This window comes from Curtobacterium sp. ME26 (assembly GCF_903970945.1).
Taxonomy (GTDB): domain Bacteria; phylum Actinomycetota; class Actinomycetes; order Actinomycetales; family Microbacteriaceae; genus Curtobacterium; species Curtobacterium citri.
The window spans coordinates 1-57671 of the sequence record NZ_CAJCKG010000019.1 but is presented as its reverse complement, the minus strand read 5'-3'; the positions used below and the strand labels follow the sequence as shown (position 1 = coordinate 57671).

Annotated in this window: 46 protein-coding genes and 1 pseudogene (1 of these 47 running past the window's edge); 22 read left to right on the top strand and 25 right to left on the bottom strand. The window is 73.7% G+C overall.

Annotated features, from left to right (window positions below; genetic code table 11):
• Positions 1-452, top strand: the end of a protein-coding gene (locus H7A69_RS09475; protein ID WP_182046806.1) for an AAA family ATPase. It extends 541 nt beyond the left edge of the window; only the last 452 of its 993 coding nucleotides appear in the window; its start codon lies beyond the left edge, outside the window; its stop codon occupies positions 450-452.
• Positions 452-1810 (top strand): DUF58 domain-containing protein, encoded by a 1359-nt coding sequence (locus H7A69_RS09470; RefSeq protein ID WP_182046805.1) that lies wholly within the window; start codon positions 452-454, stop codon positions 1808-1810. Before H7A69_RS09475 ends, H7A69_RS09470 begins: the two co-directional genes overlap by 1 nt.
• 6 nt (positions 1811-1816) lie before the next feature.
• On the opposite strand, the gene H7A69_RS09465 is transcribed toward H7A69_RS09470, so the two are convergent.
• Entirely contained in the window at positions 1817-2812 is a 996-nt protein-coding gene (locus tag H7A69_RS09465; protein ID WP_182046804.1) for a stage II sporulation protein M, read from the bottom strand.
• 77 nt (positions 2813-2889) lie between these two features.
• On the opposite strand from H7A69_RS09465, the gene H7A69_RS09460 reads away from it, so the two are divergent.
• Positions 2890-3759: an RDD family protein gene (locus H7A69_RS09460; protein ID WP_182046803.1), complete on the top strand. Its 870-nt coding sequence runs from the start codon at positions 2890-2892 to the stop codon at positions 3757-3759.
• A 177-nt stretch (positions 3760-3936) separates the two neighbouring features.
• Here H7A69_RS09460 and ahcY read toward each other — a convergent pair whose 3' ends face one another.
• Both ahcY and H7A69_RS09450 read right to left on the bottom strand, forming a co-directional pair.
• Positions 3937-5415, bottom strand: coding sequence for an adenosylhomocysteinase (gene ahcY, locus H7A69_RS09455; RefSeq protein ID WP_069712267.1), 1479 nt, complete (start codon positions 5413-5415; stop codon positions 3937-3939).
• Between the two features lie 107 nt (positions 5416-5522).
• Positions 5523-5738 (bottom strand): DUF3499 family protein, encoded by a 216-nt coding sequence (locus H7A69_RS09450; protein ID WP_111241051.1) that lies wholly within the window; start codon positions 5736-5738, stop codon positions 5523-5525.
• An 80-nt stretch (positions 5739-5818) separates the two neighbouring features.
• Here H7A69_RS09450 and H7A69_RS09445 point away from each other — a divergent pair, with 80 nt between their 5' ends.
• Positions 5819-6259 carry a hypothetical protein gene (locus H7A69_RS09445; protein WP_069712265.1) on the top strand — a complete coding sequence of 147 codons (441 nt, stop codon included), beginning with the start codon at positions 5819-5821 and terminating at the stop codon, positions 6257-6259.
• 82 nt (positions 6260-6341) lie between these two features.
• On the opposite strand, the gene H7A69_RS09440 is transcribed toward H7A69_RS09445, so the two are convergent.
• The 5 genes from H7A69_RS09440 to manA all read right to left on the bottom strand — a co-directional run bounded on the left by H7A69_RS09440 (position 6342) and on the right by manA (position 13488).
• Positions 6342-7745, bottom strand: a complete 1404-nt coding sequence (locus tag H7A69_RS09440) for a DUF5719 family protein (protein ID WP_182046802.1) — start codon at positions 7743-7745, stop codon at positions 6342-6344.
• A complete protein-coding gene (locus tag H7A69_RS09435) occupies positions 7742-10624 on the bottom strand; it encodes a glycosyltransferase family 2 protein (protein ID WP_182046801.1) in 2883 nt (960 codons plus the stop codon). The genes H7A69_RS09440 and H7A69_RS09435 overlap by 4 nt, the downstream gene beginning before the upstream one ends.
• A 120-nt stretch (positions 10625-10744) precedes the next feature.
• Positions 10745-11083 (bottom strand): WhiB family transcriptional regulator, encoded by a 339-nt coding sequence (locus H7A69_RS09430; RefSeq protein ID WP_083263849.1) that lies wholly within the window; start codon positions 11081-11083, stop codon positions 10745-10747.
• A gap of 179 nt (positions 11084-11262) precedes the next feature.
• On the bottom strand, positions 11263-12225 hold the full coding sequence (galE, locus tag H7A69_RS09425) for a UDP-glucose 4-epimerase GalE (RefSeq protein WP_182046799.1): 963 nt from the start codon (positions 12223-12225) through the stop codon (positions 11263-11265).
• A gap of 54 nt (positions 12226-12279) precedes the next feature.
• Positions 12280-13488: a mannose-6-phosphate isomerase, class I gene (gene manA / locus H7A69_RS09420; RefSeq protein WP_182046798.1), complete on the bottom strand. Its 1209-nt coding sequence runs from the start codon at positions 13486-13488 to the stop codon at positions 12280-12282.
• Between the two features lie 76 nt (positions 13489-13564).
• Between manA and H7A69_RS09415 the strand changes: the two genes are divergently transcribed.
• Both H7A69_RS09415 and H7A69_RS09410 read left to right on the top strand, forming a co-directional pair.
• Positions 13565-15646 (top strand): acyltransferase family protein, encoded by a 2082-nt coding sequence (locus H7A69_RS09415; protein ID WP_182046797.1) that lies wholly within the window; start codon positions 13565-13567, stop codon positions 15644-15646.
• 19 nt (positions 15647-15665) lie between these two features.
• Positions 15666-17045, top strand: coding sequence for an O-antigen ligase family protein (locus H7A69_RS09410; protein ID WP_182046796.1), 1380 nt, complete (start codon positions 15666-15668; stop codon positions 17043-17045).
• On the opposite strand, the gene H7A69_RS09405 is transcribed toward H7A69_RS09410, so the two are convergent.
• Positions 17008-18360 carry a hypothetical protein gene (locus tag H7A69_RS09405; RefSeq protein WP_182046795.1) on the bottom strand — a complete coding sequence of 451 codons (1353 nt, stop codon included), beginning with the start codon at positions 18358-18360 and terminating at the stop codon, positions 17008-17010. The genes H7A69_RS09410 and H7A69_RS09405 overlap by 38 nt on opposite strands.
• A gap of 87 nt (positions 18361-18447) precedes the next feature.
• Here H7A69_RS09405 and H7A69_RS09400 point away from each other — a divergent pair, with 87 nt between their 5' ends.
• Positions 18448-19749, top strand: a complete 1302-nt coding sequence (locus tag H7A69_RS09400) for an exopolysaccharide production protein (RefSeq protein WP_182046794.1) — start codon at positions 18448-18450, stop codon at positions 19747-19749.
• Positions 19750-19794: 45 nt separating this feature from the next.
• On the opposite strand, the gene H7A69_RS09395 is transcribed toward H7A69_RS09400, so the two are convergent.
• The 5 genes from H7A69_RS09395 to H7A69_RS09375 form a co-directional block, all read right to left on the bottom strand.
• Positions 19795-21237: a hypothetical protein gene (locus H7A69_RS09395; protein ID WP_182046793.1), complete on the bottom strand. Its 1443-nt coding sequence runs from the start codon at positions 21235-21237 to the stop codon at positions 19795-19797.
• A complete protein-coding gene (locus tag H7A69_RS09390) occupies positions 21234-21998 on the bottom strand; it encodes a polyprenol monophosphomannose synthase (RefSeq protein ID WP_182046792.1) in 765 nt (254 codons plus the stop codon). Before H7A69_RS09390 ends, H7A69_RS09395 begins: the two co-directional genes overlap by 4 nt.
• On the bottom strand, positions 21995-23698 hold the full coding sequence (locus tag H7A69_RS09385) for a DUF2142 domain-containing protein (protein WP_259346166.1): 1704 nt from the start codon (positions 23696-23698) through the stop codon (positions 21995-21997). The genes H7A69_RS09390 and H7A69_RS09385 overlap by 4 nt, the downstream gene beginning before the upstream one ends.
• Before the next feature lie 25 nt (positions 23699-23723).
• The gene (locus H7A69_RS09380; RefSeq protein WP_182046790.1) at positions 23724-25796 is read right to left on the bottom strand and encodes a hypothetical protein; all 2073 of its coding nucleotides are present in this window, start codon (positions 25794-25796) and stop codon (positions 23724-23726) included.
• Positions 25797-26027: 231 nt separating this feature from the next.
• Positions 26028-27059 carry a glycosyltransferase family 2 protein gene (locus H7A69_RS09375; RefSeq protein ID WP_182046789.1) on the bottom strand — a complete coding sequence of 344 codons (1032 nt, stop codon included), beginning with the start codon at positions 27057-27059 and terminating at the stop codon, positions 26028-26030.
• Positions 27060-27180: 121 nt separating this feature from the next.
• Between H7A69_RS09375 and H7A69_RS09370 the strand changes: the two genes are divergently transcribed.
• From H7A69_RS09370 to H7A69_RS09345, 6 genes are all read left to right on the top strand, one after another.
• On the top strand, positions 27181-29748 hold the full coding sequence (locus tag H7A69_RS09370) for a glycosyltransferase (RefSeq protein ID WP_220456220.1): 2568 nt from the start codon (positions 27181-27183) through the stop codon (positions 29746-29748).
• A 69-nt stretch (positions 29749-29817) separates the two neighbouring features.
• Positions 29818-30714, top strand: coding sequence for an ABC transporter permease (locus tag H7A69_RS09365; RefSeq protein WP_259346164.1), 897 nt, complete (start codon positions 29818-29820; stop codon positions 30712-30714).
• A gap of 5 nt (positions 30715-30719) precedes the next feature.
• Positions 30720-31958, top strand: a complete 1239-nt coding sequence (locus H7A69_RS09360; protein WP_182046787.1) for an ABC transporter ATP-binding protein — start codon at positions 30720-30722, stop codon at positions 31956-31958.
• A 1-nt stretch (position 31959) separates the two neighbouring features.
• Positions 31960-33075 carry a glycosyltransferase family 4 protein gene (locus tag H7A69_RS09355; protein WP_259346163.1) on the top strand — a complete coding sequence of 372 codons (1116 nt, stop codon included), beginning with the start codon at positions 31960-31962 and terminating at the stop codon, positions 33073-33075.
• Complete coding sequence (locus H7A69_RS09350; protein ID WP_182046786.1) at positions 33072-33917, top strand: glycosyltransferase family 2 protein; 846 nt, start codon at positions 33072-33074, stop codon at positions 33915-33917. Before H7A69_RS09355 ends, H7A69_RS09350 begins: the two co-directional genes overlap by 4 nt.
• A gap of 100 nt (positions 33918-34017) precedes the next feature.
• The gene (locus H7A69_RS09345) at positions 34018-35184 is read left to right on the top strand and encodes a glycosyltransferase family 2 protein (protein ID WP_182046785.1); all 1167 of its coding nucleotides are present in this window, start codon (positions 34018-34020) and stop codon (positions 35182-35184) included.
• Between the two features lie 61 nt (positions 35185-35245).
• Here the strand turns inward: H7A69_RS09345 and H7A69_RS09340 are convergent, their stop codons facing one another.
• Genes H7A69_RS09340 through H7A69_RS09320 form a run of 5 tightly spaced genes read right to left on the bottom strand, consistent with a single transcriptional unit; the run spans position 35246 to position 41438 of the window.
• Positions 35246-37246 carry a glycosyltransferase gene (locus H7A69_RS09340; RefSeq protein ID WP_182046784.1) on the bottom strand — a complete coding sequence of 667 codons (2001 nt, stop codon included), beginning with the start codon at positions 37244-37246 and terminating at the stop codon, positions 35246-35248.
• Positions 37246-38109, bottom strand: a complete 864-nt coding sequence (gene rfbA, locus H7A69_RS09335; RefSeq protein ID WP_182046783.1) for a glucose-1-phosphate thymidylyltransferase RfbA — start codon at positions 38107-38109, stop codon at positions 37246-37248. Before rfbA ends, H7A69_RS09340 begins: the two co-directional genes overlap by 1 nt.
• 9 nt (positions 38110-38118) lie before the next feature.
• Complete coding sequence (locus H7A69_RS09330) at positions 38119-38727, bottom strand: dTDP-4-dehydrorhamnose 3,5-epimerase family protein (protein ID WP_182046782.1); 609 nt, start codon at positions 38725-38727, stop codon at positions 38119-38121.
• Positions 38728-38757: 30 nt separating this feature from the next.
• Positions 38758-39867, bottom strand: coding sequence for a glycosyltransferase (locus H7A69_RS09325; protein ID WP_182046781.1), 1110 nt, complete (start codon positions 39865-39867; stop codon positions 38758-38760).
• A complete protein-coding gene (locus H7A69_RS09320) occupies positions 39864-41438 on the bottom strand; it encodes a hypothetical protein (protein ID WP_182046780.1) in 1575 nt (524 codons plus the stop codon). The genes H7A69_RS09325 and H7A69_RS09320 overlap by 4 nt, the downstream gene beginning before the upstream one ends.
• A gap of 232 nt (positions 41439-41670) precedes the next feature.
• Between H7A69_RS09320 and H7A69_RS09315 the strand changes: the two genes are divergently transcribed.
• Genes H7A69_RS09315 through rfbD form a run of 5 tightly spaced genes read left to right on the top strand, consistent with a single transcriptional unit; the run spans position 41671 to position 47605 of the window.
• Complete coding sequence (locus H7A69_RS09315) at positions 41671-42612, top strand: glycosyltransferase family 2 protein (protein ID WP_182046779.1); 942 nt, start codon at positions 41671-41673, stop codon at positions 42610-42612.
• The gene (locus H7A69_RS09310) at positions 42602-44182 is read left to right on the top strand and encodes a glycosyltransferase family 39 protein (protein WP_182046778.1); all 1581 of its coding nucleotides are present in this window, start codon (positions 42602-42604) and stop codon (positions 44180-44182) included. The genes H7A69_RS09315 and H7A69_RS09310 overlap by 11 nt, the downstream gene beginning before the upstream one ends.
• Positions 44179-45774, top strand: a complete 1596-nt coding sequence (locus H7A69_RS09305) for a glycosyltransferase family 39 protein (RefSeq protein WP_182046777.1) — start codon at positions 44179-44181, stop codon at positions 45772-45774. The genes H7A69_RS09310 and H7A69_RS09305 overlap by 4 nt, the downstream gene beginning before the upstream one ends.
• On the top strand, positions 45771-46757 hold the full coding sequence (gene rfbB / locus H7A69_RS09300) for a dTDP-glucose 4,6-dehydratase (protein WP_182046776.1): 987 nt from the start codon (positions 45771-45773) through the stop codon (positions 46755-46757). Before H7A69_RS09305 ends, rfbB begins: the two co-directional genes overlap by 4 nt.
• On the top strand, positions 46754-47605 hold the full coding sequence (rfbD, locus tag H7A69_RS09295; RefSeq protein ID WP_182046775.1) for a dTDP-4-dehydrorhamnose reductase: 852 nt from the start codon (positions 46754-46756) through the stop codon (positions 47603-47605). Before rfbB ends, rfbD begins: the two co-directional genes overlap by 4 nt.
• 119 nt (positions 47606-47724) lie before the next feature.
• On the opposite strand, the gene H7A69_RS09290 is transcribed toward rfbD, so the two are convergent.
• Positions 47725-48834 carry a glycosyltransferase gene (locus tag H7A69_RS09290; RefSeq protein ID WP_259346162.1) on the bottom strand — a complete coding sequence of 370 codons (1110 nt, stop codon included), beginning with the start codon at positions 48832-48834 and terminating at the stop codon, positions 47725-47727.
• A 68-nt stretch (positions 48835-48902) separates the two neighbouring features.
• Between H7A69_RS09290 and H7A69_RS09285 the strand changes: the two genes are divergently transcribed.
• From H7A69_RS09285 to H7A69_RS09275, 3 genes are all read left to right on the top strand, one after another.
• Positions 48903-49886 carry a lysylphosphatidylglycerol synthase domain-containing protein gene (locus H7A69_RS09285; RefSeq protein ID WP_182046774.1) on the top strand — a complete coding sequence of 328 codons (984 nt, stop codon included), beginning with the start codon at positions 48903-48905 and terminating at the stop codon, positions 49884-49886.
• A gap of 91 nt (positions 49887-49977) precedes the next feature.
• Positions 49978-51120: a glycosyltransferase family 4 protein gene (locus H7A69_RS09280; protein ID WP_182046773.1), complete on the top strand. Its 1143-nt coding sequence runs from the start codon at positions 49978-49980 to the stop codon at positions 51118-51120.
• Between the two features lie 125 nt (positions 51121-51245).
• Positions 51246-51938: a hypothetical protein gene (locus H7A69_RS09275; RefSeq protein WP_182046772.1), complete on the top strand. Its 693-nt coding sequence runs from the start codon at positions 51246-51248 to the stop codon at positions 51936-51938.
• A 58-nt stretch (positions 51939-51996) separates the two neighbouring features.
• Here H7A69_RS09275 and purE read toward each other — a convergent pair whose 3' ends face one another.
• From purE to H7A69_RS09260, 3 genes are all read right to left on the bottom strand, one after another.
• Entirely contained in the window at positions 51997-52509 is a 513-nt protein-coding gene (purE, locus tag H7A69_RS09270) for a 5-(carboxyamino)imidazole ribonucleotide mutase (protein WP_259346161.1), read from the bottom strand.
• A 23-nt stretch (positions 52510-52532) separates the two neighbouring features.
• Positions 52533-53999: a glycoside hydrolase family 6 protein gene (locus H7A69_RS09265; protein WP_182046771.1), complete on the bottom strand. Its 1467-nt coding sequence runs from the start codon at positions 53997-53999 to the stop codon at positions 52533-52535.
• Between the two features lie 124 nt (positions 54000-54123).
• Complete coding sequence (locus H7A69_RS09260; RefSeq protein WP_182046770.1) at positions 54124-55260, bottom strand: 5-(carboxyamino)imidazole ribonucleotide synthase; 1137 nt, start codon at positions 55258-55260, stop codon at positions 54124-54126.
• Positions 55261-55401: 141 nt separating this feature from the next.
• Here H7A69_RS09260 and H7A69_RS09255 point away from each other — a divergent pair, with 141 nt between their 5' ends.
• A complete protein-coding gene (locus H7A69_RS09255) occupies positions 55402-55953 on the top strand; it encodes a GtrA family protein (protein WP_182046769.1) in 552 nt (183 codons plus the stop codon).
• Between the two features lie 128 nt (positions 55954-56081).
• Here H7A69_RS09255 and H7A69_RS09250 read toward each other — a convergent pair whose 3' ends face one another.
• Positions 56082-57389 carry a UDP-glucose dehydrogenase family protein gene (locus H7A69_RS09250; protein WP_182046768.1) on the bottom strand — a complete coding sequence of 436 codons (1308 nt, stop codon included), beginning with the start codon at positions 57387-57389 and terminating at the stop codon, positions 56082-56084.
• Positions 57390-57441: 52 nt separating this feature from the next.
• Positions 57442-57671: pseudogene (locus H7A69_RS09245) on the bottom strand (hypothetical protein); the annotation flags it as partial.

Sequence of the window (57671 nt, the reverse complement as noted above, 5' to 3'; positions counted from 1 at the left end):
TCGTGAAGCTCACGCTCGACGTGCCCCCGCGGGACGTCGAGTGGCAGGTCCTGCGCCGGCACGCGGACGGCTTCGTCCCGCGGGACGTCCGCTCCGCCGGGATCCGACCGGTGCTCGGCGCCGACGAGGTGCTCGCGGCACAGCGGGCGGTCCGCGCGGTCGGGGCGCGGGACGACGTCCTCGCGTACGTGGTCGACCTCGCCCGCGCGACACGACAGGCGCCGTCGGTCCGGGTCGGCGTCAGCCCGCGCGGCGCGACCGCGCTCCTCGCCGCGGCGAAGGCGTGGGCCTGGCTCACCGGGTACGACGCCGTCACCCCGGACCACGTGCAGGCGATGCTCGTGCCGGTCTGGCGGCACCGGCTCCGGGTGGCCGCGGACGCCGAGCTCGAGGGCGTCGGTGCGGAGGGCGTGCTGCAGCAGGTCGTCGAGCAGGTCCGGGTCCCGTTCTAGTGGCGGTCTCCGGTCGGTTCGTCGCGCTCCTCGCCGTCGCGATCGTCCCCGTCGTGCTGCTCGGGAGCGCGTGGGCCGGTGTGGCGTGGATGGTGGTCGTCGTGCTCGCCGCGGGGCTCGACGTCCTGCTCGCCGCGGACCTGCGGCAGGTGCGGGTCGAGCGCCGGATGCCGCGGCTCGCGCGACGGGGGACGACCGCCGACGGCACCCTCGTCCTCGTCAACGACGGCTCCCGCACCCTGCGCGCCCTCGCCCGGGACATGTGGGAGCCGTCCGCGGGTCAGACGCCCCGACGACTCCGCGCGACGGTGCCCTCCGGGGAGCGCCGCGCGCTCCGCGTCCGCTTCGCACCGTTCCGCCGTGGGCGGCGATCGACCACCGGTGTCGCCGTCCGGACCGCCGGCCCCCTCGGGCTCGCCGCCCGGCAGCGGGTCGTCGCGGCGCCCGCGGAACTCGTCGTCACGCCACCGTTCCGCTCTCGCCGCCACCTGCCCTCGCGGCTCGCGCGGTTGCGGGAGCTCGACGGCGAGACCACCCTGCAGCTCCGCGGCCACGGCACCGAGTTCGACTCCCTGCGTGACTACGTCCGCGGCGACGACGTGCGGTCGATCGACTGGCGCGCCACCGCCCGACGACAGGACCTCGTGGTCCGCACCTGGCGACCCGAGCGCGACCGACGGGTCGTCGTGGTCGTCGACGGCGGTCGGGCGGGAGCCGGTCGGGTGGAGGACGAGCCCCGACTCGACACGTTCATCGAGACGGCGCTCCTCCTCGGCGCGCTCGCGTCGGCGGCGGGCGACCGCGTGGACCTCGTCGTGCTCGACGACGGCGTGCGCCAGCGGGTCCACGGCGCGACGCGGACCGACGTCGTCCGGCGCTTCGGCGAGGCCCTCGCACTCGCGGAGCCCGGACTCGCGGCGACGGACTGGGCGGCGGTGCCCGGCCTGGTCGACGCGGTGACGACCTCGCGCTCCCTCGTCGTGCTCGTCTCCAGCCTCGACTCCGTCGGCGCCTCGGCGGACCTGCTCGCGGTGCTCCCGCGGCTCACGCGGCGGCACGCCGTCGTCGTGACCAGCGTCACCGACCCGACCGTCGAGCGGATGGCGGACGGGGTCCCGGAGCCGGGACGCGCGGAACCGGACCGGCGGGGCGGACGGGTGCCGGGCCTCCCGTCCGGGTCCGGTGCCGAACGCGACGTGTACCGACGCGCCGCGGCGACCCGGACGCTGCTCGACGCCGACGGTGTCGGGGACGTGGCGCGTCGCGCCGGGGCCGAGGTCGTCCGCGGCACGCCCGAGCAGGTCCCGCCGGCCGTGGCGGACGCGTACGTCCGCGCCAAGGCGACCGGGCGGCTCTGACGCCGGTCAGCCGGCCGTGAGCGCGGTCGCGCCGCGCTCGAACTCCTCGACGTCACCGCGCTCGCCCGCACGGTGCGCGCGGCCCCCGAGCACCCACTGGTACCAGAGCACCGCGCCGAGGGCGACCGTACCGATGCCGATCTTGACCGCCCACGGCCACTCCTGACGGGTGACGACGCCCTCGACGAGGCCGGAGAGCAGCAGCGTGAGGACCAGACCCACCGCGACGGTGATCAGCGCTCGGCCGTCCTCGGCGAGCGCCTGTGCCCGGGTCCGTGCGCCGGGGGCGACCCAGGACCAGGCGATCATCAGGCCGGCTCCCCCCGCGAGGAACACCGAGTACAGCTCGAGCTGTCCGTGCGGCGCGATGTACAGGAAGAAGTCCCCGAGCCGGCCCTGCGAGTGCATGATCGCGGCGGACACGCCCAGGCTCACCGCGTTCTGCACGATCGAGACCGGCACGTAGAGGCCGGTGATGCCGAAGGCGACCATCCGTGCGGCGATGAAGGCGTTGTTCGACCACACCTGCGCCGAGAACGCGCCGAGACCGTGGTCCGAGTAGTACGCCTGGAAGTCCTCGGTGGCGTACTGCCGGAGTGCCGCCGGTGAGCCGAAGGTGGCCGTGGCGCCGGGGGTGGTCGTGATCCACACGGCCACGATCACGGCGATCGCCGCGGTGGCGGCGCCCACCCACAGCGTCGTCCAGCGGATGCGGTACATCGCCGCGGGGAGCTGGCGGACGAAGAAGGCCGAGAGCGCCGTCAGCGGGTCGACCGGCGTGCCCGTGAAGCGGAGCCGTGCCCGCGACACCGCGAGGGACAGCCGGTCCCCGGTCGCCGTGCGGGGTGCTGCGCCGCGGATGCGGGCGAGGTCGGTGGCGGCCTCCTGGTACCCGGCGACGAGCCGGTCGGCGTCCGGCCCGGACGTGCGGCGGGTCCGGGCGAGCCGGTCGAGCTCCTGCCAGCGGTCGCCGTGCACCGCGCTGTAGGCCTCCAGGTCCACGTGACTCCCCACCGTCCCGAGCACGCCCCGCCGGATCCGCCCGCGCGGTCGGCGACGTGCTCCGTCAGAATGATCCCATGTCGAAGACCCCTGCGCCGCGCGACCTGGCCGACGCCCGCTTCGGGGCGGTCCTCGACGACACCGCCGACGAGCTCGTCGTCGGCGAGGCCGTCGCACTCGACGTGCAGCCCGCGGGCATCGCGCTCCGGCTCGCCGCGGCACTGCTCGACGCACTCTGCCTCGTCGTGCTGTTCGTCCTGCTGCTGCTCGGGCTGTCCCGTGTCCTGCCGAGCGGGATCGACGGCGCGTGGCTCGTCCCGCTGCAGATCGGGTCGGTCGTCACCGTGCTCGTGCTCGTCCCCGCCGCGGTCGAGACCGTGACCCGCGGCAAGAGCGTCGGCCGGTACGCCACCGGCACCCGGGTCGTCCGTGTCGACGGTGGGGCGATCGGGTTCCGCCACGCGTTCACCCGGGCGCTGGTCGGCCTGCTCGAGCTCTGGACCACCTTCGGGTCGATCGCGTTGCTCGTCGCGCTGTTCGGGAGCCGGCCGCGGCGCCTCGGGGACCTGCTCGCCGGCACCTTCGTGCAGCACGAACGCGCGGCACGGGTCCGTGGTGTCGAGGTACTGATGCCGGTCGAACTCGTCGGGTGGGCGGGCGTCGCCGACGTGTCCGCGCTGCCGCAGCGGCTCGAGAACCGGCTCGGCGCGTTCTTCAGCGGCGCCGCGGACGTGCGTCCGGACGCGCGGGCCGCGGCGGCCGGGCGGCTCGCGGCGGAGGTCGTGCCGTACGTGCACCCCGTGCCGCCCGTCCCGGCGGAGACCTTCCTCGCCGGCATCACCGTCCTGCGCCGCGCGCGCGACGAGCGGGCGCTCCGGGCGCGGGCGGCGCTGCTCGACCGGGCGGCCGCGACGGCCGCGGCGCGGCCGCCGGGCTTCCCGCGCTGAGCCCGCGGCGCTCGCGGTGACGCGCGACCGGCGCAGGCGCGCACGGCTGGGTCGAACCACGGACGCGACATCGAACCGGCCCGCGGGCCTGGTTCGACGTCGCATCCGTGGTTCGTCCCGAGGCGTCCGCGCGGTGACGCGCCACGTCCGGCCGGGTCGTGGCGCGCCCGCCGCGGCTCAGTACCGGTAGTGTTCGGGCTTGTACGGCCCCTCGACCGCGACACCGATGTAGGCCGCCTGCTCCGGCCGCAGCTCGGTCAACTGCACGCCGAGCGCGTCGAGGTGCAGACGGGCGACCTTCTCGTCCAGGTGCTTCGGCAGCACGTACACGCCCGTCGGGTACTGCTCGCGTCGGGTGTGCAGCTCGATCTGCGCCAGCACCTGGTTCGTGAACGAGTTGCTCATCACGAACGACGGGTGCCCGGTCGCGTTGCCGAGGTTCATGAGCCGCCCCTCGCTGAGCACGAGGATCGAGCGCCCGTTCGGCAGCCGCCACTCGTGCACCTGCGGCTTGATCTCGACCTTCTCGACGCCGGCCAGCGCCTCGAGCCCCGCCATGTCGATCTCGTTGTCGAAGTGCCCGACGTTCGCGACGACCGCGAGGTGCTTCAGCGCGAGCATCTCGTCGACGCCGACGACGCCGAGGTTGCCGGTGCACGTGACGACCATGTCGACCTGGTCGGCGACGTCCGCCAGCCGGGCCACCTGGTAGCCGTCCATCGCGGCCTGCAGCGCGCAGATCGGGTCGACCTCGGACACGATGACCCGGGCGCCCTGGCCGCGCAGGGCCTCCGCGGCCCCCTTGCCCACGTCGCCGTACCCGACGACGAACGCGACCTTGCCGCCGATGAGGACGTCCGTCGCGCGGTTCAGGCCGTCGGGCAGCGAGTGCCGGATGCCGTACTTGTTGTCGAACTTCGACTTCGTGACCGAGTCGTTGACGTTGATCGCCGGGAAGCGCAGCTCGCCGTTCCGCGCGAGCTCGTACAGGCGGTGCACGCCGGTGGTGGTCTCCTCGGTCACGCCCTCGATCTCGGCGGCGATCCGGGTCCATCGGTCCGGGGACTCCTCGAGTGAGGCGGCGACGGTGGCGAGGACGATCCGCCACTCGGCACTCGCGTCGTCACCCGCGTCCGGCACGCGACCGGCGGTCTCGGCGTCGGCCCCGGTGTGCACGAGCATCGTCGCGTCACCGCCGTCGTCGAGGACGAGGTTCGGTCCCGACCAGTCGGCGCCCGCGGCCGCGGCCTCGGCACTCCAGTCGAAGATGCGGCTCGTGCACCACCAGTACTCCTCGAGCGTCTCGCCCTTCCACGCGAAGACCGGCACGCCGGCGGGTGCGTCGGGCGTCCCCGTCGGGCCGACGGCCACGGCGGCGGCGGCCTCGTCCTGCGTCGAGAAGATGTTGCAGCTCGCCCAGCGGACCTGCGCGCCGAGGGCGACGAGCGTCTCGATGAGGACCGCCGTCTGCACCGTCATGTGCAGGGACCCGGCGATGCGCGCGCCGGCGAGCGGCTGCGTCGCGCCGAACTCCTCGCGCAGGGACATCAGCCCCGGCATCTCGTTCTCGGCGAGCCGGATCTGGTGGCGACCCGCCTCGGCGAGGGTGAGGTCGGCGACACGGAACGGTGCTGCGGTGCGGGTCTCGGTGGACATGCGGCCAGTCTTCCACGCCCGGCCGGGAGGCGCGGGTCGTCCGGCGACGTCGGTGCTGTCCGCAGCGCCTTGCGTCCGCAGCGCGCACCGCGACGCTCAGGCCGGCGTCAGTCGGCGTCGCGGCGGAGCGGCTCGCGCCGCACCACGTCCCACCCACGCGGCACGCGCAGCCGCGCCGCGTGCCGCGCGCAGAGGTCGTACCCGTGCGGCTCGACGCGGGTCGACAGCGGTCCGACGACGACCATCGAGTCGGCGTAGTCGTACGTCAGGGTCGCCGACGCGCTCGCGCCACAGGCGACCTTGCTGCAGATCCGTACGTCCATACCGGCACCGACCCTACCCGTCGCCCTCCGGTGCCCGGCTGCGGGCGGAGCGGACGGACCCCGCCGCGTACGATGGCGGGATGCGTCGGAAGCCTCCTCTCGTCACCCCGGTCGACCGTGCCCGGGGGCGCTCCCGGCACGGACGCGGCGGGCGGTCGAGCGTGACCGGACCGGAGCTCGCGCCCGTGGTCACCCGTGCCGAGACCTTCGACCGGATCGTCGGCGACACCGCGCACTACCTGGTCGGGATGTGGCCGGACGAGCTCGCGGGCGTGGTGTTCCAGGTGGCGGACATGCCGACCGACCGGGACCTGCCGGACCGCCTGCCCCGCTGGCGGGTGGACCGCGACGACCGACGCGTGACGCTGTTCCGGATCCCCGTCGAGCGGGTGACCCACAGTCCCGAGAAGGACGACACGGACCGCCGCGTCGTCGTCGAGACCGCGGTGTTCCGGGCGGTGGGCGAGTTGATCGACAAGGATCCGTGGGACCTGGCGCCGGACCGCTTCCGGCACTGGTGACCGACAGGGACACAGCACCCACGGCCGGACCCGGCGCCGGACCGCTTCCGGCACTGGTGACCCGACCAGGTCTGACGGGCGTCTACGGGTAGACGCGGAGCGGCGTCGAGACGTCGGTCGCCGGGCGGACCGGGAAGCCACCGATGCCGTCGCTGCCGTCGTAGCCGACCCCGGCGACGAGCCCCGCGGCACCCACGAGCTCGAGTTGCGTCGACGTGGGGACGCTGACGGTCGCGGTCGCACCGGACGGCACGGTCACCTCCTGCTCCCGGTCCCCCGACCGGATCGTCACCTGCGCGTCGGACCGCGTCGGGTTGACCAGCGAGAGCTTCGGGTCGCGCCCCGGTGCCACGGCCGTGATCGCGTCGTCACCGAGCGGCTCGGCGGACGCGAACCAGCCGAGGTCGGTGCGGTCGTCGTCCGTCGGTGCCGTCGTGCGGGCCCCGGCGACGAGGGGCTGCGTCGAGGTGACGGTGAACGAGTACCGGCCGTCCGGGAAGTCGTCGAGCGCCACGTCGGTGACCACGCCCGGCTCGGCGGTCGCGTTGACGGTCGAGCCACCGCCGTCCGCGGTCGTGATGCCCAGCGTCACCCGGGCGGCCTCGTCGCCGGGGACGAAGAGCCGCACGATCGGTGCGGCGTCCGCGGCGTCGTCCCCGCGCTGGGCCTCCTGCGCGCCGCGGAGCACCACGGCGGGGATGATCTGCGAGGTCGACGGCGCTGCGCCGCCCGAGACGACGTCGTACCCGCCCGGCACGAGCGTGCGCACGATGCTCTCCTGCATGTGCGCGACGATCTGCCCGCCGGTCGAGGTCACGTGCACGACCGTCGACCCCTGACCGGAGACGAAGCCGGACAGGGGCACGACCTTCTGCGTGTTCGGCGCGACCACGATGCCCGTGGTGCCGGGCGCGGTCACCGTGCCGGACGCGTCGTAGACCGCGAGGTCGACGGTCGCGTTGACGTCGGTGGGGTTCGACAGGGTGACCAGGCTCGTCCGTCCCGTCTCGGTCGAGCCGCCCACGAGCCAGGTCGACTGGCCGGGATCGTCGCACGAGGCGGCGCCGAATCCGACGAGGTCGCCCGAGGACACGGTCTGCGCGCTGCTGCCGGCGACCTGCGGCGTCGTGCGACCCGCCGGCGCCGTCAGGAGCTGCGGCGCGCTGCCCCCGCTCGTGGACGACCCGAGGGTCGAACGGTCGACGGTGGCACCGGTGGTCGCGGTCGCGACGGTCGCCGACCCGACGGTGCTCGCCGTCGTCGCGTCGTTGCCCGAGTCGTCGGACAGCCGCAGGGCGCTGCCGGCGCACACGCGCTCGGCGTCGGCGGGGACGGGTGTGACGGTGCGACCCGCCGGACGCGCCGGCGTGCTCTCGGTACCGATCGCGTGGGCGGCCGTCACGGCCCCGGCCGCCACGACCACGGCGACCGCGGTCGCGGTGCCGCGGACGACCCAGCGTCGGACGGACCGGGGGCTGGCGCTCATTCGTCGCGCTCCTCGTCGAAGGTGGTGGCGGGTTCCTCGGCCTCGATGACGTTCGAGGTGGCGCGGCGACGGCGGGGGGCCGTCGGGACCGCGAGCAGTGCGGCCGCGCCGAAGACGATCCCGAGCACCACCAGGTAGAGCACGTGGGTCGCCTGCGTGGCCGCCGAGCCCGAGGCGACACGGTCGACGTCGCCCTCGTAGTGGAAGAGCTGGCCCGTGGCCGTCTCACCGATGCTCGTGAAGCGCGCGTCCTGCCCGATGGCACCTGCCGCCCGGTCGTGCACGGCCTCGGCCGCGGCATCGTCCGGGGCCTCGTCGAGCAGCACGAACGAGATGCCGAGGCTGCGGAGGGCGGGCTCGGGGTCGTAGCCGCTGCGGCTCGCGAGGTTGCCGGCGAGGGTCGCGAGCTCCGTCCCCTTGCTGCTGAGCCGCAGCGCCGTCGCGTCGAGGGTGGTCTGGTCGTCGAGGGTCGAGCCCTGCCCGCGCTCGAGCGACACCGCGAGGGAGCCGTCCGTCTGCGGGTCGACGACGAGCGTGCCGACGTCCGGGTTCGCCTGCGCCTCGGCGTTCACGTACGCGCTGAGCACGCGGCCGGTGGTCGGCTGCAGCACGGTGTCGCCGAGCGTGGACGCGGCGAAGGCCGGCGCGACCGCGACGCCCGCGAACACCGCGGCGACGATGCCGGTGACGGGAGCCGTCCGCGGCAGGACGTCGATGCCGATGCAGGCGGCGAGGACGAGGCCGAGGGCGGAGACGGAGAGCGCGCTGCCGGGCCAGACGATCGTGGTCGTCGAGCCCACGCCGGTCACGGTGACGTGCGTGGCGGCGACGGCGGTCGCGAACCCGAGCAGGGCGAGGACGAGCGCGGCCCCGGCGACCGCCCAGCGGTGGCCGAGGACCGCCCCGACGGCGAGCAGGGCGACGGGCAGTGCGAGCACGGCCATCGCGATCGGCAGCACGGCCGCGGCGAGTCCGAGCGTCGAGGTGGCGGGGAGCCAACCGTTCCAGTCCGGCACGGGCTGCCCGATCGCCAGCTGGAAGGCGGACGGGGCGCGGGTCGCGGACGGCACACCGGGGTCGGCGAGGACCGCGAGCGGGTTGCCCTTGGCGACCTGCGCCAGCACGAGCGGCAGGAAGAGCACCGCGGCCGGCACCGGGATGAAGACCCGACGGTGCGCGCGACGCCAGCCGACCACCAGCGAGACCACCCAGCCGACCAGGAGCACCGGCAGCAGGGACGGGGCCGAGGCGGCGACGACCGCGAACAGCAGCGCGGCGCCGGAGGCCCACGCCCACGAGCGGTGCGCCTCGAGCACGGCGAGCAGCAGCCACGGCAGGAGCACGTGCGCGATCACGGCGCCGAGGTGGCCGGTCGTGAGGGCGCCGACGAGCGCCGGCGCGATCGTGTACAGCGCGGCGCCGACCACCGGCACCCAGGTGCGCGTGGTGACCTTGCGGACCGCGAACCACGCACCGAGCGCCGCCATCGGCAGGGCGAGCAGGAGCACGACGACGACCCCGGTCGACGGCGACCAGGCGAAGACCGACCCGAGCACGGCGAGCACGGCCGCGAACGGGTCGCTGGGGCCCGTCGAGCCGGTGCCGATGGAGTGCCAGCCGTACCCGACGTTCTGCCAGAGCCGTCCGACCGAGGTGCTGAGCGGGAGCAGACCGCCGCCGGTCACCGCGGGGCTGCTGAGGAGCGGGTACAGCGTGACGACGCTGAGGACCGCCGCGGCGAGCACGACCCACACGCCGCCGTCGCCGAGGAACGACGCCCGCGCCATGGGGGCGTCCTCGACGCGGGCGAGCTCGACGTCGCGCGAGGTGGTGCGACGCTCGTGCACCCGACGCCAGCTGACGCGCAGGGGTTCGATCGCGGTCCAGCCCACCCGACGGGTCCTGGCGGCGTTCTTCCGGGCACGCCGCACCCCGCCGCCGAAGGCGACGGCGAACGCCGCGGCGAGCTCGCCCGAGACCGCGGCAGGGTGCTTCGCGACGAGGTGTCCGACGGCGCGACCGGCCGCGAACGGCACGAGGAGCAGCCAGTGCAGCCAGAGCAGTCCGGCCGGCGCTGCGGTGAGGCGTCGGTGCAGCTGCGCCTGCCGGTGCAGGCGGACGCGACGGGCCTCGGAGACGCGCTTCCGACCGAACTCCTCGATCGGGCCGGCGCTCGTCACCCGGGCCTCGGGCACGACGGCGACGCGGTGGCCGGCGAGGCGGGCGCGGATGCAGAAGTCGAGGGCGGCATCGACGTCGGGCAGGGCCGGGTCGAAGCCGCGCAGGTCCCGCCAGACCGAGCGGCGGACGAGCATGCCGCCCGCGGCGACCCCCATCACGTCGGTGTGCCGGTCGTGCTGGCCCTGGTCGAGCTCGTCCTGCACGAGGCCGAGCGAGCGGCCGAAGCGCGTGGTGCTCTCACCGAAGGCGCGGATGAGCGAGGGGTCCTCGGTGGCGATGAGCTTGGGCCCGGCGACGGCGACCGACGGCGCAATCTCCACCGCGGAGAGCATCTCGGCCAGCGCGTCCGGTGCGGGGGCGTTGTCGTGGCCCAGGATCCAGAGCCACTCGTCGGACGGTTCTTCCGGGTCGGCGACCGCCGCCTCGCGCTCGGCCACCGCCACTGCCTCGCCGAACGGCCGCCCGGCGGGGAGCCGGACCAGACCGGCGGAGCCGCCGAGCGCGATGTCGGTCGTGGAGCCGTCGGACGAGCCGATGTCGACGACGACGAGTCCGTCGGGGTGCCGGGTCTGGGCGACGAGGGCGTCCAGGGTCCGGTCGAGGTGCCCGCCACCGTTCGCCGCCACCAGCACCGCGGTGACGCGGGGCTGGGCGGACCGGGACGGGGCCGACCGGGTTTGCGCGGGACTGGTCTGCATGACGCGCGTCACTCTACGGTCTGCCGGGCGGGGCTCCCGCGCCCGCCGGCGGCGTGCCGTGAACCTGTGGGACCCATCAACGCGAGGTGCCGGTCGGAGCCAGCACCTGCCTCCAGGCCGTCAGGCGCGGCGGCGGAGCTTGCGGCGTTCGCGCTCGGACAGCCCGCCCCAGATCCCGAAGCGCTCGTCGTTCTCGAGCGCGTACTCCAGGCACTGCGACCGGACCTCGCAGGACGTGCAGATCTTCTTCGCCTCGCGCGTCGAGCCTCCCTTCTCGGGGAAGAACGCCTCGGGGTCGGTCTGCGCGCACAGCGAGTCGACCTGCCACGCGAGCGGGTTCTCCTCGTCGGCCTCGGCGCGACGGACGCCGGGGACGCCGAGCGCCACCGGATCGACGTGCCAGTCCTCCGGCACGTCGGCGTGGAAGTCGGAACCGTTCACCCTGATCACCCCTGACATGTCGACGACGGCCTGCAACGACCGGAGCCGCTGCCTGTAATTACAGCGGTGTCATTCGCCGGAGTCAAGTCGCGGATCATAGAAGGCTCTGACCGTCGCGGCGTGTCATGTCCCCCGTACGGGCGTGTCGCAGCGGTTCTGTCCTGCCGACGGGGGACACGGCAGGCACCGGAACAGGGTCAGCCGACGCGGCGACGGGCCTCCCACGCGCTCGACACCATCTCGTCGAGCGTGTGCCGCATCGCCCACTCGAGGTCGCGGGCCGCGGCCTCGCCGGTGGCGACGATCCTGGCCGGGTCGCCCGGGCGACGCGGTGCGACCTCGGGCTCGAAGGCGATGCCGGTGCCGGCCGCCATCGCGTCCATGATCTGCCGCACGCTCACGCCGTCCCCGCTGCCGAGGTTGTAGGCGCGCTCGAGCTGCTCCCCCGCCTCGAGCTTCCGGGCCGCGACCGCGTGCGAGTGCGCGAGGTCGGCGACGTGGATGTAGTCCCGCACGCACGTGCCGTCCGGGGTGTCGTAGTCGGTGCCGTTGATGCGCGGCGTCCGGCCCGCGAGCAGCGCGTCGAACACCAGGGGGAACAGGTTGTGCGGGCTCGCGTCGTACAGGTCGGGCTCCCCCGAGCCCACGACGTTGAAGTAGCGCAGCGACGTCGTGGTGAAGCCCGCGGCGACCTCCATGTCGCGCAGGAGCCACTCGCCGATGAGCTTCGACTCGCCGTAGGGCGACTCCGGTGCCTTCGGGGTGTCCTCGACGACGACGTCGACGTCCGGCGTGCCGTAGACCGCGGCGCTCGAGGAGAACACGGCCTTGGTGGCGCCGTGCTCGGCCATGGCCCGGAGCAGGGTCGCGGTGCCGGTGACGTTCTGCTCGTACGTGTGCAGCGGACGCTCGACGGAGACGCCGGCGTACTTGAAGCCCGCGACGTGGACCACGCCGCTGACGGCGTGCTCGCGGAGCGTGGCGGCGACCAGGTCGCCGTCGAGGATCGTCCCCTCGACGAACGGCACGTCCTCCGGCACGAAGGCGCGGAAGCCGCTCGACAGGTCGTCGAACGCGACCGTGTCGATGCCGGCGGCGCGCAGGGCGCGGACGACGTGGGACCCGATGTACCCGGCACCGCCGGTGACCAGCCAACTCATGCTCGTCACGCTAGCGGACGGCGTGGCACCGTCCGGCCGCACGTCGGTGCGTGTTCACGCACCCGTCGCGATGAAGACCGTCGAGGTGACCCCGGCGGCGACGTCCGCCTCGACGGTGACGTCCCCCTCGTCCGGCGTGACGTAGCAGGACTCCCCCTGCCGGAGCAGCGTCGCCGACCGCGCACCCACCAGCGTCACGGCACCGGCGGTGCACACCGCGATCGACGGACCGGACAGCGGGGCGACCCCGCCCGTGCCGAGCCCGACCGGACGACCGTCGCCGGTGACGCGCACGAGGGCGAAGCCGACGCCCTCCGGCGCGAAGCGGTCGACCCCGGCGTCCAGGTGCTCCGGCACGAGGACCGGTGCCGGGTACGCCGTGAAGTCGAGCACGCGGAGCAGTTCGGGGACGTCGACGTGCTTCGCCGTCAGACCGCCGCGCAGCACGTTGTCGGACGGCGCCATCAGCTCGACGCCGAGACCGTCGAGGTAGGCGTGGACGTTCCCGGCGGGCAGGTACATCGCCTCGCCCGCGGCGAGCGTGACCCGGTGCACGAGCAGCGACACGACGACGCCGGGGTCGCCGGGGTACGCCTCGGCGAGGTCGACGACCGTCTGCACGTTCGGGGTGCGCTCACCCTCGGGCAGGGCCGCCGCGAGGTCCGACGCGGCCTGCACCACGGCGAGCGCCGAGGGGTCGGCCGTCTCGAGCCAGCGGACGGTGTCCTCGAGCCCGTGCGCCAGGTGCGCCAGCAGCGGGCCGAGCCGACCGCTCCCGGCGTCGAGCGCCTCGACCTCGACGGTGGTGTCGGCGACCGGGCGGAACCCGCTGAGCGCCTCGAAGCGCTCGCTCAGCGCCACGACGAGCTCGGGCTTCGGGAACGGGTCCTTGTAGTTGCGGGACGGGTCGTCGAGCGGGACGCCCGCCGCCTCCTCGCGCCGGAACCCCTCCTCGGCCTGCTCCGGCGTGGGGTGCGCCTGCAGCGAGAGCGGCGCGTCGGCGGCGAGGAGCTTCAGCAGGAACGGCAGACCGCTCCGGTCCGGGCCGAGGGCGACCTCGGGTTCCGCGTCGATCCAGTCGCGGAGTGTGTCCGCGCCACCGACCATCGCCGGGTTCACGACGACGCTCGGGCTGCCGGCGTGGGCGCCGAGCCAGAGCTCCGCCTGCGGCGCCCCCGTGACGGTCCGACCGAGCAGTTCGGGGATCGCGGTGACGGATCCCCACGCGTAGTCGCGAGGCGTGTTGGTGATGCCGAGGAACATGCCCCGAGCGTAGCGGCAGGGATGCGACATCCCACCGAGGGGACATCGACGATCCGCGATACGTAGACTCACCGCGATGTCCGATCCGCGCCGCTCCGAGTCGACCCGTTGGGACGTCCAGGGGTTGCGCGCGTTCGCCGTGCTGGCCGTCGTGCTGTACCACCTCTGGCCGAACCGGCTGCCCGGCGGGTTCGTCGGGGTCGACGTCTTCTTCGTCGTCTCCGGGTACCTCATCACCGGGCACCTCCTGCGCGAACAGCTCCGCTCCGGGCGCATCGCCCTCGGTGCGTTCTGGGCCCGGCGGGCGAAGCGTCTGCTGCCCGGCGCCTTCCTGACGCTCGCGGCGACCGGGGTCGCCGTGCTGCTCGTCGTGCCGAGCACGCTCTGGGGGCAGTACGGCCGCGAGCTCATCGCGGCGAGCGTGTACGTGCAGAACTGGCAGCTCGCCTCGGACTCGGTCGACTACCTCGCCTCGGACAACCAGCCGTCCCCCTTCCAGCACTTCTGGTCGCTGTCGGTCGAGGAGCAGTTCTACATCGCGCTCCCGGTCCTGCTCGTGGCCCTCGCCGCGCTGCTTCGGCGGGCCCGCACCCTCTCCCCCGTGACGACGGCTCGCGTGCTGCTCGGCGCGGTGGTGGTGCTGTCGCTGGTGTGGAGCATCGTCGAGACGCGGACCGCACCGGGGGTCGCCTACTTCTCGACCGCGACGCGGGCCTGGGAGTTCGCGCTGGGCGGGCTCGCGTCGACGGTCGCGCTGCCGCGGCCGGTCACGACCGTCGCGCGGTCGGTGCGGACGGGAGGCGCGTGGCTGGGTGTCGCGGGTCTGGTCGCGTCGCTCTGGGTCGTCACCCCGGCGACGCCGTTCCCGGGGTCCGCAGCGATCCTGCCGGTCACGTCCGCGGCACTGGTGGTCCTGCTCGGTGCGCGTTCCGGGCTGGAACGGCTCGGCCGCCTCGCACCGGTCGCCTTCGTCGGGCGCACCTCGTACGCCGTCTACCTCTGGCACTGGCCCGCGATCGTGCTGCTGCCGCTCGTGACCGGGCACGCACTCGGGACCCGCGACAAGGTGGCGGTCCTCGTCGGTGCCCTCCTCCTGGCCGCGGTGACGACCCGGTTCGTCGAGGAGCCGCTGCGGTTCTCGCGCAGGATGCGCACCCTGCGGCCGCGGCGGGTGGCGCTCCTCGGCGCGCTGGCGACGGTCGTCGTGGTGGGGATCGGTGCCGCCACGCTCGGCGCCCTGGAGGTCCAGCAGGTGCAGGCGGCCGCCTACCAGCGCTCCCTCGAACGCGGCGACGTGCCCTGCTTCGGCGCGGCCGCCCGCATCGGCTCGGCGGAGCCGTGCGCCGACCCCCGGCTGGCCGACGTCCGGGTGCCGGCGCCGGCGGCCGCCGGGACCGACGACGCGAACCTCCCGGCGTGCTGGTCGAACACGACGGCGGACTTCAACGTCTGCTCGTTCGGACCGCGGACGGGGGCGCGGGCGCACCTCGCGGCGATCGGTGACTCGCACAACAACGCCCTGATCAGCGCCTACCGGGCGATCGCGGAGCGCAACCACTGGCGGATCGACGTCGCCGGCCACGTCGGCTGCTACCTGACGACCGCACAGCAGCAGGCACCCTCGGTCGCCTACACCGAGGCGTGCGAGGGCTGGAAGCGCGCCGCGATCGCCTGGATCGGGGACCACCCGGACCTCGATGCGCTCGTCGTCACCCACGCCGCGACGAAGAGCCCGGTGATCGTGCCGGAGGGGTCGACGAACGAGCAGACGGTCGTCGACGGGCTCGTGGGCGCGTGGCGCACCGCCGTCGACGCGGGCGTCCCCGTGATCGCGATCCGGGACAACCCGGTGACCGGTGCCGGCACCCTGGACTGCCTCGCGCGGATGAGCGGTCCGACCACCGACGCCTGCGACACCCCGCGCTCGGTGGCGACCGCGCCGTACGACGGGACCGAGGACGCGGTCCGCGCGGTCGGCGACCGGGCCCGCGCGATCGACCTGACCGACTCCTACTGCACGGCCACGACCTGCCCGGCGGTGGTCGGCGGCGTGGTGGTGCACCGCGACCCGACGCACGTCACCGGGACCTTCGCGCGGACGCTGGCCCCGTACCTCGGCGCAGACCTGGAACGCGCGCTCGCCTCGCTCGCACGGTGACCGGCACTAGCCTGTCACCGTGACGAACACCTGGCCCGTGACGCGCGGCTCCGTGCCGGAGCGCGAGGCCACCGCGCTCGCGACCGCCGTCCTGCTCGTCCTCTTCGCCGGGGACGCCCTGCCGAACACCCTGACCTGGTACGGCGCAGCGGTGGTCTGGGCGGCGCTCGGGTGCTGGGGCGTCTCGGTCGTGGTCCGCGCCCGCCCGAGTGCGGCGCGCACACCGCTCGCGCTCTGGTTCTTCCTCGCGTGGTGCCTGGTCTCCGTCGCGTGGTCGCACTGGCGCCCCGCCACCCTCGCGAGCACCGTGGTCCAGGTCCTGTGCGCGGTCGTCGCCTTCGCGATCGCGTCGACGCTGACCTGGCGCCGCATCCTCGACGCGGCGAGCACCGCGTTCCGGTCGGTGCTCGCGCTCTCGCTCCTCTTCGAGGCGGTCGTCGCCGTCGTCGTCCGGCACCCGATCGCGCCGATCTGGACCGACTACGGCGACCGGGAGATCCCGGACGCCTTCTACTTCTCCCGCGCCGAGCTGCTCACCGGCGGGCGCATCCAGGGCCTGCCCGGCAACGCGAACCTGCTCGCGATGGTGGCGCTCCTCGCGGCGATCGCGGTCGCCGTGCAGCTCGCCGAGGGCCGGATCCGCCGGAGTCGGGCGATCGGCTGGCTCGCCGTCGCCGCCCTCGTCCTCGCGCTCACCCGGTCGTCCACCGTGCTCGTCGCCGCGGTGGTCGTCGTCGTCGTGCTCGCGCTCGCGCTGTGGATCCGCCGGACCCCGACCGAGCGGCGGACACCCCGGTACCTGCTCGTCCTCGCCGCGGCCGTGGTGGCCGCGGTCGCCGCCGTCGCCCTGCGCGGGCCGATCACCGCGCTCCTCGGGAAGAGTCCCGACCTCACCGGCCGCGGCGAGATCTGGGCCGGCGTCGTCGGCCTCGCACAGCAGCACCCCGTGCTCGGCTGGGGCTGGATCGGCTACTGGTGGCCGGACATCCCCGTGCTCGCGGAGCTCGCACCGCGGAACGGCGTCACGTACCTGCAGGCCCACGACGCGTACCTGGACGCCTGGATGCAGACCGGCATCGTCGGGCTCGTGCTCTTCGTCGTCTACGTCCTCACGACGCTGCTGCGCTCCTGGGCGGGCGCGACCCGGGTCCGCTTCGGTCCCGACATGCGGCCGCGCGGGTTCGACGCGGTGTCGCTGTTCCCGCTGCTCGTGGTGGCGGCGCTGCTCGTGCAGTCCGTGGCGGAGTCACGGCTGCTCTACCAGGGCAACTGGCTGCTCTTCGCGCTCATCGCGGTGAAGTCGCGCATCGTGCTCGTCGGCGAGGAGCCGGAGAGCGTCGGCGACGGCCCCCGCACGCCGGTCAGCGCCCGGGCGTTCCGGACGACCCGCGCCCGCTGAGGACGAGCCAGCACGGCACGGCGGCACCCCACGGCTGCGCCCGGACGTCGAGCACGAGGTCCGGCTCCGCCCGGCAGAGGCCGATCCGCGCGGACACCTGCGGCTCCCACTCGGGGCCGCCGGCGCGCACGGAGGCCGCGGGCGCGACGTTCGCGACCGCGGCGGCGACGACGGCGGTGACCACGCACCAGCCGACGGCCGCGCCGACGAGGCGACCCGCGCCTCCCGTCCGCTGCACGAGCACCGCGGCTGCCAGCACCGCGGACGACACGAGGAGGACGGCGGACGCGGCCGCGTACCGCGTCGGCGTCTGCCCCTGGAGGCCCGCGACGTCCAGTGCCGCCCAGTGGCCGTCGGCGGACGCGTTGGCGACCAGCGACGCCGCCCAGACGACCACCGAGCCCAGTCCGAGGGCGACCACCAGCGCGCGTGCACGCCAGCTACCCACGAGCACGGCCGCGGTGCCCACGAGGACGAGCGCGACCGTCGGAGCGACCAGGACCACCCAGCCGTGCGCGACGACCGCGTGCCCGACCACCCCGAGCCGACGGTCCCAGGACCCCGCGACGGGCTGCAGGAGGTAGCCGACGACGACGTCCGCGACCGCGGGCCCGCCCGGGCGCGACTCGCGGACCGAGGTCGTCGCCGTCAGGACCTGCGCGGCACCGGCGGCGACCGTGGCCACCGTGACCGGGAGCGCCCGCAGCACGGACCACCCCGGCGAGCCGGGTGCCCGCCACCAGGCGAGGACGAGGAGCGGGGTGAAGAGGAGCGCCTGGGGCTCGGTCAGGACCACCGCCGCAGCGGCGACCGCGACGACGGCCGCGGACCACCAGGACCGGGCACGGTGCGCGAACAGCCAGGGCGCGACGACCAGGGCGAACCAGTGCAGGTTCGCCGCGTTGCCGCTCACCTCGTACGGAACCACCGGCACGACGACCGGGACCGCGGCGAGCACGAGGCGCAGCGGCCACGCCGGGACCACCTCCCGCGCGAGCACGAAGACCCCGGCGGCCACGAGCCCGACCGCCGCGCAGCTGAGCGCCGAGACCGTCAGCGCGTACTGCTCGACGGGACGGCTGACGGCGACGTCCACCACGAGTCGCGGGACGACGTGGAGGTAGCCCGCGTACGGACGGAGGAGCGTGCCCTCGAAGCCGTACTGCAGCCGTTCGCGCAGGAAGACCCCGGCGTCCTCGGCCCACGCGGTGCCGCGTGCGACCGGGCCGAGCCGGTACCAGGCGAGGGTGGCCGCGAGGACGGCGACGACCAGCGCGGCAGCGGCCCGCGACCCCACCGAACGCAGCGCCCTCATCGCCGACGACGATATCGCGCTGCGCGATCACGCCCGTCGACACACGCCGCGCAGCGCCCGCCACGCCGGATGCGCAAGGATGGGGAGGTGACGGACGGACGGGTGACACGCGGAGCGCTCGCACGCCGGTACCTGTCCGCCTGGATCGGCTTCTCGGCCGGTGGTCGGTTCAGCCAGGCCCTCGCGACCGTGATCGTCCTGTTCGCGTTCGGGCAGCCCGCCGTGCACGACGTCGTCGGCACGGCCGGGACCTGGTCGGTGCTCGTGACGCTCGTCGTGCTCGCCGGCCTGAGCCTGCTCGGTCAGCGGTACCGGATCGAGTGGCACGGCGTGCTCCCGCTCTCCCTGCTCGCCTTCGTGGGGTTCTGCGGGCTGAGCGTGCTGTGGAGCCAGTACTCGTGGGTCGCCCTCCGCGGCTTCACCGAGACGGTCGGCTTCGTCGGTCTGGGTCTGTACCTGGCGCTCGGCCGCGACCTCGTGCAGGTCATCCGGGCGTCCGGCGACGCCTTCCGGATCCTGCTCGTCGTCGCCCTCGGGCTCGAGGTCCTGTCCGGTCTCGTGCTCGACGTCCCGTTCCCCGGGTTCGGCATCCGTGGCGACATCGCCTACGGCGGTCCGATCCAGGGCATCGGCGGCACCCGCAACTTCATGGGCTTCGTCGCCGCGACGGCGCTCGTCACCTTCGTGGTCGAGTTCCTCACCCGCTCCGTGACGACGTGGCGCGCGCTCGCGTCGACCACCCTGGCGGTCATCACCCTGATGCTCGTGCAGTCCCCCATCACCGGGCTCGCGATGATCGCCCTCGCCGTCACCGCCCTCGCGCTCTGGGCCCTGCGGCACGCGAGACCGACGACGAGACCGGTGGTGAACACGGTGCTCGGCGGCACGGTGCTCGCCATGCTCGTGCTCGCGGTGCTGGCACGACAGCGGATCCTCGCCGAGATCGGTGCCGCCGGCGGCACCCGCACGCGCATCGACCTGTGGACGCAGATCCGGGTCCTCGCGGAGCAGTTCCCCATGCAGGGCTGGGGCTGGGTGGGCACGTGGCCGTCCGAACCCGTCGTGCCGTTCGTGGCGTTCGTCGACCCGTCGGGGGTCCGCTACACGTCTGGCCTCAACGCCTTCGTCGACGCGTCGCTGCAGATCGGGCTCGCCGGCACCCTGGTGCTGGCCTTCGCGGCGCTCCTGGCGTTCGCGCGGGCCTGGGTCACCGCCACGACCTTCCCCGGGGTCGCCTACGTGTGGCCGGCCGCGCTCCTGGTGCTGCTCGGGGTGACGAGCACGGCCGAGAGCTACCTGCTGCACGGGGCCGGACTGATGGTGTTCACCGCGGTCCTCGTGATCGCGGCACGACGACGGTCCTGGCGACGGCACCTCCCGCGGGTCTGACCCGCTCGTGCCGGACCGTCGCCCGGACCGCCCGGACCGCCCGGGTCAGCGCAGGACGAGCGCTCCGCCGTCGGAGAGCACGAGCGCACAGGGCAGCACCGCGTCCCACTTCGGCACCCCCGGGGCGGCACGGACCGTCGCGGACCCGTCGGGGGTCTCCTCGCAGCCCGGTCGCGCCTGTTGCACCTGCGTCGACCACGGCGGCACCTGCCGCTCCTCGCGACGCGTCGGCACGTGGACGTTGAGCACCGACGTCGCGACGACGCCGGCGACGAGGAGCCAGCCGACCGTGGGCAGCACGATCCCGCGTCGCGCGATGAAGGTGTCCGCCACGACGACGACCGCCGCCAGGAGGAACATCGAGGCCGCCGCGGCGTAGCGGTAGGGCGAGAGCCGGTCGAACTGCGCGGCGGTGAAGGTCGTCCACGTGCTCAGCCCGTTGTTCACCGTGAGGGCGGCGACCCAGACGGCGACCGGCGCGACGACCAGCGCGACCGCCATCCACCGTGCGTCGCCGCCGCGGAGGAACAGCGTCAGCACCAGGAGTGCGATCAGGACCGCTCCCGGAGCGAGCACGACCCACCATCCGTGGGCGAGGATCTCCGCGCCCACGCGGTGCACGTCGGGGTCCCACATCGCCGCGACCGGCTGCGCGAAGAAGCCCGCGAGCAGGTCGACGAGGCCCGTGTTCCCGTGGGTGTCCGTCCGGGGGTACAGCACCGCCGTGAGCAGTTGCGCTCCGACGCCGAGGGCTCCGGCGACGACCACCGGCGCCGACCGCACGTTGCGGAGGTGCAGCAGGAACAACGGCAGGAACAGCGCCGCCTGGATCTCGGTGAGGGTGATGACGAGGGCGACGATCGTCAACGCGGCCGACGACCACCACGACCGCGGGCGGAACGCGAAGACCCACGGCGCGAGGAAGAGCATGTACCAGTGGAGGTTGGCGGTGTTGCCGCCGATCTCGACCGGCACGAGCGGCGTGACGACCGGGACCAGCGCCAGGACGGCACGGAGTGCGGGCGCGCGCACCACGTCGCGGGCGAGCAACCAGACCGCCGCACAGACGAGTCCCGTGATCGCACAGGACAGCGCTGCGATCGTCGTCGAGTAGGCCTCGATCGGACTGATCGCCACGGCGACGTCGACGACGATGCGCGGGACGAGGTGCAGGTACCCCTCGTAGTGATGGAGCAGGGACGCGACCGGACCGAGCTGCAGGCGCTCGTTCAGGAAGCGTCCGGAGTCCTCGGCCCACACGATGCTGCGGGTCACGGGCCCGAGACGGTACCAGAGCAGCGCGGCGGCGAGCAGGGCGAGCACGGCCGCCGCGATCCAGTCGCCGACGGACGACGATCGACCGCGCGCCACCGTGCGGTCGTCCCCGTCCACCCGGCGGCGTCCGCGGTGTCGGACGGCGTCCCCGGTGCGAGGTCCGGCCGCGTCCGCCGCGGACGGGTCCGTCACGGCGTTCGACGCGTCGGTCATCGGGTCGTCGTGCGGCGACGGCCGAGGCGTCGTTGCACGCCCCACTGGGTGACGCGGAGCATCGCCTCGACGACGATCGCCTGGCTCATCTTGGACTCACCGCGGAGCCGGTCGCGGAACCGGATCGGCACCTCGACCACGACGCCGCCCAGGTCGTGCACCCGGAGGGTCATGTCGACCTGGAAGCAGTAGCCCTTCGAGTCGATCGAGTCGAGGTCCATGCGCGCGATGGCGTCGGCGCGGTAGACACGGAAGCCGGCCGTGACGTCGTGGACGTCGAGCCCGAGCATGACGCGGGCGTAGGCGTTCCCGCCACGGCTGAGGAACTCGCGGTGCCGGGGCCAGTCGACGACGGACCCACCGGCGGTCCAACGGGAGCCGATGGCGAGCATGACGTCGTCCGAGGGGTCGGCGTCGGCGACGGCGGCGATGAGCGCCGGCAGCCGGTCGGCGGGGTGGGAGCCGTCGGCGTCCATCTCGACGAGGAGGTCGAAGTCGCGCTCGAGGCCCCAGCGGAACCCCGCGACGTAGGCGGTGCCGAGACCGAGCTTGCCCGACCGGCGCAACAGGTGGACACGCTCGTCGTCCTGTGCAAGGGCCTCGACCATGTCGCCGGTGCCGTCGGGGCTTCCGTCGTCGACGACCAGGAGGTGTGCCTCCGGGACGGTCGACAGGACGCGGTCGACGATCTCGTGGATGTTCTCGGCCTCGTCGTAGGTGGGGACGATCACGAGGACGCTGGGGACGGGTCGGTCGTTCATCTCCTGCTTCCGTCGACGGTGGTCGGACCGACGACGGTGTCCGAGTCTAGAGGGCCGTGGCCCGTCACCCCGACGTCGCCACGGCCGGTGGCGGATCCGCCCTCCTCCGTCGAGCGCTCACCCACGGCCCACGGCGCTGCGGACGGCGCGGTGTGGTCGCCGCCGTCGACGACCACCGGTCGCGCGGTGTCACGCACCGGCGACCGCAGCGCACGGAGGGTCAGGGCGACCGCCACGCCGAGCAACAGCACCGCGGCCGCCGCGACGAGGCCGAAGCCGGCGGTGCCGATCGGCGTCTGACCGACGAGGAGGCGCAGTCCGAGCACGGTCACCTTCAGGTGGAAGCCCTCGTAGTAGCCGCGGTACGCGACCGACCAGCCGTAGACCGTCATGAGCGCCGCCGCGACCACCACGACCCTGCCGAGACGACGTCGGTCGTCCTCGCTCCGGACGAACCGACGCCAGGCGATGGCGCTCAGCACGGCGAGGACGCCGACCAGGACGAAGTAGTAGCGCCCCTGGATGCCGCCGATCGTCGTGGTGCGCAGGTACGTCGACCAGTTGTTCTGGAAGCCGGCGACCAGCGTGAGGAGCGGCAGGACCGCGAGCATCCATGCCGTGCGGCGGGAGCCCCGTCGGAAGCCCCACACGAGCAGCACGCCGAGCGCGACCACGCTGAGCGCCGCGATCACGATCGGGCTGGACGGGTACTGGAGCAGCCCGTACTGCCCCCAGAAGGAGTTGGTGACCCGGTTCCACTCGGTGTTGAGGAAGCCGCCGACGTCGGGACCCTCACCTGGCGGGAACTCCTGCGCCCGGATGGACTGCGGCAGCCCGGCCGGCTGCAGCGTGTGGAACACGAGGACGTTCCGCACCCACCACCACGACGTGGCGAGCACCGGGACGACCAGCACGATCGCTCCTCGGAGCCACCGCCCGCGCCCACGGGCGGCGAGGACGACCGCGACGACGGCGAACGGGACGAGGGGCAGCGCCGTGGCCTTGAAGGACACCGCAGCGGACGTCGCGACCGCGAGCCAGGCCACCGTCGCCCAGCTCCGGTCGCCCGTCCAGATCCGGCACACGAGCCAGACGACGACGGCACCGAGGATGATCACCGGCGTGTCGTTGGTGGCGGACGCACCGATGAACCCGACCTGCGGGATCAGGAAGAGCGAGGCGGCCGCCACCAGCGCCGTCCGGGGCGACCGGGTGACCCGTCGCACCGCGGCCCAGACCACGAGCGGCAGTGTGCCGAGGATCGCGACGTTCACGAGCCGCATGGCGTAGAGGTCGAGGTCCCAGCGCAGCTCCGTGAAGCCGATGAGGTGGAGCACCACGGCGATGATCGCGTACCAGGTCGGCGGGTGCTGGGTCATCTGGTTGGTCGCTCCGGTACCCGGAGCCGCCTGGAGGAGCGCTCCCAGCGTGGGTCGGTCGACCTGCAGGAACCCAATGCCCTCGGCCTGCGCCGCACGGGTCGCCGAGAGCAGCTTGAGCTGCGTCGGGTCGGGCCACCCGTGTCCCATCGCGAGCTGCACCGCGGCGTCCCAGTGGGCGATCTCGTCGGGCGACCCGAAGAGCGGCTGGAGCGACGCCCAGACGACCAGGACCGCGACGAACGCCAGGACGATGGCGGTGATGGTGACTCGTTCTCGTCGGCTCGCACGCACGGCGGCCCCTTCGTCGTCTGTACGCATCACCAGCGATCCTACGAGACGCGGGCTACTGCACCGTCACCGACCGGCAGCCGAGCGTGGTGTTCGTCGCACCGTTCGCGTCGATCGCGTACACGCACACGGTCGAGGTGCCCTTCGGTGCCGCCACCGTCGCGGTGTAGCCCGCGGCCGAGCCGGCAGCCGGGTACGCCGTCGCGACGTCCGGGCGGGACTGACCGGTCCGCAGGACGGTCGCCCGGTCGCCGACGTACACGTGGACGGCGATCGGCGCGTTCCCGGTGTCCGGGTCGTACGCCCAGCCGCGCACCGCGACACCACCGGACGTCGCCGCGATCGAGTCGACGCGACCGACCGGCGAGCTGCCGGCCTCGACGGTCCGGCACCCGAGGTTCGGGTTGCCCGACCCTGCGCCGGTGTTGATCGCGTAGACGCACACCTCGTGCTCGCCCGGTGCCGCCGCGATCGTCGTCTGGAAGCCGTGCGCGGCGCCGAAGGCCGGGTACGCGGAACCGATGTCCGGGCGGGCCACGTTCGCGGCGATGCGCCGACCGACCCCGTCCACGTACACGTCGACGTTGATCGGGGCCGCGGTATCGCCGTCGATCGCCCAACCGCGCAGCGAGAGCCCGCCCTGGACCGGGGTGACCGCGTCCACACGGCCGTCCGGCACGCTCGCGACGGCCCGCACCGTGGTGCAGGAACCGAGCCGGGTGTCGCGTCCGTTGCCGACGTTGACCGCGGTCACGCAGACCGCCTGCGACCCGCTCGCGGCCGGGATCGTGGCCTCGTAGCCGTGGGCGGAACCGGCGGACGGGTAGGCCCGGCCGACGTCGGTGCGCGTCCGGTCCGCGGACACCTGGGTCACCTTGCCACCGATCGAGACCTTGACGCTCAACGCCTTCGTCGGCTGGTCGGGATCGAAGGTCCAGCCACGGACGGCGACGCCGCCGACGACCGCCCGCACCGAGTCGACGCGACCGTCGGGAGCCGCCTTCGTCACGGTCACCGTCTTGCACCCGATGCTCTGGTTGCGGGTGCCGTCCACGCTGATCGCCGACGCGCACACCTCGTGCTTGCCCGGCGCTGCCGCGATCGTGAGGTCGAAGCCGTGCCCGTCGCCGAAGCCCGGGTAGGCCTTGCCGACGTCGGGGCGACCGACGTTCGCGGTGTACCCCGCACCGGCCGAGTCGACGAACACGTGCACACGCGTGGCAGCTGCGGTCGTCGGGTCCAGCGCCCAGCCGCGCACCTGCACAGCGTCCCCGGCGTCGACGACCGAGTCGAGCTTGCCGATCGGCTTGGCAGAGGCGGTGGGCGAGCCGAACCAGTCGCTGTACATGCGCCAGAAGTTGCGGTTGCCGTAGGCCGAGCAGCCGTCACCGGTGCCGTAGAGGTTGTTCAGCGCGGCGGTGTTCGGCGTGTACGGCGTGTAGTAGTACAGGGCCGCGGTCGCCTTGTTCTGCACGGCGACGCCCTTGGTGCCGCACGAGGTCGGCACGTTGTACTGGATCTGCCGGGTGCCACCGGGCGCGAACCAGGTGAAGTAGTTGCTCGTGCCCGAGGGGTTGCCGTAGCGCTTCCACTGCCACGCAGCCCAGTACACCTGGTTGCCCACGCCCGCGTAGGCCGGGTCGCAGCGGCCCTGCGCGTTGTCCGGGCAGGCGTAGCCCATCGCCCGCTCGAGCACGGCGGCGGAGGGGCCGCGCGAGGTCACGAGCGCCTGCTCCTTCTGCAGCGTGACGAGGATCACCTTCGGGCTGATCGAGCACGCCCGACCGACCCGCGTGATGATGTCGGCCGCCGAGAGCGAGGAGCCGCCGGTGAGCGCACCGCACATGGCGTCGGCGCCGTGGCTGTTCAGCGAGTAGCGCCCGTTGCGGAGGCAGCCGCTGTTCGTGCACGAGCCGACCTGGCCGTTGAGGAACGACTGCACCTGCGACGCCGACATGGAGTCGCCGTCGTAGAAGTTCGCGTCGGAGATGATGTTGCCGGCCTGGAACGACGACCCGCTGAGCGCGTCGGCGCGCTCCTGGGAGGACGTCGGGCCGGCGAGCTGCACGGCGACGAGCACGCTCGCGAGCATGAGCACGCTCGCGAACGCGGCGATGACCTTCTTCACGTCGGGGGCCTTCCTGCGGGGCGACGACGGGTGACGGGAGGTACACGGGTTCGGGAAGCGGATCGGCCGACCCTGGAACGGCCTGATCCACACGTGTCGCATCAGGTTACATCGGTCACAGCGATCACACAGCCCCCGTCTGTCCCCCCGTCCGGGAGGCGCGCGGCGCGTCCGTCGGGCGGGCTGCGGTGACCGAGCGGGCCGCTCTCCGGGCGGCGGCTGCGCGGTCCGTCAGCCCCCGTCGACCAGCAGGGCCTCGACCGCGCGACGCGCGGAGCCGTCGACACCGTCGCGCCGACGGGCGCGACGGGCGTGGCGGACGATCCCCGGTGCCTCCCGGACGAACCGCAACCACTGCCCGGTCGTCAGCTGCGCCCCCGCGGGGCGCAGGACGTCGCGCACCAGTCGGGCGAGCGTGCGGAGCACGACGCGCCCGACGAGCGCGGGCGACCCGTTCCGCAGCACCACCGCGAGGCGGTTCCGCATGCTCTGGTACCGCACCAGGGGCGAGTCGCTCCCCGAGCTGGCCGCGTGGCGGTGCGTCGCGACCGCGTCGGGGGCGTGCCGGACCTCGTACCCGGCGAGGCGGAGCCGCCACGCGACGTCGAGGTCCTCGTAGTACATGAAGAGGGACTCGTCGAACCCGCCGACGGCCTCGAGCGCGGCACGCCGGAGGAACACCGCACCGCCGGAGAAGCCGAACAGCGGCGCCGTCTCCGGCGCGTCCTGCAACGGGCGCAGCCAGTCGCGGTCGCGGCCGTTCCCGGAGCGGTCGAGCACCACGCCGGTGCCGTTGACCAGCGTCCGGCCCGCCGGCGTCCGACGCCACCGGCCGCCGTGCGGCGCCACGAGGTCGTCCGGCTCCGGGTCCGTGCCGGTCGGGACCGGGGCGAATCCGCCCTCGAGCACCACCGTCGCGGCGACCGCGGCGACGCGCTCCCCGCCGGCCCGGAGCGCGGCGAGTCCGCGGTCGAGGAACCCGTGGTCGGCGACGGCGTCGTTGTTGAGGAGAACGACGACGTCCCCGGTCGCCGCCGCGAGGCCGCGGGACACCCCGCCGGCGAACCCGGCGTTCGTGCGCTCCGGCACCACCACGACCGACGGCAGGTCGGCCCGGTAGGCCGCCACCGTGTCGTCGTCCGCCTCGTTGACGACCAGCACGAGCTCGACGGCCGCCTCGACGCGCTGCGACAGGACGGACGCGACGGCCCGACGGGTGAGCTCCGGCTGGTGCCAGTCGACGATGATCACGGAGACGTCCACGGCCCCAGTGTCGCAGGCGGCGCGGGGCCGCGGGCCGCCGAGCACGCCCGGGTATAGTGGTGCCGCTTTCCGGGCGACCGTTCCGAGGGCACCACCGCAAGCCGACCCATGGAGTCCTTCCGTGTCCACTTTCGCGCCCCGCGTGTCCGTCGTCGTCATCAACTTCCGCGGGACGGACGACACCCTCGAGTGCATCGCCCGCCTGACCGAGGTGGACTGGCCGGCCGACCGGCTCGAGATCGTCGTGGTCGAGAACGGCTCCGGCGACGACAGCGAGCAGCGCCTCCGCGCCGAGCTCGGCGGGCGGTCGAACGTCCGCATCATCGTCTCCGCCGAGAACCTCGGCTTCACCGGCGGCAGCAACCTCGGCGCGCGCGAGGCGACCGGCGAGGTCGTCGCGTTCCTGAACAACGACGCGAAGCCCGACGTCAACTGGATCAAGGAGGGCATCGCCGGCTTCGCCCCGAGCCCCCGGGTCGCGGCGGTCGCCAGCAAGGTCCTCGACTGGGAGGGCAAGACCATCGACTTCGTCGAGTCCGGCCTGTCCTGGTTCGGCATGGGCTACAAGAACCACATCGCCGAGCTCGACGACGGCCGCTTCGACGCCGCGCGCGACCTGCTCTTCGGCACCGGCTCGGCGCTCTTCGTGCGCCGCGACGTCTTCCTCGAGGTCGGCGGCTTCGACGAGGGCCTGTTCATGTTCTATGACGACGTCGACCTGGGCTGGCGCCTCAACCTGCTCGGGTACCGGGTGCGCTTCGCCCCGCGCTCCGTGGTCTTCCACAAGCACCACGGCTCGATGAAGTCGTTCGGCGACCACCGCGAGATGTACCTGCTCGAGCGGAACGCGCTGCACCTGCTCTACAAGAACCTCTCCGACGAGAACCTCGGCACCTTCCTGCCCGCGGCCCTCGCCCTGCTGGCCCGCCGCGCGGTGGCGAAGAGCGGCCGCGACTCGGAGGAGTTCGACATCCGCCGGTTCACCGGCGCTCCGGACGAGTTCGACCCGACGACGCCGATGTCGAAGGAAGCCGTCGCGGGGCTCTACGCCCTCGACCAGTTCGTCGCCGACCTGCCGGGGCTCTCCGAGGAGCGTCGCCGCATCCAGGGCCAGCGCGTCAAGACCGACAAGGAGGTGTTCCGCCTGTTCGGCGACGCCTTCAAGCCGCTGTTCGAGGACGGCTACTTCCTCCAGGGCTACCAGGCGATCATCGAGGCCTTCGACGTCGAGCAGCCGATGCACCGCACCCGCGTGCTCATCATCACCGGCGACGCCCTCGGCGAGAAGATGGCCGGCCCGGGCATGCGCGCGTGGAAGATCGCCGAGGCGCTCAGCGAGCACAACGACGTCCGCCTCGTCACCTGGAACGTGGCGAACCGGAAGACCGACCGCTTCGAGGTCTCCCGCGTGCCGCTGCAGCACGAGCGCACGATGAAGGACCACGAGGAGTGGGCCGACGTCATCTTCTTCCAGGGCTACGCGCTGCACCACTTCCAGACGCTCCAGCGCTCGAACAAGATCATGGTCGTCGACCTCTACGACCCGATGCACCTCGAGCAGCTCGAGCAGGCGCGGGACAACGGCGACGTGGGCTGGCGCAACCAGGTCCAGAGCACGACCGAGGTCATCAACGCGCAGCTCGAGCGCGGCGACTTCTTCCTCTGCGCCTCGGAGCGTCAGCGCCTGTTCTGGCTCGGGCAGCTCGCCGCGGTCGGCCGCGTCAACCCGGACAACTACCTCGCCGACGACAACCTGAACAAGCTCATCGCGATCGCCCCGTTCGGCATGGACTCCACGCCCCCGGCGCACGAGCGCAAGGCGATCCGCGGCGTGACGCCCGGCATCGGCGAGGACGACAAGGTCGTCATCTGGGGCGGCGGCATCTACAACTGGTTCGACACCCCGTCGCTCGTCCGTGCCGTGGCCAAGGTCGCCGAGACCCACGACGACATCCGGCTCTTCTTCCTCGGGGTCGCGCACCCGAACCCGGACGTGCCCGAGATGGCGATCGTCTCGGAGACGCGGCGCATCAGCGACCAGCTCGGCCTGACGAACAAGCACGTGTTCTTCAACGAGCAGTGGGTGGCCCTCGACGACCGCCAGAACTACCTGCTCGAGGCGGACGCCGGCGTCTCGACGCACTTCGCGCACATCGAGACGACGTTCTCGTTCCGCACCCGCATCCTCGACTACATGTGGGCGAACCTGCCGATCGTCACGACGGACGGTGACAGCTTCGGCGACCTCGTGGCCGCGGAGGGCATGGGCGTCGCGGTCAAGGAGCGGGACGTCGACGGACTCGCCGCCGCGCTCGAGTCGATGCTGTACGACCCCGAAGCCGCCGCCGCAGCGCGTGCCGCCGTCTCCCGCGTCCGCGAGGACTTCACGTGGGAGCGGGCGCTCGAGCCGCTCGTCGAGTTCTGCAAGGACCCGCACGTCGCGGCGGACCGGGCCCACGAGGCCGCCGTGCCCGCCGGGTCGGTCGCCGCCGCCGGACGCCCGCGCGTGCAGCTCAGCCCGGCCCGCGCCCGTGAGCTGCGGTTCCACCAGATCGCGAACAGCCGGCACGGACTCGTCCGCGACGCCCGCCTGGCCGCCTGGTACCTCCGCGAGAACGGCGCGTCGGGCCTCCGCGACAAGGTCGCGAACCGGGCGCGCCTGATGCGGGAGAGCCGGAACGGGCGCTGAACGTCGGCGGCCGTCGACGGTCGCCGATGTACAGTTGTCCGTCGCCCGCGTCGAACGTTAGGACCCCCCTTGAGCAACATCGTCACCGAGCGGTTCGAGCGCCTCCGGCAGGAACAGATGGTCCCGGCCGGTCGCCCGGCCACCGCCGTCATCGGCTCGCTGCGGGAGATCGTCGCGCACCGCCAGCTGCTCGACCTGCTGATCCGCCGCGACCTGAAGTCCCGGTACAAGGACAGCGCGCTCGGCTTCGCGTGGACGCTCATCCGGCCGCTCGTGCAGCTGGCGATCTACTACTTCGTGCTCGGGCAGATCCTCGGTGCGTCCCGGAACATCCCCGAGTTCGCGATCTACGTGTTCTCCGGGCTGACCCTGTACGGGCTGTTCAGCGAGATCGTCGCCGCCGGGACGGCGTCGATCGTGTCGAACGCCGGGTTGATCAAGAAGATCTACCTGCCCCGTGAGATCTACCCGCTCGCGAGCGTCGGCGCGGCACTGTTCAACTTCGCCGTCCAGCTCGTCGTGCTGCTCGCGGCCGCGATCCTGCAGAGCGGCTTCGCCTGGGTCCGCCTCGACCTGCTCTACTTCCTGCCGTCGGTCGCCGTCGTGCTGATCTGGGCCACCGCGCTGGCCCTGCTCCTCGCGGCGCTCAACGTCTACCTGCGCGACATGCAGTACCTCGTCGAGGTCCTCGTGCTCCTGCTCATGTGGGCCTCGCCGATCGTCTACAGCTGGCAGATGGTCGCCACCCGGGCACCCGAGTGGCTGCTGTCGATCTACACGTCCAACCCGATCACCCTGGCCGTCCTCGGCATCCACCGCGCGTTCTGGACCGCGGGTGCCGACTCCGAGTACCCGTCGCACCTCCTGCTCCGCATGGCCGTCGCCGCCGTCGTCGGGCTGGTCGCGCTCCTCGTCTGCCAGCGCGTGTTCGCCAAACTGCAGGGCAACTTCGCCCAGGAGATCTGACCCCGATGAGCACCGAAGAGATCGACCAGGAGACCCGCTCCCCGTTCCGCGACGCCCCCGCCGTGGTGACCGTGCGGAACGTGTCGAAACGGTTCACGATCCGTAAGGACAACTCGCTCAAGGAGCGCGTCGTGACCCTCGGCCGTGCCGGACGCCGGCACAGCGAGGACTTCTGGGCGCTGAAGGACATCAGCCTCGACATCCCGGCGGGCACCACGATCGGGCTGCTCGGTCCGAACGGGTCCGGCAAGTCCACGCTGCTCAAGACGATCGGCGGCATCCTCGAGCCGACCACCGGCTCCGTCGAGCGTCGCGGACGCCTCGCCGCGCTCATCGAGCTCGGCGCCGGGTTCCACCCGGACCTGACCGGCCGCGAGAACGTCTACCTCAACGCCGCGATCCTCGGCCAGACGCAGGAGGAGACCGAGGCCCGCTTCGAGGACATCCTGCAGTTCTCCGGCATCGGCGACTTCATCGACACCCAGGTGAAGTTCTACTCGTCCGGCATGTACGTGCGACTCGCCTTCGCGGTCGCCATCAACACCGACCCCGACGTCCTGCTGGTCGACGAGGTCCTGGCCGTCGGTGACGAGCAGTTCCAGAAGAAGTGCCTCGACAAGATCCGCGAGTTCCAGGAGCAGGGCCGCACGATCATCCTCGTGTCGCACTCCCTCGGCCAGGTGCAGGAGCTGTGCGACTCCGCCGTCGTGCTGCACCACGGCGAGGTCAAGTTCCAGGGCTCCGCCCGTCTCGCCGTGAAGAACTTCCGCGAGATCCTCGAGGGCCGTCGCCTGGCCGAGGCCGAGGCGGCGCACCCGGAGGAGGACGCGAACCCCGCGACGGTGGAGCGCGTCGAGCTCGAGATCCCCGGCCGCGCCCCGGGGTCGGAGCACCACCACGGCGACGACCTCGTGGTCCGGGCGACGTTCTCCCACAAGGACGTGCTGCCCGAGTGGCGCGCCGGCATCAAGATCGAGAACCACCTCGGCCACCCCGCCTTCGGCATCGACAGCCGCCAGACCGAGGTCCGGCACGACCCGCTGCGCGGCACCGCCACCGTCGAGTGGCACCTGAGCGACCTGCGCCTGGGCGGCGGGCAGTACTTCGTCCACGTCTTCCTGGCGAAGCCGAACGGCGAGCACATCGTGATCCAGCGCGAGGCCGCGCGCTTCGTGGTCGAGGACGAGGACACCCAGTCCGGCATCGCCTGGACCCGGACGACCGAGCGCCAGGTCAGGGACTGACGTGGGGGCACGCCCCGTGCTCGTCGACGCCACCTCGGTCCCGCCCAACCGCGGCGGCGTCGCGCGCTACATCGCCGGGCTGCTCACCGGACTGCACGAACTCGGCGTCGTCGTCGACGTCGTCGCGAAGCCCGAGGACGTCGCCTGGCTGCACGACGCCGCCCCGTCGCACCGGTACCGGGTCGCGCCGTCGTGGACGCGCTCGCGCCCGCTGCGGCTGGTCTGGGAGCAGGTCGGCCTGCCCGGCGTGCTGCGCCGGTCGGGTGCCGAGGTCCTGCACAGCCCGCACTACACGTTCCCGGTGACCCGCGCCTCCCGGACCCTCGTCACCCTGCACGACGCGACGTTCTTCAGCGACCCGGCGGCACACTCGCGCCTGAAGGGCGCGTTCTTCCGGACCTGGACCCGGCTGGCGCGGCGGTTCGCACGCGCCACGGTCGCGCCGAGCGCCGCCACCGTCGCCGAGATCGACCGCTTCGGGGTCCCGGCCCGCCGGCCGACCGCGGTGGCGCACCTCGGCGTCGACCGCAGCGTGTTCCACGAGCCCGGCGCCGACGAGGTGGCCGCCTTCCGGACCGCACACGGCATCGCCCCGGACACCGACTGGATCGCGTTCCTCGGCACGGTCGAACCGCGCAAGCAGGTCCCGGCGCTCGTCGCCGCGCACCGTGGGCTGCCGGACGCTCCCCCGCTGCTCGTCGCGGGCGGCCTCGGCTGGGACGACGAGGCGCGTCGCCTGCTCACGGCCGCCGGTGACCGACCGGGCGCGTCCCTGCGACACCTCGGGTACCTGCCGATCGAGGAACTGCACGCGTTCCTCGGCGGCGCGCGGGTGGTCGTGTACCCGAGCACCGGCGAGGGGTTCGGGTTGCCCGTGCTCGAGGCGATGGCCTCGCACGGGGACGTCCTGACGACGCGTCGGCTCGCGATCCCCGAGGTCGGCGGCGACGCGGTGACCTACACCGAACCGGGAGCCGACGCCATCGCCGACGCACTCGCGGCGATGCTCGCGGACGAGCCCGCGGTGCGGGCGGACCGGGTCGCGCGGGCTGCACGCCGGGCCGCCGGGTTCACCTGGGCGGCCTGCGCCGCGCGGCACGTCGAGGTCTACGCATGACCGCCCGCGCCGCCATCGTCACCGTCTCCTACAACTCGGAGGACGTGCTGCCGGCGTTCCTCGCGTCCACCACGGCCGCGTCGGGTCGGCAGGTCGAGGTCGTCGTGGCCGACAACGACTCCGCCCACCCGGCCGTCCTCCGCGCGGTGGTCGAGGGGGCCGGCGCCCGGTTCCTCGAGCTCGGCGAGAACCGCGGCTACGGGGCCGCCGCGAACGCCGCGGTCGCGACCCTCGACACGGACGTGTCCTGGGTGCTCGTCTCGAACCCGGACGTCGTGCTCGAGCCCGGCGCACTCGACCGGATGATCGCGACGGCCGCGGACGACGCGACGATCGGCGCGGTGGGACCGCGGCTGCTCGAACCGAACGGCGAGGTGTACCCGTCCGCGCGGCTGGTCCCGTCGCTCCGGACCGGACTCGGACACGCCCTGTTCGCGAACATCTGGCCGCGCAACCCGTGGACCCGCCGGTACCGGCAGGACGACGACCACGACGGGCAGCGGGACGCGGGCTGGCTGTCCGGTGCCTGCCTGCTCGTCCGCCGGGACGTCTACGACCGACTCGGCGGCTTCGACGAGCGCTACTTCATGTACTTCGAGGACGTCGACCTCGGGTGGCGGATCGGACGTGCCGGCTACCGGAACGTCTACGAGCCGCGCGCGGCCGCGACGCACGTCGGCGGGACCGCGACGCAGGGCGCCTCGGAGCGGATGCGTCGCGCCCACCACGAGAGCGCGTACCGGTTCCTCGCCGGGAAGTACTCCGCGTGGTGGCTCCTGCCGCTGCGGGTCGTGCTCCGTGCCGCCCTGATCGTCCGCGCCCGCTCCACCCACACGCGCTGACCGCGCGTCGCGGAGCCGGCCCCACCGGACCGCGGTACCCTCGCTCAGCCCTCCGGGCGCATGCAGCGCGCCCCGACCCGATCCCCCTCCCGGAGTCCCGATGAAGACCGCCGTCACCCTCATGGTCCGCGACGAAGCCGACGTCCTGCCCGCCTGGCTCGAGCACCACGTGGCGCAGGGCTTCGACGTCTTCGTGATCACGGACAACGGCTCCGTCGACGGCACGGCCGAACTGCTCGCCGCCTTCGCCGACCGCGGGGACGTCGTCGTCGACCTGCGCCACGACCCGGTGCACCGCAAGCAGCAGGGCGTCGTGGTGACCGGGATGGCCCGGGACGCCGCAGTCCTGCACGGTGCCGACTGGGTCGTCAACGCCGACGCGGACGAGTTCATCGTGCCCGTCGACCGCTCGCTCACCGTCGGGCAGGTCCTCGAACGGCTCGACCCCGCCGTCGGGGCGTTCACCGTGCCGGTCGTGAACATGACCGGGGCGATGGCGGAGTCCGGCGCGGGGCTCGGTCGGCTCCACTGGCGCGACGAACGGAGCGCCGAGGAGCTCCGGGCCGTCGGGCTCCTCGCGCCGCCGAGCTCGAACGCGGTACACGTGGGCGCCCCCGAGGTCGTCGTGGTGCAGGGCAACCACCAGGTGAGCGTGGCGAACGGCGCCCCGGTGCCCGACGAGCTCCGGCTCGAGGTGCTGCACCTGCCGTGGCGCTCCTGGGCGCAGTACGCGCACCGGGTCGAGGTGAGCGGACTGGCCTACGAGGCGAACCCCGAGCTGTCCCCGAGCCCGCGCCACCACGGCATGCGGGACTACCGCCGTCTGCGGGAGGGCGTCCTGCGTGCCGTCTTCTCCCTCCGGTTCGTCGACGACGAGGATGCGGCGGACGGCCCCTTCCGCCGGGACGACACGATCGCCGAGCTGCTGCTCGCGCCACGGGGCGCCGCGACCACCGGCGCCGCCTCCGGCGTCGAGGTGCCCGCCGAGGTCGAGGTGCCCGCAGCCGAGTTCCGGGCGCTCCGGGCGACCGGCCGGGCGGTCCTGGCGCGTGACCACCGCATCGAGGAGCTCGAGGACGCCGTCCGCGACGCCGGGGCGACCGCCGAGATGCTCCGGTCGACCGTGCAGCACGAGCGGGACCGTGCGGACGCCGCGAACCGACGCATCGGCGAGGTCGAGGCCGAGCTGAGCGCCATGCGGGCACGCCGCGTGGTCCGGCTCGCCGACCGGGCCGGCGAGGTCGCGCGCCGGGTGCGTCGCAACTGACGTCGGCGGCGCGCCGCTGAGCATCGGCAGCGCACAGCCCGTCGACGGCAGCGCGCCGCGCTCAGCGCCCGCGCTGCCGCCGCACCGCGTCCAGCAGCACCTCGGCCCGCGCCCGGAACGCGTGCTCCTCGCCGATCCGCCGGCCCCGCTCCCGACGCTCCTCCGCCGTCAGCCGCTCCCCCTCGGCGACGACCGCACGGAGCGTCTCGACCGAGTCGTACGTCCGGACGGCACCGTGGAAGAGCTCGTCGACGCCGGGCACCGGGTCGGTGACCACGAGCGCCCCGGTCGCCGCGGCGTCGAACAGCCGGTTCGAGACGAACCCGTCCCGCGCCATGTCGTGCCAGTGGTCGTTCAGCACGACCCGGGCGTCCCGGTAGAGCGCCGGGAGCTCGTCGTTCGGGACGAACACCCCGCGGTGCACGCCCGCGGGCAGCAGGTCCTCCCACCCCTCGCCCCACACGGCCAGGTCGAGTCCTGCCGCCAGGGCGTCCCGCACGACCGGTCGGAAGACGTCGCGGGTCTTGCCGACGAAGACCGTGCCGAGGTCGGAGTGCTCGGCCGCAGCGGTCGCGTCCGAGGTCACGTCGGGGTGGAAGCGCGTAGGGTCCGTCGCCTGGAGCAGCGGCCGGACCTCGAGCCCGGTCTCGGCGGTCACCCGCGCGGCCCAGACCGGGCCGGCGGCGAACCGCAGGTCGTACCGCGCCAGCTCCGCCGGGCGGACGAGGTCGGGGTGCGAGATGACCCAGAGCACGTTCGTCGCGGACGGGTGCACGGGGGTGTCGTCGAGCCCCCGCAGGGTGAGGGCGACGTCGTCGAGGTGCTCGGACGTCGGGCGGACGTGCGACTCACGGTGGTCGACCACGACCTCCTGCCCGAGCGAGCGCAGTGCCGCCGCCAGGTCGGCGGCGAAGAACGTGTCGCCCCAGTCGTCACCGCGGGCACCGGGGTGCGCCGCGATCCGGATGGACCAGCGCAGGCGTTCGCCCCGGTCGCGGAGCTCCAGGCGGTCGGTGTCCCGTTCCGCGCGCACCAGCGGCTCACGGAGGGCCACGGGTGCACCCGCGGGGTCGGCCGTGCCCGGGGCGGCGACGAAACCGAGCCGTGCGAGCGCCGGTGCCGTCTCGGCGTCGGTGCGGTCCCGCCACACCGCGAGGGCGTCCGCCGCGTCCGTGTCGTAGCGTGCCTCGCGGATCCCGCCGCCGTCGGCCGTCGCGCCCACCGTGACGTACGCCCGGCCCACCGGCAGCGCGACGCACCGACCGCCGGCGGCGTCGGCGGTGTCCCGGGTCAGGCGGGCGACCGCGGTGCGGGTGTCCACGGTGCGGACCGGGGTGGCGAGGTCGGCCGTGCGCGCGGCGAAGCAGGGCAGGTCGGCGGCGAACACCGGCGTGCCCGGCTCGTGCGGGCCGGCGAACGCATCGGCGTCCGCGGCGGGGTGACCGCGCAGGAGCGACGCGACCGGGGCGGTCGGCTGCGGCAGGGCGGCGCCGGCACTGGCGACCAGGTCGTCGGTGGTGCGGAGCACCGGGACCGCGACGACGACGGGCTCGACCACCGCGGCCGTGGTCGGCGTGACGGCCGCGACCAGGCGGTGGTGGGCACCGTCGGGCAGGGTCACCCGTGCGTCCTGCACGAGCACGACCGCGGACCGCAGGAGCGGGCGGGCCGCGGCGACCGCGCCGCCCCACGTGGCGGCGACGGTCGGGCGCGCCACGGTGTACCCGTCCCCCGGCGCGACGGGCGGGTAGGTGCTCGTGGGTCCGGCGTGCACGTCGTGGACCGTGACCACGACCGCCCCGGCACCGGCGGCCCGGGCCGCCTCGACGGTCGGCAGGTGGGCACCCCGGCGGAAGGCGCGCTCGTCGACCGTGACCACGACGTCGAAGCCGTCCGCGTCGGCCTGCGGTGCGTCGACCACCAGGGACGTGTCGACCGGGAGGCGCGGCTCGACCGGCGACGCACCCGCCGTCGCGGGGGTGGTCGTGTCATCGTCCGCGGCGCCGGCGGGCGGCACCGGACCGGACCGCCCGAACAGGCGCCCCAGCCCGGTGCGCGCCATCAGCCGCGGAGCAGGTTCTGCAGGTACACCCCGTAGCCGCCCTTGACGAGCGGGGCGGCGAGGTCGGCGAGCTGCGCGTCGTCGATCCACCCGTTCCGCCAGGCGATCTCCTCGATGCAGCCGATCTTGAAGCCCTGCCGGTCCTCGATGACCTTCACGTACTCGGACGCCTGCATCATCGACTCGAACGTGCCGGTGTCGAGCCACGCGGTGCCGCGGTCGAGGACCTGCACGCCGAGGGAGCCGGACTCGAGGTAGCGCTCGTTGACCGTCGAGATCTCGAGCTCGCCGCGGGCGCTCGGCTCGATCGTCTTCGCGATCTCGATGACCGCGTTGTCGTAGAAGTACAGCCCGGGCACGGCGTAGTTCGACTTCGGCTGCGCCGGCTTCTCCTCGATGGAGACGGCCGTGAAGTCGTCGTCGAACTCGACCACGCCGTAGGCGGTCGGGTCGGCCACGTGGTACGCGAAGATCGTGGCGCCGTCGACCGCGGTGTTCTTCCGCAGGTTCGTGCCGAGGCCGGTGCCGTGGAAGATGTTGTCCCCGAGGACGAGCGCGACGCTGTCGTCCCCGATGAACTCCTCGCCGATGACGAACGCCTGCGCCAGCCCGTCCGGGCTCGGCTGCACGGCGTACTGGATCTCCATGCCGAGCGACGAGCCGTCGCCGAGCAGCGCCCGGAACTGGTCGTTGTACTCCGGGGTCGTGATGACGAGGACCTCGCGGATGCCGGCCATCATGAGCGTCGACAGCGGGTAGTAGACCATCGGCTTGTCGTAGATCGGCATGAGCTGCTTGCTGATGCCCTTGGTGATCGGCCAGAGACGGGTGCCGGAACCGCCGGCGAGGATGATGCCCTTCACGGGTCTCCCTTACTTCTTCGTCCGGAGGGACTCGGTGTACGCGACCGCTTCCTCGTAGGTCGGGAGCAGCCCCTGCTCCGCCGCCTGCTCGAGGGTGGGCGCCGTGGTGTCCTTCTCGGAGAGCACGGGCTCCCCGAGGCCGTCGGGCAGCGTCAGCCCGACGGTCGGGTCGAGGATGGTGATCCCCTTCTCGCGCTGCGGGTCGTAGTGCGCGCTGACGAGGTAGTTGACGGTCGAGCGGTCCTCGAGCGCGACGATCGCGTGGCCGAGGCCCTCGGACAGGTACACGGCCTTGCGGTCGACGTCGTCGATGCGGACGCTGTCCCACTGGCCGAAGGTCGGGGACCCGACACGGATGTCGACGATGTAGTCGATGAAGGCGCCGCGCACGGCGGTGACGTACTTCGCCTGGCTCGGCGCGACGAGGGCGTAGTGGATGCCCCGGGCGACACCGGCCGACGAGATCGACATGTTCACCTGCCGGAGGTCCAGCGGGTGACCGACGGTCTCCTCGAGGACGTCGGCACGGTACGCCTCGAGGAACGCTCCTCGTGCGTCGCCGTGCTGGACGGGCGTGAACTCCCACGCGCCGGGGATCTTCAGTTCGCGGATCTGCACCGCATCACCCTAGCAACGTCCCCGCCGCGGTCAGAGACCGAGCGCCGCGCGCCAGGGACCGTCGGCGGTGATCAGCCGTTCGGCCGTCACGTACGCCCTGGCGTCCGCGACGCGCTGGTCGGCTTCGCGGAGCGCCGTGCCGAGCTGCTGCCGCCAGGAGGCGGGACGGTCGTCGGCGAGCAGTCCGCCGTGGCGCTCGACCCCGTGGTACGACGGCCGGTCCGAGCCGACGAAGGGTAGGCCGAGCATCGTGTACTCGAGGAACTTGAGGTCGCTCTTGGCGTCGTTGAACGGGTCGTCGGTGAGCGGCGCGACGCCGGCCGACCACCGGCCCGCGTGCTGCCGGAGGAAGGCGACGAAGTCCGGGTAGTGGGTCGCGTCCGCCGGCAGCGGCAGCCGGTCGTACCAGCTCGCCGCCTCGTCACCGGTGACCCCGACGATCTCGAGCCGCACCGGACGGCCGTCGTCGTCCGTGAGGCCGTCGAGGGCCGGGCGCAGCAGTTCCAGGTCGTCCGTGTGGGTCGCGGAGCCCATGTAGAGCACCCGCCGCGGGCCGTCCGGGCCCGGGGCGGTGCGTCCGGCGTCCCAGAGTCCCGGCTGGACCGCGTTCGGCACGACGACCGCGTCGGCGACCCCCGCGTCGGCGAGCACCCGCCGGAGGCGGTCGGTCGAGACCACGACCGCGTCCGCGCCGTGGACGAGCCGCTCGACCGAGGCGAGTCGCTGGGGGTCGTACTCGGCGCGCGCGAGCCGGGCACGTGCCTCCCGGCTGAAGAAGTCGTCGTCCACCTCCGCGACCACGCGCGTGCCCTCCGAGGCGGCGCGCGCGAGCGCGGCGTCGAGGTGCGACGCCGGGAAGGCGTCCCGCTGCACGAGCAGCACGTCGAGGTGCGCGGTGTCGGTGCCGTCCGCCCAGCGGGTCGGCTCGACCTGGGCGACGCGTGCGGCCCCCGACGCGGCGAGGGCTGACAGGCGACCGGTGACCCGCACGTGCGCCGAGGCGGGGTGGACGCCGCCGGCTCCGTGGACGACGAAGCCGACCAGCGGCGGTGCGTCCGCCGGCGCGGTCCCGACCGGCGTCGACAGGTCGGGACGCCGGTGCCCGAGCACCCGGGCGATGCGCGAGCGGATCCCGCTCACCACGCTGCCCCGGTGCGGTCCGCACCCTCGGCCGCGGCTGGCGGCCCGACCGCCGGGGAGTCGGTGAGCGTGCCCGGGTCGGTGTCCGGGGTCGGCCGGCGGGGCGTGCGGGTCCGTCGGAGGGCCGCGAGCCACCAGAGCACGAGGACGACGAGCACCGCGACCACCGCGAGCAGTGCGGCGGCACGGGCGATCTGCAACGGGACGGCGGACAGGTACGGCGGCTCGGCGAGGTCGAGGATGGCGTACCAGTTCCACGCTGCGACCGCGGTCCACACGGTGAGGAGCACGGGCGAGATCCACCGGCCCCAGCTCGCGAGGCCGAAGCCCATCACCACGGCGAGCAGCGGCACCATCGGGAGGCCGTACCGCGTCTGCGGCGCCCCGCCCTGCATGACGAAGGCCACCTGCAGCAGCACGAGCAGCACGAAGACGGTGGCGACCATGAGCACGACCAGCGTCTCGCTCCGCACGGGCGACGCCGTGGTCGTGTCCTGCGCGGTCGCGGCCGCGCGGGCCGACCGTCGGCCGGTCCCCGGGAGGCGTCGCGGGGCCGGCAGGGGCAGCGCGTTGCGGCGGAGCCGACGGACGACGAGCACGACGACGCCGAGCACGAGCGGTCCGAGCAACAGGGCCCAGGTCCAACCGGAGTGCTCCGGCGGCTGCGATCCGCGGAAGACGCCGAAGACCCCGCGCCAGAACACGCTCCCGGAGACGACCTCCCAGAAGGTCGAGGAGTCGCGGTGCAGGTGCTGCGCCGACCACTCGGGGTGACTGCCCGCGATGTTGCCGCTCGTCGCGATGTTGTGCAACCAGAACCAGGCCGAGGCCGCGACCGGCGCCGCGAGCACGACGACCGCGGCCACCACCCGACCGACGACGCCGTTCCACGGCCCGGGGCCGGGGCGGAGGCCGCGCGCGCAGAGGAACGACACGACGACCGCAGCGAGGAACACCGCGAAGGTCAGGCGACTGAGCATGCCGGCGGTCGTGACGAGGGTGGCGCCCACCAGCAGGGGTGTGCTGATCCCCCTCCGGATCGCGGTGGCACCGACGCCGAGGGCCAGGGCACCGAGGGCGACGTTCGGCAGGTCGTTGTACACGGCGCCGCCGACCAGGAGCAGCATGCTCGTGCAGGACACGACCACGGCGGCGACCGGAGCGACGTCCGGGCGGCGCGGGGCGATCCGCCGGGCCGCCCAGGCCGCAGCGAGCACCGTCGCCCCGGCGAACAGCGCGTTCACCGCACGGCCGGCGAGGACGGCGAAGTACAGGCTGCCGTCGTCCCAGAGCGGTCCGACCACGGGAGCGAGCAGCCAGTAGAACAGCGGCGGGTGCTGTGCGACCCACTGCACCGGCGGCAGCACCCCGAACGGCGGGTCGATCGTCAGCCCGTTCTCGAACACCGGCAGGGTGCCGTGCCACACGTCGATGACGTAGTCCAGGTGCGCCGGCTCGTCACCGCCGCCGAGCGCCGGCCCCTGGAACCCCACCGCCACCGATGCGAAGACCGCGAAGACCGCCGCGGCGAGGACGACACCGGTGTGGAGCGAAGGGAGGAAGCGGCGCACAGGACGGTATCCTCCCACGGACGGTCGGAGCAGCGCGCCCGGCTCCCCGTCCGTCGCCGACATCGCATAGGCTTGCTGCCGGCCGTCAGGACGTACAGGCGTCGAGCGTGCCGACCTCGGGGGCACGACGCAGCACGCCCCGCCCGGTGCCGACGTCCGTCCGCCGGCTCGAAACCCGACGACGACCCCTGCCGAGGCCGTCCGATCCGACAGAACGAGACCGCAGACCACAGTGAAGCTCTTCATCCAGATCCCCTGCCTGAACGAGGAGCAGACGCTCCCCGCCGTCCTCGAGACGATCCCGACCGAGATCGACGGCGTCGACGAGATCGAGATCCTCGTCATCGACGACGGATCGACCGATCGCACCGTCGAGGTCGCGAAGGCGCACGGTGTCCGGCACTTCGTCCGGCATACGACGAACATGGGGCTCGCCCGCTCGTTCCGCGACGGCGTCGACTACGCCCTGCTCCACGGTGCCGACATCGTGGTCAACACCGACGGCGACAACCAGTACCCGCAGGCGCAGATCGCCGAACTGGTGCAGCCGATCCTGCACGAGCAGGCGGACATCGTGATCGGCGACCGGCAGACGCGGACCATCGAGCACTTCTCCGGCTTCAAGAAGCTCATGCAGCGCTTCGGCTCCTGGGTGGCGTCACGCGCCGCCGGTCTGGACCTGCCCGACGCCGCGAGCGGCTTCCGCGCCTACTCGAAGTACTCGCTCGTCCGGCTGAACATCGTCACCCGGTTCAGCTACTGCATGGAGACGATCGTGCAGGCCGGCTACAAGCGTCTCGCGATCGCCAGCGTGCCGATCACGACGAACGCCAAGACCCGCGAGTCGCGGTTGTTCAAGAACATCTGGCAGCACATGTTCCAGTCCGGCTCCGCGATCGCGCGCGTGTACCTGATGTACCGCCCGATGGCGCTGTTCGCCTGGGTCGCGGTCGTGCTCGGCGCGCTCGGCCTCTGGCCGCTCGTGCGGTACCTGGTGCTCATCGTCAGCGGCAGCACCGGCAACCACCTGCAGTCGATCATCCTCGGGGTGGTCCTGCTCATCACCGCCCTGCTCTCGCTCGTCATCGGCGTCGTCGCCGACCTCACGCGCATGAACCGCACGCTCGCGGAGGAGCAGCTGGACCTGCAGAAGCTCGCCCGGTATGGCGACTGACGCGACCGACACCCACGAGCCGGTCCGCCGGGTCGAACGGGTCGTCGTCGCGGCCGTGACCGTCGCATTCGCGCTCGTCCTGTTCCTGTGGGCGGCCGTCGTGCCCGCCTTCCAGGCACCGGACGAACGCGCTCACCTCGACGCCGTCGTGCACGTCGCGATCGGCGACGGTTGGCCCGACCCCGGTCGACTGCACGTCCTGCAGGCCGTCGACACGTTCGACGACGCCCCGTCGTCGGCGACCGTCGGCGGACTGCTCGACGCCACCGACGCGGGGACGACGGACACCGTCGACCAGATGACCCAGCACCCGCCCACGTACTACGCCGTGGCGGCCGGCGTCCTGCACGCGGTCGACTTCCGCGCGCTGCACCCCGACCAGGCGCTGCTCGCCGTCCGTCTGCTCGGCGCGCTGTTCGTGCTCCCCCTGCCGGCACTCGCCTGGGCGACCGTGCGTCGGGTGACCCGGTCGCCCCGCGCCGCGCTCGTCGGCGCGTTCGCCGTGCTCGGCGTCCCCGAGCTCGCCTCGATCGGTGCGTCCGCCTCGAACGACGCTCCCGTGGTGCTCTTCGCGGGCACGACCGTGTGGCTCGCCGTCCGCGTGCTGACCGGCGACCGACGGGCCCGGACCGCGATCGCGCTCGCCCTGTCGCTCGGTGTCGCGATCCTCTTCAAGGGCACGGCCCTGCCGCTCGTGCCCTTCGTCGCCGTCGCGCTGCTCGTCGCGGGCGCCCCGACGGTCCGGCTGCAGGTCCGCGCACTGCGCACGCTCGGCGTCCTCGCCCTCGCCGCGCTCGTGGGCGCCTGGTGGTGGCTCCGGAACCTCGTCGTCTTCCACACGCTCCAGCCGAGCGGATTCGAGTCGATCCGGCCACCGCAGCCGTTCCCCGCCGGCACCGGACCCGACCCGTTCCGGTTCGCCGACGTCTCCTGGTCGACCATCGCCCGCACGTTCTGGGGCAGCTTCGGTGGCCGCGCACAGTGGATCATCTCGCCGGTCGTCTTCGAGACGGCGACCGTGCTCGCGCTGGGAGCGATCCTGCTGTGGGCCTTCCGGCGAGCCCCGGGACTGCGGGTGGCGATCGCACTGGCCGTGCTGCCGGCCGCGATCCTCGTGTTCCAGACGGCCAACGCGTGGGGCAGCTACGAGAGCACCACGGTCGTCGGTGGGACGCAGGGCCGGTACTACTTCCCCGCCCTGGTCGCCTTCGTCGCGCTGAGCGCGATCGCGTGGCGCCGAGCGTTCGGGACCGACGCGGGGCACCGCCGGGGCGCGTTCGTCGTGTCCGGGCTCTCCGCGGCCCTCGCGGTCTACGCGGTCGTGTTCGTGTACGGGTCCTTCGCCGAGCACGCCCGCGTGCGCGTCACCCCGACGGGCCTCGAGACCCTGGCGCAGTCCTCGCCCCTCCCCGTCCCCCTGCTCGTGACCACCTGGGTGCTGGCGCTCGTGGTGCTCGTCGCCGCCCTGGTCGTGGCCCGGCGCCGCGTGTGGGTGCCGCGGGACGAGGAGCCGGGCGCGATGCCCGGTGCGCACCCGCGGCGCGCCGTCGACACGGAGGTCCCCGCATGACGACCGCTCCCCGCCCGCCGGTCGCCCGCCGGGAGCTGCTGACCGTCCTCGCCCTGACCCTGCTCTTCGCGCTCGTGCTGACGACGTGGGCGATGGTCACGCCGCCCCTGCACGGCCCCGACGAACTCGCGAACATCGACGCCGCGATCCACCTGGCCACCGGACAGCCGTGGCCGGCCGCGGGCGACCTGCACTACGTCCAGGGCCTCCTCGCCCAGAACGTGCCCGCCCTCCCACCGCCCGCCGCCACACGCGTGTCCTTCGGGGAGGTCATCGGTGACGGCACCCTGAACGACCTCGTCAACCCGATGTCGCAGCACCCCCCGACGTACTTCCTCGTGCAGGCGGTCGTCGCGCACCTGCTCGACTTCACGACACGTCGGTGGGACGTCGTGGTGCTCGCGATGCGACTCGTGGACGTGCTCGTCGTGCTCCCGGTCCCGCTCCTGGTCTGGGCAGCGGTCCGTCGTGCGACCCGCTCGCCGCGGACCGCCGTCGCCGCGACCGTCACCCTGTTCGCCGTCCCGCAGCTCGCCCAGCTCGGCGCGTCGGTCTCGGTGTGGGCACCGGTCATCACGGCCGGGGCGCTCGCGACGTGGCTGATGGTGCGCCTCCTGACCGGCGACCGGTCCTGGTGGACGGTGCTCGCCCTCGGCGGTGCGCTGGCGGTCGGCACCGCGCTCATGGCCGGCGGGCTCCTCGCCGTCCCCGCCGCGGTCGTGGCCGTCCTCGCCCCGACCCGCGGCGTCGGTCCGGACCGGCGCGGCCGCGTGCTCCGCGCACTCGTCACGGTGGCCGTCCCGGCGGCGACGACCGGTTGGTGGTACGTGCTGCAGACGGTGCGGACGGGCACGCCGCAACCGGACGCCTTCCCGGCGACGACCCAGCCGTGGCCCGCCGACGAGTCCCCCGCCCCGACGCAGTTCGCCGGTGCCTTCTGGAACGGACTGTCCGAGACCTTCTGGGGGCGCTTCGGCCGGTACGAGTACCCGCTCTCCGCCGTCGTCGTCGACACGTTCACCGTGGTCGCGCTCGCGGCCGTCGTCTGGGCAGCCTCCCGTCGGGGCGGCCACCGTCGCACGATGGCCGTCGCCGGCGTCTTCCCCGCCACGGCCCTGCTCGTGGTGCTGGTCCGTGACTGGGCGACCTACAGCGGCCACCTCGGGGTGACCGTGAACCAGGGACGCTTCCTGTTCCCGGCGATCGCCGCGCTCCTCGTGCTGCAGGCCGTCGCGTGGCGCGCACTCGTCACCACACCGTCGACCCGGACGCGGCTCGCGCGCGTCACGCTCGTCGTCTCCGGCCTGGTCGCGCTCGGCGGCCTCGGCCTGCTGTACGCGGGCGCCTACGAGCAGTTCCGCTTCCCGCCGAGCGCGGCGGGCCTCGCACTGCTCGGCACGACGGTGCCGTACGGACTCCACCCCGTCGCACTCCTGCTCGTCCTGACGGCCGTCGTCGGCGCCACCGCCGCCGTCCTCACCTGGCGGACCGTCGGGAGCGCTGGCACCGACTCACGAGCCGACCGGCCCCGTGACGCCGTACCGCTAGACTCTCCGCCGACCGACGCACCGACACAAAGGAAGCATCCGTGAAGATCCTCGTCACCGGAGGGGCCGGCTTCATCGGCTCCAACTTCGTCCGCCGGACCCTGCAGGACGCCTACCCGGGCCTCGAGGGCGCCGAGGTCGTCGTGTACGACGCGCTGACCTACTCCGGCAACCTCGAGAACCTCGCGCCGGTCGCCGACTCCCCGCGCTACTCCTTCGTGCAGGGCGACATCCGCGACGCCGAGAAGCTCGACGAGGTCGTCCCCGGCATCGACGCGATCGTGCACTTCGCCGCCGAGTCCCACGTCGACCGCTCGGTCCGCGACTCCGGCATCTTCGTCGAGACGAACGTCGTCGGTACCCAGCGCCTGCTCGACGCAGCCCTGCGCCACGGCACCGAGCGCTTCGTCCACGTCTCCACCGACGAGGTCTACGGTTCGATCAGCGAGGGCTCGTGGGACGAGGAGCGCCCGCTCGAGCCGAACTCGCCGTACTCGGCGTCGAAGGCCGGCAGCGACCTGCTCGCCCGCAGCTACCACCGCACGCACGGGCTGAACCTCTCGATCACCCGCTGCTCGAACAACTACGGGCCCTACCACTTCCCCGAGAAGGTCATCCCGCTCTTCGTCACGAACCTGATCGACGACAAGAGCGTCCCGCTGTACGGCGAGGGCAACAACATCCGCGACTGGCTGCACGTCGACGACCACACCCGCGGCATCGCGATGGTCCTCGTCAAGGGTCGCGCGGGCGAGATCTACAACATCGGCGGCGGCACCGAGCTGACGAACAAGGAGCTCACGCAGCTCCTCCTCGACGCCACCGGCAAGGACTGGTCGTCCGTCGAGCACGTGCAGGACCGCCTGGGCCACGACCTGCGCTACTCGGTCGACATCTCGAAGATCCAGGCCGAGCTCGGCTACGAGCCGCAGGTGCCGTTCGAGCAGGGCCTGGCGGACGTCGTGCAGTGGTACCGCGACAACCGCGCCTGGTGGGAGCCGCTGAAGGAGCGCGCGGCCCTCGCATGACCCGGTACCTGATCACCGGCGCCGCCGGCATGCTCGGTCGCGACCTGCAGCACGCGCTGCAGGGACGTGACGTCACCGCGCTCGGTCGTGCCGACCTCGACGTCACGGACCCGGCGGCGGTCGACGCGGCCGTCGCCGGGCACGACGTCGTCATCAACTCCGCGGCGTACACGAAGGTCGACGACGCCGAGAGCCACGAAGACGACGCGGCGGCGGTCAACGCCACCGGCCCGCGGCTGCTCGCCGAGGCGGCCGTCCGGCACGGTGCGAAGCTGCTGACGGTCTCGACGGACTACGTGTTCGACGGCAACGGCACCGCGCCCTACACCGAGGACGCCCCGACCGACCCGCTGAACGCCTACGGGCGGACCAAGGCGGACGGCGAGGCGCACGTCCGCCGCATCGCACCGGACTCGTCGTACGTCGTCCGGACCGCCTGGATCTACGGCGCGCACGGGCCGAACTTCGCCGCGACGATGCTCCGGCTCGCCGGGTCGCACGACACGGTGTCGGTCGTCACCGACCAGGTGGGCCAGCCCACGTGGACGGGTGACCTGGCCGCCCGGATCGTCGAGCTCGTGGACTCGGACGCCCCCGCCGGTGTCTACCACGGCACCAACTCGGGGCAGGCGTCCTGGTACGACTTCACGAAGGCGATCTTCGCCGAGGCCGGCCTCGACCCGGAGCGCGTGCTCCCGACGGACAGCGCCGCCTTCGTGCGGCCCGCGCCGCGTCCGGCGTACAGCGTGCTCGGTCACGACGGCTGGTCCCGCGCCGGGCTCGCGCCCATGCGCGACTGGCGGGAGGCGCTGCACGCGGCGTTCCAGGCGGGCGCGCTCGGCGCCTGATCGGTCCCACCACGACGGACGGGAGGCGCGGTACCAGCCGGTACCGCGCCTCCCGTCCGTCACGGCGTCCGTCCACCCCCGGTGCCGGCCCGACGGGACCGGCGCACCGGATCAGCAGATCAGCGCACGACGGCGCGCAGGCGCTCGTCGAGCGGCTCCACGGCACCCGCGGGCCGGAAGCGCTCGGCGGCCGCGGCGGCCGCAGCGCGCCGACGGCCGAGGAGCGCACGGTCGGCCGCGAGCGTCCGCAGGGCGTCCGCCAGGGCGGCCGCGTCGCCCGCGGGCACGGTCACGACCGCGTCCCCGAACGCGCGACGCTGCGGGGCGGTGTCGCTCGTGACCACCGCGAGCCCCGCCGCCGCGCACTGGTACACCTTGTTCGGCACGACCTTGAGCGCCTTCGGGGTCGTGCCGGTGATGCCGATGCCGACGTCGTGGCCCGCCACGACGCCGGGGAGGTCCGCCGACTCCACCCAGGGCACCCAGGTCGTCGGCGCTCCGCCCTCGGCAGCGGCACGCGCGGCGTCGAGGTCCTGGCCGGAGCCGATCATCGTCACCTCGACACCGTCGTCCGCGGTGAGCAGCCCGACGGCTTCGCCGATCGTCACGGCGCCCTGCAACGGGGTGAAGAGCCCGAAGAAGACCACGCGCAGGGGCCCGCCGTCCGCGCCGGCACCGTCGCGGGCCGCGTCGTACCACGCCTCGGTCGCCCCGACGGGGACGACGACGGCCTTGCCGCGGAGCCGGTCGGGCACCAGGTCGCGGTGCTCCTCGGTGTCGACCACGACGACGTCGGCGATGCGCAGGGCGGCGCCGTCGAGGGCGCGCAGCAGCCGCTGCTTGACGCCGGTGCCGCCGACGCCGCGGTCCTGTGCGGTCGTGGCGGCGAAGATCAGGTGGTCGAGCAGGATCGGCGTGCGCGGGAACAGCAGCCGCGCGAGCCACACGTCGAAGTGCCCCATGTACCCGACGAGCAGGGCGTCCGGACGTCCGGCGGCCCGCGCACGCAGCGCGAGTCCGGTGAGCCGGGTCCAGCTGCGGGCGAGCCGGAGGGCCATCTGCGCCGCGCCCGACCGCGCGCCGAGCATCGCCACGCGGTCACGCGTGGACAACCCGAGCGGGACGTTCGCCTCCGCCACGACGTGCCCGCGCGCGCGCAGGCCGTCCGCCAGCACGCGGACCCGGGGGTGGTCCGCCGCCTGGTATGTTCCGAAGGCCAGGATCCGCACGCTCGTCGTCCTTCCGGGTGGTCGCGTGTGCCACCGGTCCCGGCGCACCCGACCAACCCTAGGTGAGAATGACCGACGTCCCGAAGCCCGCCGAGCGCTCCCGCGTGAAGACCGTCGTCCGGGTGTCCGCCCTGGTGCTCGCCCTCGCCCTGTGCGTGGCCTTCCTGGTCCCGCGCGCAGACGACATCGCCGACGCGTTCACCCGGCAGGACCCCTGGACGCTCGTCCTCGCGTTCGTCCTCGGCGCCGCGGCGACGTACGTGACGTTCCTGTCGTGGCGCTCCCTCATGTCCGGCGCCGGGCACCGGATCCCGATCGCCGCCGCGCAGCGGGTGTTCTTCCTGTCGCAGATCGGCAAGTACATCCCGGGCTCCGTCTGGCCGATCGTGGCGCAGGCCGACCTCGGGCGGGAGCACCGGGTCCCGCCGGCGCGGAGCGTGGCCGTCGGCATGCTGACGCTCCTCGTGAGCTGCGGCGCCGGCGTCTCCGTGGCGGCGGTGACGATCCCGTTCGTGCAGCCGGACGCCTTCGCACGCTACTGGTACGTGGTGCTGCTCGTCCCGGTCGTGCTCGTCGCCCTGCACCCGGCCGTGCTCCGGTTCGGCCTCCGGCTCGCCTCGAAGGTCACCCGGCGCGACCTCGGCACCATCGACATCCGGCTCGCCGCCGTGCTGCGCGCCTTCGGCTGGGCGGTGCTCGCCTGGCTCGTCTTCGGCCTGCACATCGCCCTCGTCCTCGCGCCGCTCGGGCCGCTCGACGTCCGGGTCGCCACGCTCGCCGTCGGCGCGTACGCCCTGGCCTGGCTGGTGGGGTTCCTGGTGTTCTTCCTGCCCGCCGGGCTCGGCGGTCGCGAGGCCGTCCTCACCGCGCTCCTGACCGCCGGGGTGCCCCTCGGCGCGTCCGCCGCCGTCAGCGTCGCCGTGATGTCCCGCGTGCTCCTGACGGTCGTGGACCTCGTGTTCGCCGCCCTGGCCGTGCTCGGCGAGCGTCGGCGCCGTCGGTCGCGCATCGCGGTCGACGGAACCGTCACGGACACCCGCGCCGACGCGTAGGCGCCCCAGCGCCCGCTGGTATCGTCTGCCGGGACGCCCGGACCGGCGGACGACGCCGACCGGCGGCAGGACCTGCGAGGAGCACCACCAGATGACCACTCTCCGCGTGATCGTCGACCAGATGGTCGCTCCGGTCCCCGGCGGCATCGGCCGCTACGCGGAGGAACTCACCCGGGAGCTCATCGCCAGGGCCCCGGCCGGCTGCGACGTCGCCGGCATCGTCCCGGCCGCCGGTCGCGACGACCTCGAGCGCATCACCACCCTGCTCCCCGGGCTCGCCGAGCTCGAACGGCTGGTCCTCCCCCGCCGCGAGCTCGCACTCGCCTGGCAGGGCGGCCTGACCGGCGGCGCCGCACACGGCATGGTGCACGCGCCGAGCGTCCTCGCGCCGCTCGTCAAGCACGACCGCGGCCTCGAGCCGGGCCGCCAGACGGTCGTCACCGTGCACGACACCGTCCCGTGGACGCACCCGGAGACCCTGACGCCGCGGGGGGTGCGCTTCCACCGGGCGATGGTGAAGCGGGCGTGGCGGTACGCGGACGCCGTGGTCGTCCCGACGCACGCCGTCGCGGCCGACCTCAACGCGGTGCACCCGTTCGGCGAGCGGCTCCGGGTCATCGGCGGCGCCCCGAGCGGTCGCCTCCGGCTCCCCGCGGACGCCGACCTGCGCGCGGAGCGGCTCGGGCTCCCCGAGCGGTACGTCCTCGCCGTGGGCACGCTCGAGCCCCGGAAGGGCCTGGCACACCTCGTCGCCGCGATGGCGCACCCGGCGGCACCGCAGGACGTCCCGCTGGTGGTCGCCGGCCCCGACGGTTGGGGGGACGTCGACGTGCACGGCGAGGCCGAGCGCGCCGGGCTCGCACCCGAGCGCCTGCACGTGCTCGGCCGCATCGACGACGCCGACCTCGCGGTGGCGTACGACCGGGCCACCGTCTTCGTGTTCCCGAGCCTCGCGGAGGGCTTCGGCCTGCCGGTGGTCGAGGCGATGAGCTTCGGCACGCCGGTCGTGCACTCCGACGACGCGGCGGTCTGCGAGGTCGCCGCGGACGCCGGTGTCGTCGTGGCCCGCGACCCGCGCGACTCCTACGCGGAGCGGCTCGCGCAGGCCGTCTACCAGGTCGTCGAGGACCCGAACCTGGCGGCGCAGCTCGCGGTCGCCGGGCCGGACCGTGCCCGCATGTTCAGCTGGCGGGACGCCGCCGACGAGACCTGGCAGCTGCACGCCGACCTCTGAGCCGGACGCCCGGAGTCGCAGTGGCGGACGTCGGGTGGCGCACGCCCGGTCACGGACGGGCGTCGATCCCCCGGCCCCGCCGTGTCGTCCGCGGTGAGGGTCGACCCGGCTGCGAGGATCGCACCATGACGCGTCGACACCGGCTCACCACCATCACGGCCTCGATCGCCCTCGGCGTCGCGACGGCGGCACTCGCCAGCGGGTGCTCCGGGCCCGACACCGCCGACCGCAGCCCGTCCCCCACGCGCTCGTCCTCCGCCTCGGCGACCGCGACCCCGCCGCCGCGTCCCTCCTCGACCCCGACGGGCGCCGCCACCTCGGCCCCGGGGACGGCGCCGTCCGCCGCACCGACCACCCCGGTCGACGACGGCACCGGGCCGGGCACCGGCAACGGCAGCGGCGTCGAGACGCCCGCGAACGTCGACTTCTCCCGGATCGCGGCGCAGGGCGTCGCGGCGGCCGGGGGCGGCACGGTGGTCTCGCTGACCGGGTCCGGGGACAACTGGACGGTCGTCGTCGCGTCGCCGGACGGCTCGCTCACGCAGTCGGTCGTGTCGGCGACCCTCGACCGCGTCACCTCCGGACCGTTCCCGAAGGACTCCGACGCCGCGACGAAGGCCGCGAACGCCGCTCGTGCCGGAGCGGTCCGAGTCGACGCCCCGACCGCCGCGGCGCGGGCGGCGTCGTCCGCCGGTGGCACCGTCACGGGCATCGTGCTCGGGGGCAGCGGTCAGGCGCCGACGTGGGCGGTGTCCGTCTCGGTCGGTGGGGCCGGCCGGACGGTGACCGTCGACGCGGTCAGCGGCGCCGTCCGCTGATCCCGACCCACCGCGCACCGGCGGCCCCATCGGCCGCCGGACTGCGGACGGGGCCCGGTCAGAGCGCGTCGCGGAGCCGCGCGGCCTTCTCCTCGACGACGCGCTCGAGGTCCTCGGCGTGCTGCCGCAGCCGGTCGGCCACGGCGGGGTCGGCGGAACCGATGATCCGCGCCGCGAGGAGCCCCGCGTTGGCCGCACCGTTGATGGCGACGGTCGCCACGGGGATGCCGGCCGGCATCTGCACGATCGACAGCAGCGAGTCGAGGCCGTCGAGCCGCGCGAGCTGCACGGGCACGCCGATCACGGGCAGGGTCGTCATCGAGGCCACCATGCCCGGCAGGTGCGCCGCTCCGCCGGCACCGGCGATCACGACGCGGATGCCCCGGCCCGCCGCGGCACGGGCGTAGCGGACCATCTTGTCCGGGGTGCGGTGGGCGGAGACGACGTCGGCCTCGAACGGGATGCCGAGCTCGTCGAGCGTCTCCGCGGCCGCTCGCATCGTCGGCCAGTCGGAGTCCGACCCCATGATGATCGAGACGAGCGGCTGGGCGGTGGCTGCGGTTCCGGTCACGCGCCGAGCCTAGCCGAGCGGGGTCAGCGGACGGTCACGGTCGAACAGCCGAGCGCGGTGTCCCCGCCCGCGCCGATGCCGACCGCGGTCAGGCACACCGTGCGCTTGCCGCTCGGCACGGCGAAGGTCGCGTCGAACCCGTGCTGCTTCCCCACCCGGTGGGCGCGGTCGACGTCCGGACGGCTGCGGTCGGCCGTCGCCGTGCCGATCACCGACCGGCCGACCGTGACCCGGACCGAGACCGCCTTCGCGGTGTCGTCGCGGTCGAAGGCCCAGCCGCGGACCGTGACCCGACGCGTCGAGGACGAGCGGACGTCGTCGCGTCGTCCGGTGGGCGCGACCGAGGGGGCCTTCGCCGCGGGCGACGTGGCCGTGGGCGACGGCACCGGGGTCGGGGACGCGGCCGCCGTGGGCGCAGGGGTGCCGAGGCGGGCGTTCGCCACGAGCGCCTGCGCGAAGGACGACCACCACCGGCCGGCAGCGGGCCCGCCGTTGCACGTGCCGTCGCTCGCGCCCGGGGTCTTCACCCAGAGCAGCGCATCGAGCCGGGAGCCGTCCGTCACGACCCGTGGCGTGGTGCCGAGGCCGGAGCCGGGAGCGTTGCACCAGGTGCCCTTCCAGCCCTGCCCGTTGCGGGACGTGTCGATCACGTAGTGCGAACCGCCGGTGGCCGCCGACACCCGCTCGGCGTACGCCTGCTCCTGCGCGGTCGGGTAGTAGTTCGCGACGTTCGTGAAGAACCCGCGCGCCGAGCGCACCCCGGCACGGTCCAGGCGCTCCGCCATCACGGCCGGGGGCACCCAGTTCGAGTTGCCGGCATCGAGGTACGCGGGGACGCCGGCGGCCGTGAACGCCGCGACCTCCCGGGACAGGACGCGGAAGCGCTGCTCGCCGAGCGACGCGTCGCACGCGCTGTTGCTGAGCATCGCGAGCGAGTCCGGTTCGACCAGGACGGCCGCGCGGTGCCCCCGCAGCCGCTCGGCGATGCGGTCGATCCACGCGGCGTAGGTCGCCTCGTCCATGCCGCCGGCCGAGTAGCCGCCGCAGTCTCGGTGCGGGATCGCGTAGGTCACGAACACGGGCGTCGTCCCGGTGCGCTCGGCGCCCGCGACGGCCTGGTCGAGGGTACGGTCGAGGGTCGCCCCCTGCGTCCAGTCGCCCAGCCAGATCGCCACCGGGTGCTCGCTGATCGTCCGGGCCGCCCGCGCGCCGGCGGGGTCGCTCGTCGCGAGTGCGGTCACCTGCTTCGCCGCCTCGCTCGTGTCCGACCGGTACGGACCGGCGCCGTACAGCTGGGTGGACGACGCGGACCGGAGGTCCGGTGCGGCAGCGGCGGGCGCGGCCGGCAGGAGCGCGGTCCCGACGAGGGCGACGAGCGCCCCGACGGCGCTGACGGCACCGACCGAACGGAGCGCGGTGGTCGCGAGCGGCGGTGTGCCGGCGGCGGGGACGCCGAGCACGGGCGTGCCGGGCACGGTGGTGCGGCGCATGGTGGTCTCCTGACTGACCAGACCATGGGAGCACGGCACCGGGGCCGGCGTCAGGCACCAGTCAGGGTGCCACCCGAGCGGGTGTCCGCCGTCCTGCGGACGCCCGCCCGTGCGGTCGTGGGGGTCAGTCGTCGAAGTGCGCCGCTGCCGACCGTGCCCGGTAGGTGACGTCGTCGAGGTCGTCGCCGGTCACCGTGACGTGCCCGATCTTCCGTCCCGGCCGCGGCGCCTTGCCGTAGAAGTGGTACTTCGCCTCGGGGAACGCCGCGAGCGCCGCGGGGTAGCGTGCGGCCAGGTCGCCGTCGGCCGGGCCGCCGAGCACGTTGACCATGACCGCGGCGGGCGCGTGCACGCCGGTCGACCCGAGCGGCAGGTCGAGCACGGCACGCAGGTGCTGCTCGAACTGGCTCGTCGTCGCACCGTCGATCGTCCAGTGCCCGGTGTTGTGCGGGCGCATCGCGAGCTCGTTGACGAGGATCCGCTCGTCGTCGGTCTCGAACAGCTCGACGGCCAGCACACCGGTCACCCCGAGGGCCTCGGCGACGCGGACGGCGAGGTCCTCGGCCGCGTCAGCGAGCCGCCCGGCGCTGTCCGGCGCGGGTGCGAACACCTCGGCGCAGACACCGTCGCGCTGCACGGTCTCGACCAGCGGCCAGGCGACGACCTCGCCGGAGGGTCGGCGCGCGACCGACTGTGCGAGTTCGCGTCGGAAGGGCACGAGCTCCTCGACGAGGAGCGCCTGGTCGCCCGCCGCCTCGTCGACCGCGGCGAACCAGTCGACGACGTCGGCCGGGTCCGTCACGACCCGCACGCCCTTGCCGTCGTACCCGCCGCGCGCGGTCTTCACGACCGCACGGCCGCCGTGGTCGTCGAGGAAGGCCTGCAACGCCGCGGCGTCGCGGACCGCCGCCCAGTCGGGCACGGGGACGCCGAGTGCGCTGAGCCGCTCGCGCATGGTGATCTTGTCCTGGGCGACCGCGAGCGCCTCGGGTCCGGGCCGCACGGCGACACCGGCGTCGACGAGCCCACGGAGGACGTCCTGCGGCACGTGCTCGTGGTCGAAGGTCACGACGTCGACGTCCCGCGCGAACGCGAGCACGGTGTCGAGGTCGTGGTAGTCGCCCTCGGCCGTGGCGGCGAGCGCCGCCGACATGCCCGGCCCCTCGGCCAGCACCCGGATGTCGATCCCGAGCTCCAGCGCGGCCGGCACCATCATGCGTGCCAGCTGTCCGCCACCGATGACCCCGACGCGCAACGCCATGCTGTGTGTTCCCTCCGTCGTTCACACCGTCCCCGGGGAACGCACTGTCTAGAATCGATCTCCGTTGCCGGCACCCCTGCGGGCTGACGGCGGTCCGTGCCCGGCACGGTCAGCGACAACTCTACGGATCCTGGAGACACTGTGCGGCGACTCATTGCCCAGCTGGCCCGCTTCGGCGTGGTCGGCGCCGTCGGGTTCGTGGTCGACTTCACGGTCTTCAACCTGCTGCGGGCCACCGTGCTCAACCCGGACGAGGTCCACTCCGGGCCGTTCTGGGCGAAGGTGGTCTCGACGATCGTCGCCATCCTCGTCAACTGGATCGGCAACCGGTACTGGACCTTCCGCGACCAGCGTCGTGCCGTGGCCGCGCGCGAGGGCGTCGAGTTCGTCATCGTCTCGCTCGGCGGCATGGTCATCTCGCTCGGCTGCCTCGCCGTGTCGCACTACGTGCTCGGCTTCACCTCGGCCCTCGCGGACAACGTCTCCGGCAACGTGATCGGCCTCGGCCTCGGCACGGCGTTCCGGTTCTGGCTGTACAAGACGTGGGTGTACCACCCCGAGCGCGGCGGGCGCCGCACCGCGGACGAGACGACGGATGCCCCGACGGCCGGCACCCCCACGACCGGTACCTCGACGACGGGCTCCCGCCCGGCGGCCGTCCGCTCGGTCGACGGCGACCTCGCCGGACGCTGACGGCGCCGCTGCCGCTGCCGCTGCCGCTGCCGACCAGCAGCCCCCGGCCCCGAGCCTCCGGCACCAGGGCCGGACGACGAAGGCCGCTCCCCGACGGGGAGCGGCCTTCGTCGTGCACGGCGGTGGGGTCAGCGCCCCATGCCGCGGTAGGTGAAGCCGGCGGCCGTCCAGGCATCGCGGTCGAGGCAGTTGCGCCCGTCGACGACGACCGGGACCGCCACGAGCGATGCCGCCTCGGTCGGGTCGAGCTCGCGGAACGCCGTCCACTCGGTGAGCACCAGCACGAGGTCCGCCCCGGTCAGCGCCGCGGTGGCCGACTCCGCGTAGTCGAGCTCCGGGTGCAGCCGCCGCGCCGTGCCGACCGCCTCGGGGTCGTACGCGGCGACGGACGCGCCGAGCTCGTGCAGTCGCGCCGCGATGTCGAGCGCCGGGGAGTCGCGGACGTCGTCGGAGTTCGGCTTGAACGCCAGGCCGAGCACGGCCACGCGCTTGCCCGTGGCCGAGCCGCCGAGCAGCTCGGTCGCGAGGTCCACCACGTGCGCCCGACGACGGAGGTTCGTGGCGTCGACGTCGGCGAGGAACGCGAGGGACTCGCCCACGCCCAGTTCGTCGGCGCGGGCCTGGAAGGCACGGATGTCCTTCGGCAGGCAGCCGCCACCGAAGCCGAGGCCGGCGTTGAGGAACTTGCGACCGATGCGGTCGTCGTGCCCGATCGCGTCGGCGAGCGCCGTGACGTCCGCTCCGGCGACCTCGGCGATCTCCGCCATCGCGTTGATGAAGGAGATCTTCGTGGCGAGGAACGCGTTCGCGCTGATCTTCACGAGCTCGGCGGTGGGCAGGTTCACGACGAGCCGGGGCGTACCCGCGGCGAGCGCCTGCGCGTAGACCTCGTCGAGCGCGGCGACGGCCCGCTCGCCGGCCTCGCCCTCGGGGACGCCGTAGACGAACCGGTCGGGCGAGATGGTGTCCTGCACGGCGAAGCCCTCGCGGAGGAACTCGGGGTTCCAGACGAGCGTCGCTCCCGGCACGGCCTGCTCGACCTCGGCGGCGAGCCGGGCGGCGGTGCCCACGGGCACCGTGGACTTGCCGACGACGAACTCGCCGGCGGACAGGTGCGGCGTCAGCGCGGCGACGGCGGCGTCCACGTACGTGAGGTCCGCGGCACCGGTCGGCCCCTGCGGGGTCCCGACGGCCAGGAAGTGCACCGTGGACCCGGCGACCTCGGCCATGTCCGTGGTGAAGCGGATGCGCCCGGAGGCGAGCGCCTCGGTCAGGATCTCGGGCAGCCCCGGTTCGAAGAACGGAGCGTCGCCCGACGCGAGACGCTCGATCTTGGCGGGGTCGACGTCGACCGCGACGACCTCGTGCCCGAGCTTGGCCATGGAAGCGGCGTGCACGGCACCGAGGTACCCGCAGCCGATGACGGAGATACGCACGGCACGACGCTACCGGCTCGCGCGGGACGAACCCAATCCTCGGTCGAGGACGTCAGCGCCGGTCGTCGCCCCACGGCGGTCGCGCGGGACCGCCGACGATCTCGTCCCAGTCGGGTTCGCGGTGGCGTCGGCGGGCCTCGTACGCCTCGACGAGGTCGTGCAGAACCGCGACCACGAGGTCGGCGTGCGGCACGTCGGCGAGCACGAGCGGCGGTTCGTCGCCGGGGAACACGAGCACGTCGCCCGAGCGCCACACCCCCTGCATGCCCTGCCGCCGGACCG

Excerpts from the sequence above, each read along its gene's own strand:
- H7A69_RS09460 (WP_182046803.1), top strand. The coding sequence starts at position 2,890 with ATGTCGAAGACCCCTGCGCCGCGCGACCTGGCCGACGCCCGCTTCGGG.
- ahcY (WP_069712267.1), bottom strand. The coding sequence starts at position 5,415 with ATGTCCACCGAGACCCGCACCGCAGCACCGTTCCGTGTCGCCGACCTC.
- H7A69_RS09450 (WP_111241051.1), bottom strand. The coding sequence starts at position 5,738 with ATGGACGTACGGATCTGCAGCAAGGTCGCCTGTGGCGCGAGCGCGTCG.
- H7A69_RS09445 (WP_069712265.1), top strand. The coding sequence starts at position 5,819 with ATGCGTCGGAAGCCTCCTCTCGTCACCCCGGTCGACCGTGCCCGGGGG.
- H7A69_RS09440 (WP_182046802.1), bottom strand. The coding sequence starts at position 7,745 with ATGAGCGCCAGCCCCCGGTCCGTCCGACGCTGGGTCGTCCGCGGCACC.
- H7A69_RS09435 (WP_182046801.1), bottom strand. The coding sequence starts at position 10,624 with ATGCAGACCAGTCCCGCGCAAACCCGGTCGGCCCCGTCCCGGTCCGCC.
- H7A69_RS09430 (WP_083263849.1), bottom strand. The coding sequence starts at position 11,083 with ATGTCAGGGGTGATCAGGGTGAACGGTTCCGACTTCCACGCCGACGTG.
- galE (WP_182046799.1), bottom strand. The coding sequence starts at position 12,225 with ATGAGTTGGCTGGTCACCGGCGGTGCCGGGTACATCGGGTCCCACGTC.
- manA (WP_182046798.1), bottom strand. The coding sequence starts at position 13,488 with ATGTTCCTCGGCATCACCAACACGCCTCGCGACTACGCGTGGGGATCC.
- H7A69_RS09415 (WP_182046797.1), top strand. The coding sequence starts at position 13,565 with ATGTCCGATCCGCGCCGCTCCGAGTCGACCCGTTGGGACGTCCAGGGG.
- H7A69_RS09405 (WP_182046795.1), bottom strand. The coding sequence starts at position 18,360 with ATGAGGGCGCTGCGTTCGGTGGGGTCGCGGGCCGCTGCCGCGCTGGTC.
- H7A69_RS09395 (WP_182046793.1), bottom strand. The coding sequence starts at position 21,237 with ATGACCGACGCGTCGAACGCCGTGACGGACCCGTCCGCGGCGGACGCG.
- H7A69_RS09390 (WP_182046792.1), bottom strand. The coding sequence starts at position 21,998 with ATGAACGACCGACCCGTCCCCAGCGTCCTCGTGATCGTCCCCACCTAC.
- H7A69_RS09385 (WP_259346166.1), bottom strand. The coding sequence starts at position 23,698 with ATGCGTACAGACGACGAAGGGGCCGCCGTGCGTGCGAGCCGACGAGAA.
- H7A69_RS09360 (WP_182046787.1), top strand. The coding sequence starts at position 30,720 with ATGAGCACCGAAGAGATCGACCAGGAGACCCGCTCCCCGTTCCGCGAC.
- H7A69_RS09350 (WP_182046786.1), top strand. The coding sequence starts at position 33,072 with ATGACCGCCCGCGCCGCCATCGTCACCGTCTCCTACAACTCGGAGGAC.
- H7A69_RS09345 (WP_182046785.1), top strand. The coding sequence starts at position 34,018 with ATGAAGACCGCCGTCACCCTCATGGTCCGCGACGAAGCCGACGTCCTG.
- H7A69_RS09340 (WP_182046784.1), bottom strand. The coding sequence starts at position 37,246 with ATGGCGCGCACCGGGCTGGGGCGCCTGTTCGGGCGGTCCGGTCCGGTG.
- H7A69_RS09310 (WP_182046778.1), top strand. The coding sequence starts at position 42,602 with ATGGCGACTGACGCGACCGACACCCACGAGCCGGTCCGCCGGGTCGAA.
- H7A69_RS09305 (WP_182046777.1), top strand. The coding sequence starts at position 44,179 with ATGACGACCGCTCCCCGCCCGCCGGTCGCCCGCCGGGAGCTGCTGACC.
- rfbD (WP_182046775.1), top strand. The coding sequence starts at position 46,754 with ATGACCCGGTACCTGATCACCGGCGCCGCCGGCATGCTCGGTCGCGAC.
- H7A69_RS09285 (WP_182046774.1), top strand. The coding sequence starts at position 48,903 with ATGACCGACGTCCCGAAGCCCGCCGAGCGCTCCCGCGTGAAGACCGTC.
- H7A69_RS09280 (WP_182046773.1), top strand. The coding sequence starts at position 49,978 with ATGACCACTCTCCGCGTGATCGTCGACCAGATGGTCGCTCCGGTCCCC.
- H7A69_RS09275 (WP_182046772.1), top strand. The coding sequence starts at position 51,246 with ATGACGCGTCGACACCGGCTCACCACCATCACGGCCTCGATCGCCCTC.
- H7A69_RS09265 (WP_182046771.1), bottom strand. The coding sequence starts at position 53,999 with ATGCGCCGCACCACCGTGCCCGGCACGCCCGTGCTCGGCGTCCCCGCC.
- H7A69_RS09260 (WP_182046770.1), bottom strand. The coding sequence starts at position 55,260 with ATGGCGTTGCGCGTCGGGGTCATCGGTGGCGGACAGCTGGCACGCATG.